This window comes from Streptosporangium sp. NPDC053982 (assembly GCF_055585205.1).
Genome location: NZ_JBVJKQ010000026.1, coordinates 1 through 57,176, shown reverse-complemented (window position 1 = coordinate 57,176; position 57,176 = coordinate 1). Strand labels below are relative to the sequence as shown.

The window sequence follows — 57,176 nt, the reverse complement described above, 5'->3', positions numbered from 1 at the left end:
CCACCACGACGATGCCCGGGACTCCGGAGGCCAGGTCCGCGGCGACGTCGGACACGTCGGTCTCGAACGCCAGCCGGTTCGCGAAGTGGGCCGATGCGGCGGCCCGGCCGGCGGCGGGGACCGCGGTGACGGCGGAGGTGACGGGGGAGGCGGCTGTGGCGGCGGAGGGGGAGACGGACATTCGGCATCCTTTCTGTGGACGTCGGTACCCGCCCGGCGAGGGGCGCGACCGGACGAGAAGGGGACGGGCACGATGATGGCGTCCGCGGCTCGGGGTCCGACAGTGGCACGAATGCCGTTCCCCGCTAAGATCCCGCCATGCCGTTCCCGATTCCGATGGAGCGCCGGGGTGCCCGCCGTACCGTCTCGGTGCTCGCCTTCGACGGCATGGCTCCCTTCGAGCTGGGCTGCGTCGTGGAGATCTTCGGCCTTCCACGGCCCGAGCTGGCGGTCCCCTGGTACGAGCTGACGGTGTGCGCCGAAAGCGGTGCGGACCTGCGCATCGCCGGCGGGTTCACCATGCGGGCGGCACACGGCCTCGACGTCGCGGCCGACGCGGGCACGGTGGTCGTCCCGGCCGTGCCGGACGTTTCCGGCTCGGTGTCGCCGGAGGTGGTCGCGGCGCTGCGGACGGCGCACGCCCGGGGCGCCCGGATCGTGTCGATCTGTTCGGGGGCGTTCGCGCTCGCCCAGGCGGGACTGCTGGACGAGCGGGAGGCCACCACCCACTGGAGGTACGCCGGGCTGCTGCAGCGGCGGTTCCCCCGGGTGCGGGTCGATCCCGGCGTGCTCTACGTGGACGGCGGCGACGTGCTGACCAGCGCGGGCAGCGCGGCCGGGCTGGACCTGCTGCTGCACCTGGTCCGCAGGGACCACGGGCCGGGCGTGGCCAACGCGGTCGCGCGCAGGCTGGTCGTCTCACCTCACCGGGAGGGCGGGCAGGCGCAGTTCATCGAGGCCGCGGTGGTCCCGGCGGAGGAGGACGACGGGGTGGCCGCCGCGATGGGCTGGGCGCTGGACCACCTGACCGGGCCGATCACCGTCGGCGCCCTGGCCCGGGCCGCCCGCATGTCGCAGCGCACCTTCGTCCGGCACTTCGGCCGCCGCACCGGCACCAGCCCGCTGCGCTGGGTGACGTCCCAGCGGATCGCGGCCAGCCTCCCGCTGCTGGAGTCCACGGCCGTGCCGGTCGAGGAGGTCGGGGCCGCGGTCGGGTTCGACAGCCCGGCGACCTTCCGCCATCACTTCACCCGGGCGATGCGGACCTCCCCGTCGGCCTACCGCAGGGCCTTCCGCGCCACCCCGTGAGCGGGAACGGTCGCCGGGGGTCACCCGGGGCTCACCGCGTGGCGAAGCGGTCGAGCGCGGCGCGGATCTCGTCGCGCATGGTGTCGCTGCCGGTGTGGCCGGAGTCCTCGATGACGATCAGCTTCGCGTCCGGCCATGCCTGGGCGAGCTCCCAGGCGGTGCCGACCGGGCTGCCGAGGTCGTGGCGGCCGTGGATCAGCACGCCGGGTATCCCGGCCAGGCGGTGCGCCTCGCGCAGCAGCACACCCTCCTCCAGCCAGGCGCCGTGGGCGAAGTACTGGGAGCAGATCCGGACGAACGCCAGCATCGCGTCGGACGGCCGGTCGCTGTAGGCGCCCCGCCTGCCGTTCGGCTCCGTGGAGATCACCGCGTCCTCCCAGGCCAGCCAGTCGGCCGCCGCTTTGGCCCGCACCTCGGCGTCGGGGTGCTCCATGAGCCGGGCGTAGGCCGCGACCAGGTCGCCGTCGCGGTCGGCCTCGGGGAGGGCGGTGCGGAACCGGTCCCACGCCTCGGGGAAGAACCGGCCGACGCCCCGGTACAGCCAGTCGGTCTCCGAGCGCCGGGTCATGGTGACGGCGGGGATGACGATCTCCGACACCCGTTCGGGGTGGCGCTCGGCGTAGGCGAGGATGAGCGTGGACGCCCAGGAGCCGCCGAACAGCAGCCAGCGGTCGACGCCCAGGTGCTCGCGCAGCCGTTCCATGTCGGCCAGCAGGTGCTCGGTGGTGTTGACGCTCATGTCGGCGGCGGGGTCGCTCGCGTGCGGGGTGCTGCGCCCGCAGCCGCGCTGGTCGAACAGGATGACCCGGTAGCGCTCCAGGTCGAAGGAGCGGGCGTGGCGGGGTGCGGACTCCGCCCCCGGGCCGCCGTGCACGACGAGGGCGGGCTTGCCCCCGGGGTTGCCGTACACCTCCCAGTGGACGAGGTTGCCGTCGCCGACGTCGAGCATGCCGTGGTCATGGGGTTCGATCGGGGCGGGGGGCTGCGTCATGTCGGGTTCCCTTCGACGGTGCGCCGTACGGTGTGACGGCACGGCCGGGCAAGGCTCCCGAAAATACAACAGCGCTGTTACATAAGCGAATCGATTTACCCGCCACCGGGCCGGAACCGCTCGGCGGCCGCCCGCGTCACCTGATCGACCTCATGGACACCGCGGCCGCCGTCCGGCCCGGCGGGACCTGGCCGCGCTCGCCCCCGGCGAGAGCGGACCGGCGCCGCCCGGGTCAGCCGGTCGTCCAGCGGCGGGTGACCTCCTCGGCGGTCGGCGGCGGGCCGGGCGGGGGAGGGGCGGAGGTCAGGCGCAGAGCGTCCAGCATCAGGGTGAGATGGCGGCGCCGTATCTGCGCGGTCCGCTCCTCGTCGCCGAGGTGGAGGGCGGCGAGCTGGTCGAAGATCAGTGACATGTCGGCGGTGTTCAGACCGGGCCGCAGGACGCCCGCCCGGGCGGCGCGGTCGAATACCTGCTCGGCGAGCCCGCCGGCGCGGGCTGCCTCGCGCCCTAGCTCCTCGGTGGGGGTGAAGGTGCCGGCGAGGTTGATCGTCAGGGAGTGGACGTCGGCGTCCACGATGCGCCGCATGAAACCGGCGAGCGCCTCCCACGGGTCGTCCCGGTTCGACAGGGCGGTCTCGGCCTCCGCGATGTAGGTCCGCAGCCCGTCGGAGCAGAGTTTGCGCAGGAGGTCCTCCTTGCCGGCGTAGCGGCGGTAGAGCGCGCTGATGCCCACCCCTGCCCGCTCGGCCACCGCCGAGATCGGGGCGCCGGGGTCGGCGACGAACACCGCCCGCGCCGCTTCGAGGATCACCTGGTCGTTCCGGGCGGCCTGGGCCTTGCGGCCGCTCATGGGGGCCGGGGTCGTCGTCTCCACCCTTCCACTATAGTCACGGAACATAATCTTCCGTTCTATTACTGGTGGCGTGGCCTCGGATGCCGGGGTGATCCGTGGTGATCCGTGGCGGTCCGTGGCGGTCCTGGAAGGACGGCCTCGGAAGGACGCCCCGGTGAGGGCGGCTTGAGGGAACGCTCCGGCGAGGAAGGCGTGAGGAGGGCGCCTCGGCAAGGAAGGTCCGGAAGGGGCGGCCTGAGAGGGACGCCTTCGTGAGGAATGCCCGAGAGGGACGGCTCGGGAAGGACGGTCCAGGGGAAACGGCTCCGGAAAGCCGGAAGACCCGCCCCGGGCGGGTCTTCCGCTGCGTCTCGGCGGGAACCCCGCCACCCCTCGGACGGATCAGGCCGCCGGTGTGGGGCCGCTCGTCCGCGGGAAGAGCACGACGTTGCGTCCGGCGTAGGCGCGGAGGTCGACGACCTTGGCGTCCCTGGAGGGCCCGCGGTCCTTCGCGGAACGGATATCCCTGATCTTGAGCCGTGCGACCTGAGGCGGCACGACCGCAAGTCTCCTCATTGAACAGCCCCCCGGCGTGATGATTCCGTTACGCGAGTTGTTTACAGAGAACCGCGTAAAACCACTGTAAAGGGACGTTCAATAAGGAAGCATGCGGCCCGACGGGGTCCGCAGGTCCGGCTCGGTGCCGACGGTGCGGCGGCGCCGGTCACGCGGCCTGATGGTCTTGCTGCGTCGCATGGTCCGCCCCCCTTTTCTTTACGCCTGGTGTGTCCGATATCACCCGGCATTCCCCGCCGCGAGCCGGTGTAAAAGGCCGGCTCGCACGGAAAGCCCGTGCGAGCCAACCTAGCCCCGGGAGACCCTCCGCATCAACCGCTTTGGTTGCGAAGAGAACCCGCGACCTTACGCGTGGTGACGCAGATCCGGTTCCAGGCGTTGATCGTCGAGATCGCCATCACGAGCGCGGCCAGGAGCGGCGGCTCGAAGTGCCGGGCGGCCTCCTCCCACACGTGGTCCGGCACCGCCTCCGCCCGGTCGCTGAGCCGGGTGGCCTCCTCGGCCAGGGCCAGGGCCGCCCGTTCGGCGTCGGTGTAGTACGGCGTCTCCCGCCAGGCGGCCACCGAGAACAACCGCTCGTCGCTCTCGCCGGCCCGCTTCGCCTCGTGGCTGTGCATGTCCACGCAGAAGCCGCAGCCGTTGATCTGGCTGGCCCGCACCTTCACCAACTCCAGCGTGGGTCTCGGCAGGCCGCTGCCGTTGAGGTACTTCTCCAGGCCCCGCATGGCCTGGTAGCCCTCGGGGGCGACTTCGGCGATGTCCATCCGTTCCTTCATGGAATGCTCCTCAGCTTCTCCGGGTTCATCACGATGTAGATCTCGGTGATCCGGCCACCGGCCGTGTTCAGCGTGTAGACGCCGTGCGGCGCGCCCCGCCGGAACCGCAGCAGCCCCGGCCAGCCGTTGACCGCGACCGGAGCGAACCCGCGGGAGGGGCCGTACCGCCTGGTGATCCCGATCAGGAAGCGGGCCACCCGGTCGGCGCCGCGGACGGGCCGCCTGGCGGCGGTGACCAGGCCGCCCCCGTCGCTGCGCAGCACCACGCCGGGGTCGAGCAGCTCCATCAGCGCGCCGATGTCGTCCCCGGAACCGGCCCGTGCGAACGCCTCGACCACCCTGCGGTGCTCGGCGGCGTCCACCTCGAACCGGGGCGCCCGCGCCGCGACGTGCCGGCGCGCCCGGGCGGCGAGCTGGCGGCAGGCGGCCGGTGAGCGCCCCACGGTCCGGCCCACCTCGTCGAACGGCATCCCGAACACGTCGTGCAGCACGAACGCGGTGCGCTCGGCCGGGCTGAGCGACTCCAGCACGACGAGCATCGCCATGCTCATCGACTCGTCCAGCGTCACCCGGTCGGCCGGGTCGCCCCCGCCCACCACCGGCTCGGGCAGCCACGGTCCGACGTACTCCTCCCGGCGCGCCCGCGCCGAGCGCAGCACGTCCAGCGCGAGCCGGGAGACCGTGACCACCAGCCAGCCCGTGACGTCCCGGATCTCCTCGCGGCCGGCGCGGCCCAACCGGAACCACGCCTCCTGGACCACGTCCTCGGCCTCGTCGAGGCTGCCGAGCAGGCCGTAGGCCACGCCCACCAGGCGGGGCCGGATCGCGGCGAACTCGGCGGCGAGATCTTCATCGGTCTTCACACATGGAGGACGGGACACCCTTCGAGTGTGTGACATCCGCCGGTCGGAGCCGCCGCCGGAGCACCCGGAAAGGCACGGAAACCCGGAGGGGGCCGGGGAAGGTGATGATTGCGCCCCCTCGCGCGGCGCGTGTTGACTTACCATGACGGAGACGCGAAAGGGCGGGGGTGAAGTGAACGTCATCGAGCCCACCCCCGTCCACGCCGCGGCCTGCGAGACCGCCTCCGAGCACTGGTGCGGGCGCGGTGCGTGCCCCGTGGCCTGTAGCGACCCGGGCTGCCCCGTCTGCCATCCCGAGCCTCCCGACTCGGTCGTCGTCTTCCGCACCCGGCCCGCGGCCACCCCCGGGACGCAGGGCGATTTCGGGATGCGGGTCGCCTCCGGGATGCATGCCCCCGCCTGACTCCGGTCCCGCGATGACGGGTCAACGTTCGACCGGCTTCGTCTGAGGCCGTCCCCGGCCGGGTAGACCCATGGCGAGGACGCCGCCGGTTTTCGGGGGGAGACATGGCTCGGTGTGAGGTCTGCGGCAACGACTACGACATGTGCTTCGAGGTGCACGCCCAGGGGGCCGTGCACGTCTTCGACAGCTTCGAGTGCGCGATCAGCGGCATGGCGCCGGTCTGCGAGCACTGCGGTGTGCGGATCGTCGGGCACGGGGTGGAGGCCGACGGGCGCTGGTACTGCTGCGCGAACTGCGCCCGGCAGGAGGGAGCCGAGGCGATCGTGGACCGGGTCGGGGTCCCGGCCCAGCAGCGCGGCCTGTAGACCGCCGTCCGGATCGGCGCGACGGGACCACAGCCGGAGCCGGTCGCGGCGGGATCTCCGTCCGGATCGGCGTGGCCGCTGCGGGGTCCGCGCCCGGGTCAGCGCGTGGCCGCGGCGGGATCGCCGAACGCGTACCGCGCGGGCGGCAGCACCGCCCGGGCGTCCGCGCCGCGGAACCACAGGCCGACCATGAACGCCATCGTCGCCTCCAGCAGCCCGGCGCGGTCCAGGCCGCCGGCCTCGACGGCCTCGCAGCCCAGGTCCTCGGCCAGGGACCGTACCGTCGCGAGCGCGCCGGGGTCGTCCCCGCACAGCGGGACGGCCAGCCGTTCGCCGTCGAAGACGGGCGGCGTCATCCGCCAGACGTCCTCGTGGCAGAGGTTGAACGCCTTGACGACGCGGGCGCCGACCGCGATCTCCGCGACGCGCCGGGCCATCGAGGGGCCGCCCTCGGCGGCGAGGACGAACTTCCCGGGGACCACGGAGTTGGTGCAGTCGATCAGCACGCGCCCGCGCAACGCCCCGTCCGCCGCGCCGGCCGCCGCCAGGACGTCGGGCACCGCCTCCGCGTGTACGGCCAGCAGCACCGCCTCCCCGAACCCGGCCGCCTCGGCCCAGGCGCCCGCTCGGGCCGCCGGTCCCAGACGCTCCGCCAGGGCCGCGGCCTTCGCCGCGTCCCGGCCGCTCACCATGAGCTCGTGGCCCGCGCGGGCCCACTGCGTGCCGAGGGCGTCGGCCATGTTGCCCGCCCCGAGGATGCCGATGCGCATCCGTCCTCCCCATGTCGTCATGCCGTCGTGGCCGGCGCCCGTGGACCAGGTGACGACCCGGCCCGCGCGCCGTCCGGCCCGGCTCCGCGCCGCGGGCCGGTGGGAACGACCATAGGCAAGCCGTAAGGCACCGTTCGGTGCGCGACGGCGGCGGCATAATCGGTGACGTGGACGTGCTCCTCGCCGACTGCCGTGCCCGGCTCGCCTTCGACCTGATCGGCAACACCTGGAACGCCGTCGTGCTGTGGGCGCTGCGCTCCGGCCCGCGCAGGCCGGGGGAACTGCGAGGGGGGATCGGCGGGATCAGCCAGAAGGTGCTCACCGAGACGCTCCGCAGGCTGGAGTACAACGGCCTCGTCGGACGGCGGGCCTACCCGGAGGCGCCCCCGCGGGTCGAGTACGGCCTGACCGACCTGGGCCGCAGCCTGGTGCCGCTGATCGGGGCGTTCGGGGAGTGGGCGTTCGAGCACGGCGACGACGTCCTCGCCGCCCAGGACCGGGCCGAGGCTCTCATCCCGGGGTGTCCCCGCGACCCGCGTCCCCGGCCCGGCGAGGACCTCCGCTAGCCGCGTCCGGCGGCGCGCGGGACGGCGGCCACGGCCTCCACCTCGACGGCGAACTCGGGGGCGGCCAGGGCCGCGACCACCGCCAGCGACTGGGCGGGCCAGTCGCCGTCCGGGAACCACCTGCCGAACGCCTCTCCCATCGCCGCGCGGCAGCCCGGCAGGTGCTCGGTCCCCGCGACCATCGTGAACACCTTCACCAGGTGCGCCGGCGTCGCGCCGATCGATTCGAGCAGCAGCTCGATGTTGACGTAGACCTGCCGCGCCTGTGACTCCGCGTCCGGGCCCGCGAGGGCGCCGTCCGGCAGCACGCCGAGCTGCCCGGAGATCATCACCAGCTCGTGGCCCTCGGGCACCGCCGCGAGGTGGCTGTAGCGGCCGGCCGGGGCGGCCACGACGTCGGGATTCCAGCGGCGGATCATCGAAACTCCTTGTATCCGGACACGACGGACTGTCCGCCGCATCCTTCCACAGAGCACATCGGACGGGGCCGCTCAGTTTCCCCGGGGCTCGTCCCGCCGGGCCACCAGGACGTCGTGACTTCCGGAGGGGCCGCCGGCACCTCCGCCCGGGACGTCACGCGGATCCGCGGCGCCTCCCGGTCCGGGGGTCTTCTCCCGGGTGCCGGGCGGGTCCCCGCCGACGGTGGTCCCTCCCGTCTCTCCGGCGTTCCCGCCGTCCCGGGTGTCCCCGGTGTCCCCGTACGGGTGCGCCCGCTGCCGGGCGGGGAACTCCGCGGTGTCCCCGCCGGGCGCCGGCCCGCGCCCCGTCCCCGCCGGCCCGGCGTCTCCCGCGTCCGCGGAACCCGCGGCTCCGGCGGTGGTTCCGGCGGTCCCGGCGCCCCGGGCGGACTCCGGCTCGCGCAGCGCCGCGATCACGTCGTCGGCCTCGGTCTCGGCGGCGAAGTCCTGGGCGGCCTCGGCCTCCCGCCGCCTCATCACCAGCAGGTGGTCGACCGACAGGCGGCCCGCGCCGACGACCGCGAGGAGGACGGAGGCGGCGCCGAGCGCGATCACCAGGCTGACGTCCCCGCCGGTCAGTGGCAGGCCGTGCTCGCCGGTGGTCACGACGAACACCGCGACGGCCTCGGCGAACAGCACCAGACCGCAGGCGGGAACCGCCAGCCCGGCCACCAGGAGCACCCCGCCGACGAGCTCGATCAGCATCGTCGCGGCGGCCCAGGCTCCGGGCGCGGGCGCCCCGAGGGACGTGAACTGGTCGTTGGTGGCGGTCAGGCCCGCCTCCAGCTTGTGCCAGCCGTTCGCGAAGAAGATCCCGCCCACTCCCAGCCGGGCGGCCAGAGCGGCGAGATCGCGGAGGGTTTGTCGCACGGTTCCTCATTCTGGGGAGATTCCGCGTTCATGCCCATAGCTGACCGCGAACGGGTTTCTCAAACGCCCGGCGTGCCGCCGGAAAAAACGCCTCTCCGGCCCGGTCCGTCCTCCTTGACCGGTCCGGCCGGCTCTCCCCGACCGGCCTCGCGGCCCCGGGGCCGGCTCAGCCGGAGTCGTCCCGCCGGTCGCGCGGCACCAGCAGCGCCACGGCGGCGGCGGTGCCGGCCAGCAGGAGCAGGCTCACCAGGACCGTGGTGTGCAGGCCGGAGACGAAGGCGGCGCGGGCGGCGTTCAGCAGCGCCGTGCCGGTGCCGCCGCCGACCTCCCGCGCCACGTGCGCGGCGGCGGCGAGCGACTGGCGGGCCTGGTCCATCAGCGCGGGCGGGACGCCCGGGACCCGGGCCAGCGAAGGCGCGTAGACGAGGGTGGTGACCGTGCCGAGGATCGCCACGCCCAGGCCGGCGCCCAGCTCGTAGGCCGTCTCCTCGATCGCCGCGGCGCCGCCGGCGCGATCCTCGGGGGCGGACGACATGATCGTGTCGGAGGCGGCGAGCAGGGTGACCTGGATACCGAAGCCGATCCCGACGAAGCAGAGCGCGAGGACCAGGGGATGGGCCTCCGTACCCCAGGTGAGCGGGGGCGTCAGCGACAGGGCGGTCAGCGCGAGCCCGCCGCTCATCGTGGCGCGCAGCCCGAACCAGCGCAGCAGCCGAGCGCCGGCCAGCCCGCCGCAGACGGCGGCGACCATGAGCGGCAGCATGCGGATCGCCGCTCCGAGCGGGCTGTCGCCGAGCACGAGCTGGAGGTACTGGGCGAGCATCAGCTCCAGGCCCACCAGGGCGAAGACGGCCAGCAGCACCGCCGCCACGCCGACGGAGAAGGCCCGCCGCCGGAACAGATCGAGGTCGAGAAGGGGGAACGCCAGCCTTCGCTGCCGTCGCACGAACCAGACCAGCAGCCCGGCCCCGCAGACGAACGCCGCGATCCCGGCCGGATGGCCCGAGCCCGCCTCCTTCAGCCCGAAGGCCAGCGCGAGGATGCCCAGCACCGACAGCAGCGCGCTGGGCGCGTCCCACGGCTTCGGGTCACGCGGACGGCACTCGGGCAGCAGCCTGGCGGCGGTGGGCAGCAGCACCAGCAGGATCGGCACGTTGATCAGGAAGACGGCGCCCCACCAGAAGTGCTCGACGAGCAGACCGCCGATGACCGGCCCCACCGCGGCCCCGGCCGCCGCGACCGCGCTCCACACGCCCAGTGCGAGCGCGCGCTCCCGGCGGTCGGTGAAGACCTGCCGGATGATGGACAGCGTGGCCGGCATGATCATGGCTCCGCCGACGCCCAGGAGCACCCGCGCGGAGATGAGGGTGAGCGGGGTCGGCGCGAAGGCCGCCGCGGCCGAGGCGACGCCGAAGACGAGGTAACCGGCGAGCACCAGGCGCTTGCGTCCGTGGCGGTCGCCGAGCGTGCCGAAGGTCAGCAGCAGCGGCGCGACCACCAGCGAGTAGGCGTCGATGATCCACAGCAGTTCCACCGAGCTCGGCTCCAGCGCGGCGGTCAGCGCCGGGACCGCGATGTGCAGGACGGTGGCGTCCACCGCGATGAGCAGCAGACTGAAACAGAGGAGGGCGAGGACCGACCAGCGGTTCGGCTCGCCCGTCCGCCGACCCCCCTCGCGCCGCGAGGGCGCCACCGCGACCCTCATGGCGCTCATCGGCGGCGGGGGGTCTTGCCGGCCTGGACGAACATGCGACGCAGCTTAGGCGAAGTCGGGCACTGATTGAGTCGGCATCGAGGTTATCGGTTCACGGCGGTACGCCCGCGGCGGCCGCGCGCACCGGCGTGGGGCGGACCGGCGCGCGCCACCTCTCTAGAGAGATACAGGCATGTGGCCGCCGTCTAGGCAAACGCCGCCTCCGCACAGATCATGGCCATCGTGGCCGATGAGCGCGGAACCCGCGGCGAGCCCGGCGAGAGACACGACACCCACCGGACCCCCGGAGGTCGCGGCCGGTGAGAACGAGATCCGCGGAGAACGGAACCCCACCGCCGGCGGACCCCTGTGACCCGCGCGAGTGGTGCGCCCTGGCCGCGTGGCACCTGGCCGAGGACCGGCCCGAGGCCGCGCTGGAGGCCGCCCGCCGGGCGGTGGAGCGCGACCCGGGCGCCGAGTACGCGGCAGGGTGGGGCTACCGCCTGGCCAGCCTCGCGTTCGAGCGCCTCGGCCGCTTCGCCGAGGCCGTCGCCGCCGCGGAGGAGGCCGTACGGCTGGCTCCGGGGTCCTGGACGGCGCGGCTGCGCCTGGGGGCGGCCCTGCGGCACGTGCCCGGCCGCTGGCGGGAGTCGAGGGCGCAGGCGGCGCGGGCCGTGCGCTACGCGCCGCAGGAGCCCGACCCCCACGTCCTCGTCGGCGACCTCGCTCTGCTGCGTGGCGAGCACCGTGCGGCCGGGGACTCCTACCGGGAGGCGCTGCGCCGGCTGGACGGGCACCCCGGGGCGAGGGTCGGCCTGGGCCTGGCGCTGCTTCGCTGGGAGAGCCCCCGGGACCACCACGACCCGGCGTGGCCGGTGGATCCGCGCGAGACCGGGCGGGCGAGGCGGGCCCTGGAGTCGTGGGCCCGGCAGACCCGCCTGCTGCTGGCCGCGGCGCTCGTCACGGCGGCCGTCGCGGCCTTCGGAGCCGGCCTGGTGACCTGGGCGGAGATCGGCTGCGGCGCGGTGCTCGCGGCCGTCGTGGCGATCACCCTCCGCCAGGCCCGCCGGGTCAGGCTCTGGTCCTACGTCCCCGGCATGCTCGCCAGGGACGTGTGGCTCGCGGTGTCCGTGTCGGTGACCCCGGTCGCGCTCGCCGCCTACGTCGCGGCGGTCGCCACCCTGCCGCGGGCGGTCTCCCGGTCCGCGGCGGGGGATTTCGACGGCGCGTGGGCCGTCCTGGCCGGGACGGTCCTGCTCAACGGCGTCGCCGTGTTCGTGCTGCGCGTCCTGGCCGAGGCGTGGCGGGGACGGCCGGTCGCCGCTCTGGCCCAGTTCGCCGCCGCCGGCGGGGACCGTACGGCCCGGCGCGCCGCCGACGTGACCCTGTGGCTGGTGGCGGGCCGCATGTGGTCGGCGCTCGCCGTCGTCGCGGCGGCCGTCCGGATCACCGGGTACGGGCGCGGCGGGGTGGGCGATCTGGCCTGGTGGTGCGCCGTGACGGCCCTGGCGGTGTTCGCGGCGGTGTTCGCCGTCCGGTCGGCGCGGGCGTGGTGGCAGGGGTCGCCGGGCCCCTGGCGGGCGTCCCTGATCATGCACGACGGTCGTGACGGCCGGCTACCGGGTGACGCCGGGCCCCCGGTCGGCCTCAGCGGTGACGTGCGCCGTGCCTTCGTCCACGCCCGGGAGGTGGTGCTCGCCTGCGCCGCCTCCGGCGGGCCCCGCGCGCTCGCGGTCGGCGCGGTCGGCGCGATCGGGCCGGGCGGCGAGTTGCGCCTGGTCGCCGGGGAGGACGCCTGGGAGGCGGCCGAGCGCGATCCCCGGGTGGCGGTTTTCGCCGCCGACCCCGTCGAACGCGGGTTCTGGGTCGAGGTGCGCGGCGTCGCGGTCGGCGACCCCGAGGCCGGCGTGCTGCGCGTCACCCCCGAGCACGTCACGGTCGGCGAGTTCCCCGGACGCCACCGGGGCCGGGCTCGCGCCGGCTGAACATCGAGTCCGTACGGGCTGGACACCGGGCCCGTACCGGTTGGACTCGGGCCCGCGCCGACCGGACATCGAGTCCGCGCCGGCCGGACATCGGATCCGCGCCGGATACCGGGCCCGCACCGGCCGGACACCGGGCCCGCACACGCGGGCTTGCCGGACGGTGAGATTTCCCTGCCGGTTTGCCGTGACGCGTGGCGGGCAGGAGGCCGCCGCCCGGATCGTGGGGTTCATCCGGTCCTACCGCTTCACCCGATCATGACCGAACGGCGGCGTGGCGCGACGCCCAGGCACGCGCGAACGTCTGTCCGGTGCGGTATAACCGGGTGGCAAACCGGGGAGGCGTGATGCGGGAACCCGACATGGCCCGGCCGGCGGGACGCGCGGCGGCACGTGACGCGTTCGAGCAGGTGCGGATGCGATACTTCCGCCTCCCCCCTCCGGTGCGGCGGCTGATCCACGTCGCGGTCCTGGTCGCCGCGGCCGGGCTGGCGCTCGGCATGGGCTGGTCCCTCCTCACCGTGCTGCCCGTCACGATCGCCCTGCTCGGCTTCGTGTCACTGGCCCTGCGCTACCCCCGCGCCGCCGCCACCGTGGCGGTCGTGGCCGCCTGGATGCTGCCGGCACTCCCGATCTTCGGGTTCGTCTTCGGACCCTCCCTGGCCCCGACCGGGATGATGCTGCTGGCGCTGCCCGTGGCCGGTCTGGCGCACGTCATCCGCTGGGTCCCCCCGTGGATGACCACGCTCATGGCCCTGGCCGCGGCCGGGGTGGTGGCCGTCGCCGCCGGACTGACCATGCCGGGCGTCGCCGTGTGGGCCGCCTACGGCGCGGCCGCCGCGGTGCTGGTGTACCGCTTCGTCCAGGCGCGCCGGGCCAAGGCCGCGCTGGACGCCGCCGACGGGCACGCGCGGCCGGAACGGGCCGGCCGGGCCGAGCGGCTCCGCGGCAGGGAGGGAGGCCCGCCGGCCGCCGCGTCCGCCGGCCGTACCGCGCCGCCGCCGATCTCGGTGGAGGAGGCGCTCGGCGAGCTGGACGCCATGATCGGCCTCGCCCCGGTGAAGGAGCAGGTGCGGTCCATCGCCGCCTCGATCGAGGCGGCCCGGCTGCGCAGGGAGGCCGGATACACGACCGAGCCGCCGATGCGCCACTTCGTGTTCGCCGGTCCGCCCGGCACGGGCAAGACCAGTGTCGCCCGGACCGTCGCGAAGATCTTCTACGCCTTCGGCCTGCTGGAGACCCCGTACGTGGTGGAGGCCCAGCGGGCCGACCTGGTGGGGGAGTTCCTCGGCGCCACCGCGATCAAGACGAACGAGCTGGTCGACCGGGCGCTCGGCGGGGTGCTGTTCATCGACGAGGCCTACGGTCTGATCAACTCCGGTGACGGCCAGCCCGACCGGTTCGGCGCGGAGGCCGTGCAGACGCTGCTCAAACGGGCCGAGGACGACCGCGACCGGCTGATCATCATCCTGGCCGGCTACGAGAAGGAGATGGCCTCCTTCCTGTCGTCCAACCCCGGGCTGTCCAGCCGGTTCGCGAGCCGGATCCACTTCCCCGGCTACGCGCCCGAGGAACTGCTGCGGATCACCGAGCTGCTGCAGCGGGGACGCGGCGACCGGACGGCCCCGGACGCCGCGCCCGCGCTGCTCGCCCGGTTCGAGGACGTCCACCGGCGCGGGCTGGTCGACGAGCTGGGCAACGCCCGGTTCGCCCGCAGCCTCGTCGAGGCCGCCGCCCAGGCCCGCGACGTGCGCGTGGTGGGCGCGGGAGGCGCGCCGACCACCGAGGACCTCGTCACCGTCACCTCAGCCGACGTCGCCAAGGCGTTCGACGAGCTGACCGCCCGCTACCGCGGCTACCAGGCGGCCCCCAGCCTGGAGGAGGCGCTCGCCGACCTGGACCGGATGGCCGGCCTGGAGCCGGTCAAGCAGCAGGTGCACGCGATCACCGCGCAGCTCAGGGTGGCGAGGATGCGCCAGGAGCGCGGCCTGCCGACTCCGCCGCAGATGAGGCACTTCGTCTTCACCGGCCCGCCCGGCACGGGCAAGACCACGGTGGCCCGCATCGTCGGCCGCATCTTCGCCGCGCTGGGCCTGCTCGCCCAGCCCGACGTGGTGGAGGCCCAGCGGGCCGACCTGGTGGGACAGCACCTCGGCGCCACCGCGATCAAGACGAACGAGCTGGTCGACCGGGCGCTCGGCGGGGTGCTGTTCATCGACGAGGCGTACAGCCTGGTCAACCCGGGCTACGCCGGGGGTGACGCCTTCGGCGCCGAGGCCGTGCAGACGCTGCTCAAGCGGGCCGAGGACGACCGCGACCGGCTGGTGGTCATCCTGGCCGGCTACGAGGACGAGATGGACCGCTTCCTGGCGACCAACCCCGGCCTGGCGAGCCGGTTCAACCAGCGGGTGCGGTTCCCCTCCTACGCGCCGGGCGAGCTCGCCGAGATCGCCGAGCTGCTCGCCCTCCGGGCCGGCGACCGTTTCGACGAGGCCGCCCGGCGGGACCTGTCTGAGGTCTTCACCTGGGTCTGCGACAACGGCCTGATCGACGGCCTGGGCAACGGCCGGTTCGCCCGCTCGCTGTTCGAGCGCGCCGCGATGTGCCGGGACGTCCGGCTGGCCGCCCTCGACGGCACCGCCAGCGCCGAGGAGCTGACCACCATCACCGGCGCGGACCTGCGGGCCGCCGTGGACGAGCTCGCCGGCCGCTGACCCGCGCGCCGTCTCCCGGCGCTCCCGGTTCGGAAAGGCCCGTTCCGCGGGAGCCGGGAGCCGGGGCGGGGAGCCGGGGCCGGGGGCCGCCTCGGAATCCCGGCTCCATGCTCCGGCCCGGCTCCATGCTCCGGCCCGGGGCTCCGGGAGCCGGGATTCCGCGCTCCGGCCCGGGGCCCGGCCGTACCCGGGAGGCGCTTGACCGAGACCGCACCCCCGATTGGGCACGTAGCGTGTTCGTGCTGCTGCATTATGTAGCAGGATGGCTGCCGACGGCGCGCGGGAACGCGGAGGGGGACGATGGCGGGATTCCTTTTCCGCAGGCTGCTCAACTACCTGGCGTTGATCGCCGTCGCCACGAGCCTGGCCTACGCGCTGGCGGCCACCGCGCTGAACCCGCGGGCCAACTACGAGGGCCGCAACCCGCCGATCCCGCCCGCCGTGGTCGACGCCCGCCTGGCCGAGCTGAACCTCGACGATCGCACGCCGCTGCCCGAGCGTTACCTGAGGTGGGCGGGCGGGGTCGTGCGCGGCGACTTCGGCAGGACGGTCACCGGCGGGTCGGTCAACCAGGACCTCGGGCGGCGGATCGGCGTCACCCTGCGGCTGATCACCGCCGGGCTGCTGCTCGGCAGCGTCACCGGCGTGCTCGTCGGGGCCTGCGCGGCCGTCCGGCAGTACGGCCCGTTCGACCGATTGTCCACCGGCGCGTCGTTCGCCGTGCTGGCCGTCCCCACCGTCGTGCTCGCCAACGTCCTGATCATCGCCGCGGTCTGGTTCAACTACCTGGTGGGCGCCCACGTCTTCCTGGTCAGCGGTGAGGCGACGCCGGGCCTTCCCGGCGGCTTCGCCGCGCAGGCGGCCGACCGCCTGCGGCACCTGGCCCTGCCGACGCTGTCGCTGTCGCTGGGCCTGGCCGCGGTCTACAGCCGCTACCAGCGCAACATGATGCTCGACGTCCTGGGGGCCGACTTCGTGCGCACGGCCATGGCCAAGGGGCTGCGCCGCCGTACCGCGCTGGTCAGGCACGCGCTGCGCACCGCGCTGATCCCGGCGGTCACCTACTTCGCCTTCACCTTCGGCGCGCTGCTGGTCGGCACGACCTTCACCGAGAAGATCTTCGGCTGGCACGGCATGGGGGAACAGCTCGTCGACTCCATCTCCGCCAACGACGTCAACACCGTCGCGGCGATCAGCTGCTTCGCCGCCCTCGCGGTGCTGGCCGCCGCCCTGGCCTCCGACCTGATGCACGCCGTCCTCGACCCGCGGGTCCGGGTGGGGGCGGGCCGATGAGCGTCACCGGCGAGGAGCTCGCCGAGCAGCTGGAGGCGGGAGACCGGCTCGGTGCGCCGTCGCGGCTCCGGGTGGTCGCGGGCCGCTTCTTCGGCTCGTTCCAGGGCCGGGCCGGGTTCGCGCTGCTGGCGCTGATGTTCCTGCTGGCCTTCGCCGGCCCGCTGCTCGGCCGGTGGAGCTACACCGACCGCGACTTCACCGCCTTCCTCGCGCCGCCCTCGTCCGTCCACTGGTGGGGCACGCTGCAGACCGGAGCCGACGTGTACGCCGTCACGCTGCGCGGCATGCGGCGGTCGCTGGTCGTCGGCCTGCTCGCCGCGGTCGTCGGCACCGCGCTGGCGGCCGTGGTGGGAGCGTTCGCCGGATACTTCGCGGGCTGGACCGACCGGGTGCTGACCTGGTTCACCGACCTGCTGCTGGTGCTCCCGGCCTTCCTGATCCTGGCGGTCATGTCGCCGCTCTTCGCGAGCGGTCAGTGGCCGCTGTTCGTGCTGGTGCTGGCGCTGTTCCTGTGGATGGTCACCTCCAAGATCGTGCGGAGCGTGACGATCTCGCTCCGGGAGCGGGAGTTCGTGCACGCCGCCCGGTTCATGGGGGTGCGGCCCACCACGGTCGTCTTCCGGCACATCCTGCCGAACATGTCCTCGCTGCTGGTCGTGGACGCCACGCTCAACGTCAGCGCCGCGATCCTCACCGAGACCTCCCTGTCCTACTTCGGCTTCGGCATCCAGCCGCCCGACGTCTCGCTGGGCAGCCTCATCGCCGACGGCACGAAGACGGCCCTGTACGCCCCGTGGACGTTCTGGTTCTGCGCCGGGCTGCTGGTCGTGACGGTGCTCGCGGTCAACATGGTCGGAGACTCCCTGCGGGACGCCTTCGACCCGGCCTCCGGGAGAGGACGCGGATGAACCTCCGGGAGAGGACGCAGATGAAGGGGTACGGCGGGCTCCGGGCGGAGACGGCGGGCCGTCCCGGCACGGGCCGGACGCACCCGGCCGGCCCGGCGGATCGGGACGATCCGGCTGACCGGGGCGACTCGGCGGACCGCCGTGACCCGGCGGAGCGGCCAGGCCCGGTGCTGGAGGTGACCGGCCTCCACGTGACCTTCGGCGCGGGGGCCGGGGCGGTGCGCGCCGTACGGGGGGTGAGCTACGCCGTCCGGCCGGGGGAGGTGCTGGGCGTCGTCGGCGAGTCGGGGTCTGGGAAGTCGGTCACCTCGCTGGCCGTGATGGGCCTGCTGCCGCCGCACGCCCGCGTCACCGGCTCGGTGCGGCTGCGCGGCCGGGAGATCCTCGGGGCGGACGAGAAGACCCTCTCGGCCGTCCGGGGCAAGGCGATCTCGATGGTCTTCCAGGACCCGCTCTCCGCACTCACCCCGGTCTACCGGGTGGGCGACCAGATCGCCGAGGCGGTCAGGATCCACCAGCGGGTGAGCAGGGGGGACGCCGCCCGCCGGGCCGTCGAGCTGCTCGACCTGGTCGGCATCCCCGACGCCGCGCGGCGCGCCCGCGCCTTCCCGCACGAGTTCTCGGGCGGCATGCGTCAGCGCGTCATGATCGCGATGGCGATCGCCAACGACCCCGACGTGATCCTCTGCGACGAGCCCACCACCGCCCTCGACGTCACCGTCCAGGCCCAGGTGCTGGAGGTGCTGCGGCGGGCGCGGCGTGAGACCGGCGCGGCGATCGTGCTGATCACCCACGACCTGGGGGTGGTGGCCGGGTTCGCCGACCGGGTGATGGTCATGTACGCCGGGCGGCCCGTCGAGACCGGGCCGGTGGACGACGTCTACCTGCGGCCGCGCATGCCGTACACCGCGGGCCTGCTCGCCGCGGTCCCACGGCTGGACGCCGCGGAGCGGCCGGTGCCGATCGAGGGGACGCCGCCGTCGCCGGCGGCGCTGCCCCCGGGCTGCCCGTTCGAGCCGCGTTGCCCCCTGGCGGTCCCCGCCTGCGCCGCCGCCGAGCCCGCCCTGGAACAGGTCGGCTCGCCCGGCCACCTGGCCGCGTGCGTCCGCGCGGGCGAGATCGAGGCAACGGGCGGGGCCGTGCTCGCGGTCCGCCCCCCGGGCGTCCTCCCGGCGGCGGGTCTTCCGGCTGAGGCAGGCGTCCCGGCACGGATCGGTGAGACGACCGGCGGGGAAGTCCCGGAAGAACCCGGCGGGACGGCCGACGAGAGAGTCCCGGAGGGGCCCGGCGGGCGCGCGGCACGGCCGCGGCGGGACCGTGAGGTGGTCCTCGCGGTGGATGGCCTGGTCAGGCACTACCCCCTGACGAAGGGGACGCTCCTGCGGCGGCGGATCGGCACGGTCCTGGCGGTGGACGGCGTCTCCTTCGACGTCCGGGAACGCGAGACGCTGGCGCTCGTCGGGGAGTCCGGCTGCGGCAAGACGACGACGCTGATGGAGATCCTGAGGCTGGAACGGCCGCAGGGCGGCACGGTCACCGTGCTGGGCCGCGACGTCGCGGCGCTGGGGGCCCGCGACCGGATGGCGATCCGGCGCGACCTGCAGGTCGTCTTCCAGGACCCGATGGCCTCGCTCGACCCCCGGATGACGGTCTACGACATCGTCGCCGAGCCGCTGCGCACCCACGGGGTGCGGCGGCCGGGGCCGAGGGTCCGCGAGCTGCTGCGCCTGGTCGGACTGGAATCCGGCCATGCCGCGCGCCACCCGCAGGACTTCTCCGGGGGACAGCGCCAGCGCGTCGGCATCGCCCGCGCGCTCGCGCTGGAGCCCCGCCTGGTCGTGCTGGACGAGCCGGTCTCCGCGCTCGACGTGTCGGTCCGGGCGGGCGTGCTCGACCTCCTCACGGACCTCAAGGCGCGGCTGGGCCTGTCCTACCTGTTCGTCGCGCACGACCTGGCCGTGGTCCGGCACCTCGCCGACCGGGTCGCGGTCATGTACCTCGGGGTGATCGCCGAGATCGGCCGGGTCGATCGGGTCTACGCCGCGCCGCTGCACCCCTACACGCGGGCCCTGCTGTCGGCCGTGCCGGTGCCCGATCCCGTCGCGGAGCGCTCCCGCGGGCACGTCCTGCTGGAGGGCGACCTGCCCAGCCCGGCCGACCCGCCCTCCGGCTGCCGGTTCCGCACCCGTTGCCCGCTGTTCCGGATGCTCGGCGAGGCCGAGCGGGCGCGGTGCTCGGGCGAGCGGCCCCCGCTCCGGACGTTCGGCGACGACCACGCCGTCTCGTGCCACTTCGCGGAGAGATCCGGAGCCGGATGAGACCGCCGGCCGGGGGAGCACGCCGTACGGGGGTCGCGGCGGGTGGGCGGTCGCGTCACGAAGCCGGGGAGCACGCCGTACCGGGGCCGCGGCGGGTGGTCGGGCCGCGTCACGAGGCCAGAGAGGCGACGTCGGACGAACCAGTCGGACGAACCAGTCGGATCAACCAGTCGGACGAACCAGTCGGATGAACCAGGAGGAAGCGTGACATCATTCCGGCGCGCGGCCGCGTTCGCCGCCGTGCTTGCCACGGCCTGGGCGCTCGCCCTGACCGGCTGCGCCGGCGGGCGGGGAACCGGGCCGGGCGGGGACGACAGGGCCGGCCCGATCCGCGCCTACGACATCAACCCCGTCCCGCGCGAGGGGGTCAAGAACGGCGGGCGGCTCCGCTGGGGCCTCAGCGAGTATCCGGCCAACTGGAACCTCAACCACGTCGACGGCAACTCCGCGATGGTCAAGAAGGTCATCGACGGGCTGATGCCCTCCGCCTTCCGCTCCGACGAGCAGGGCCACGTGTCGGCGAACACCGACTACGTGCTCTCCGGCGAGGTCACCGCGCGCACCCCCAGGCAGGTCGTCACGCTGCGGCTCAACCCCCGGGCCCGGTGGTCCGACGGCACCCCGGTCACCTGGGAGGACTACCGCGCCCAGTGGCGGGCGCTGAACGGCTCCGATCCCGCCTACCGCGTTGCCGGAACCACCGGCTACCAGGACATCCAGGACGTCGCCAGGGGCCGGGACGACCACGAGGCCGTCGTCACCTTCGCCCGTCCCTTCGGCGACTGGCAGTCGCTGTTCGGGCCGCTGTACCCGAGGTCCACCAACGCCACCCCCCAGGCGTTCAACACCGCCTGGCTGAACCGCATCCCGGTGACCGCGGGGCCCTTCAGGCTCGGATCGTTCGACCAGACGGCCAAGACCGTCACGCTCCTGCGGGACGACCGCTGGTGGGGCGACCGGGCCAAGCTGGACCAGATCATCTTCCGGGCGATGGAGAGCGACGCGCTGGTCGGCGCGTTCAGCAACGGCGAGCTGGACACCTTCGACGTCGGCCCGTCCGCACCCGACTACATGCGGGCCAGAAGCACTCCGGACGCGGTCGTACGGCAGGCCGCCGGCCCGGACTTCCGGCACATCACGATGAACGGCGAGAGCGCGGCGCTCTCCGACGTCCGGGTGCGCCGGGCCGTCGCGACGGGCATCGACCGGCAGGTCATCGCCCGGTCCGACCTGCAGGGCCTCGACTGGCCCATCACCCTGCTGGGCAACCACTTCCTGATGAACACCCAGGAGGGCTACCGCGACAACGCCGGAAGGACCGGCGTCTACGACCCCGCCGAGGCCGGGCGGCTGCTGGACGCCGCCGGATGGAGGCTCTCCGGCCAGACCCGCCGCAAGGACGGCCGGGACCTGAGCCTGCGTTTCGTCGTGCCGTCCGGTCTCCAGCTCACCAAGTCCGAGGCCGAGCTGGTGCAGAGCATGCTCGCCCGGATCGGCGTCAGGGTCGTCATCCAGTCGGTGCCCAGCGACGACTACTTCACGAGATACATCATCCCCGGCAACTACGACATCACCGCGTTCTCCTACGTGGGCACGCCCTTCCCCGTCTCCAGCGGCTACGGCCAGTACGCCGACGCGTCCAAGGACGCCGCCGGGCACCTCCGGTGGAACGCCAACCTGGGCCGCATCGGCTCCCCGCGGATCGACGCCGCCATGCAGAAGGCGACCGCCGAGCTCGACCCGGAGCGGGCCCTGGCCGCCACCAACGCCGCCGACCGGCTGATCTGGGAGGAGGTCAACGTGGTGACGCTCTACCAGCGCCCGCAGAACGTCGCGGTCGGCCGCGACGTGGCCAACTACGGCGCCCGCGGCTTCTACGACCTGCGCTACCAGGACATCGGTTTCACCCGCTGAATCCGCGTCGGCGTCCCCGGGGACGGGCCCGCTCGGCTCGCTCGGCTCGCCCGGTCCGCCCGGCCTGCCAATCCGCCCGGTCCGCCCGGTCCGCCCGGTCCGCCCGGTCCGCCCGGTCCGCCCGGCCCGCCGGTCCGGCCGGTGCCCCGGGAGCCGGGCCCCCATGCAGAACGGCGGTCGGCACAGCGGCCGGTACGGTGGCCGGCCCGCGCGGTCCGGCCGCCGGTGATCTCTGCACCGGGGCGGTGGTGTAGAACCTGATCCATGTCTGTCTCCGTGACCTGGCCGCAGGTGCTCGCCTGGCGGCTGAGGCGGCAGTTCGTCGACCCGGTGGCCGGCCCGGACGCGGTCTCGGTGGTCCGCCGCCTGACCGGGGTGCAGGCGCAGGTGGCCTCCTCCGCCGAGCTGGCCGTGGCCGTACGGCACGCCGCCCCCCGCCCCGGCGAGCTCGACGAGGCCCTGTGGCGCGACCGCACCCTGGTGAAGACCTGGACGGCGCGCGGCACCCTGCACCTGGTCCCCGCCGACGAGCTGGCCGCCCACACCTCGGTCCTCGGCTCCTTCCGCCACTGGGAGAAGGGGTCCTGGCAGCGAGGCCACGGCGTCTCCGCCGCCGAGGTCGTCGCGATCCTGGAGGCGGTGCCCGCGGCGCTCGCGGGCCGCGCGCTCACCCGCGAGGAACTGGTCGAGGCGGTCGTCGAGACCACCGGCGACGCTCACCTGCGGGAGGCGCTCACCTCCGGCTGGGGCGCCCTGCTCAAGCCGCTCAGCTTCCTCGGCGAGCTCTGCTACGGCCCGCCGCGCGCGGGCCGGGTGACCTTCGTCAGCCCCCGCGACTGGCTGGCCGGGCACCGGCCCGGATCGCTCCCTCCCGAGGAGGGCGGCGTGCGGCTGGTCCGCTCCTTCCTCGGCGCGCACGGCCCCGCCACCCCCGAGACCTTCGACACCTGGCTCTACCGCGGGGGAGCCCGGAAGGCGGCGCTGCGTGGCTGGTTCGGCGACCTCGCCCCCGAGTTGGCCGAGGTCGAGGTCGAGGGACGGCCGATGACGATCCTCGCCGGGCACCTCGACGACCTGGCCGCGACCGTCCCCGCCGCCGGAGTCCACCTGCTGCCCGGCTTCGACCAGTACATCCTGGGCGCTCCCCGCGACCTCACGCCGCTCCTGCCCGCGGCGGCCCGGCCGAAGGTCAGCCGGGCCGCCGGCTGGATCTCCCCGGTCGTGGTCCACCGGGGCCGGGTCGCCGGGGTCTGGGAGGCGAAGGACGGCGAGATCGTCCTCGATCTCTTCGAGGACGTGCCCGCCGCCGCCCTGGCCGCCGAGACCGAACGCGTCGGGGCCCTGCTGCGGCGGGGGCGGACCGGCGCCTGAGCGGCGGGGCCCCGCCGAGCCCGGGGCCCCGCCGAGCCCGGGGCCCCGCCGAGCCCGGGGCCCCGCCGCGCCCGCCGCCCCGCCGCGTCCGCCCGTCCGGTGCGCCCGGCGCCCCGGCCGTGTCAGCGCCCCGGCTGTCCCGGTGGCCCGGGTGCCCCGGCCACACGGGCTCCCCGGCGGTGCCGGGGAGCGGTCACAGCGGTGGGGCGAACGTCCAGCCGCGTGCCAGCAGGGCGTCGACCGCCTCGACGGCCCGCTCCAGCCGCGCGGCCGGAGGCCCGGACACCACGACGTGCGGCAGCCCCCGCGCCCGGAGCTCCTCGCGGAAGCGGGCGTCCATCCGGTGCCGGATCGCCTCGCCGTCCCGCCAGCCGTCCTGTTCGAACGGCACGTCCTCCACGGAGGTGTGGATCCACAGGTCGTGCCGGGCCCGCGGGGGAACGGCGCAGGCCGTCCCGAGGTAGCGCTCGTGCCACAGCGAGGTGGCGAACGCGTCGGTGTCGCACACCAGCAGCGGGGAGCCCACGCGGGCGGCGGCGTCCTCCCAGGTGAGCTGGCGCTCGGCGATCTCCGTGAACTCCGCGGAGTCCCACTCCAGGCCGTCCAGCCACGGCTCGGGAAGCCCGGCCGCCTTCGCCCGGCGGCGGGCCAGGGCGAGCTTCTCCTCGCAGTACGTCCTGCCGTACTCGGGCACCCAGCGGGTCGCCGCCCAGGGCCCGCCCCGGGCGGCGTAGTGGGCGGCCAGGTCCCTGGCCAGGGTGGTGGTGCCGCTGGACTCGGCGCCGACGACCGCCACGCGGCGGGCCAGGTGGCCGCGGACCGCCGGGGACAGCCACGGCCAGCACGCCACCGGGTCGCGCCGGACCATCGTCCCGCTCACCGGGAACCGCGCCCGGGTCGCGTCGACGCTCACGTGGGCGGCGCCGAACCGGCGGGCCAGCTCCGGGCCGTACTCCTCCGAGGAGAAGACCGCGTCGATCCGCGGGACGACGCCGTGCGCCAGGGCGAGCGCGTGCCGGAACACCGCCACGTGCGCGGCCCAGATCCCCGGATCGCCGTAGTCGATCTCGACGTCGTCGACCACCGGGGCGATCGTCACGCCGGGCTGCGGGTGGGCTTCGCGCAGCCAGGCGGCGCGCAGCGCCAGCGGGACGCTCTCCGCCGACGAGGCGGTCACCACCACGCTCACCCGGGCGCACCGGGCCGCCGCGGTGTCGACGAGGTGGTGGTGACCCGCGTGCGGAGGGTAGAACTTGCCGATCACCAGCCCGTGGGCGAAGGACCCGGCCGCGCCGTCCGCCCCGGTCGCGTCATCCGGAAGGCCCGCCCCGCTCACGTCGCCCGGACGACCCTCGCTCACATCGCCGGGACGGCCCGGCCCGCTCACGTCGCCGAAGCCGCTCATCCCGGTCACGCCGTCACCGGGACCGGCCGGGCCGCGAGCTCTCCGCGCCAGGCCCGCAGGCCCGCGACGCAGAGCGCGAGGAAGACCACGTACAGGACGGCGGTGAGGTACAGCCCCTTGTAGGCGTAGAGCGGGATGTAGACCAGGTCGGCCGCGATCCACAGCCACCACGACTCCACGAGCTTGCGCGTCTGCCCGTAGGTGGCCGTCAGCGACAGCGCGGTGGTCAGCGCGTCCCAGAAGGGCACGGTGGAGTCGGTCCAGGTCGCGAGGGCGACGGTGAGCACGGCGGTGGCGGCGGCGCCGCAGAGGGCCAGCGCGGTCCACTCGGCGCGGCGGGTCCGGCGCACCGCCGGCCGGGTGCGGCCCGCCCCGCCGTACGTCCACTGCCACCAGCCGTACGCGCCGAGCGCCACGTAGAGGACCTGCAGGGCCGCGTCGGCGTAGAGCCCGACGGCCAGGAACACCAGTCCCAGCAGGACCACGTTGGCGATCCCGATCGGCCAGTTGGCGATGTGCTGTCGGGCCACCAGCCAGACCGTGAGGATGCCGCTGGCGAAGCCCAGCAGCTCGGCCCAGCTGGTCGGCGTCCCGGCGAGGGTGAAGGCGGGCTGGAGGAGGGGGTCCAGCAGTTCGGCGAGGGACATGCGCTCTCCTTTATCGTCGATATGACGATAAAGGGTCAGCGGAGACGGAACCAGACCGGGTCCCCCGGACGCAGTTGCGCGGCCGTCGCCAGGTCGGCCGGGACGACGACGGCGATGACCGGATAGCCGCCGGTCGGGGGATGGTCGGCGAGGAAGACGATCGGCCGGCCGTCCGGCGGAACCTGAACCGCCCCGGCCACCATGCCCTCGCTGGGCAGCTCACCGTCGCGGACGCGCCGCAGGACCGTCCCCGTCAGCCGTACGCCGACCCGGTTGCTGTGCTCGCTCACCCGGTACGGCGCGGCGCACAGCGCCTCCAGCGCGTCCGGGGCGAACCAGTCGTCGCGGGGGCCGGGAAGCACCCGCAGCACGCCCCGCGGGGCCGGAGGCGGCGGCGCGGCGTCGACGACGATCGGCCGCAGGCCGGCGGCCGGGCCCAGAGGCAGGCGCAGCCCCGGGACCAGCGGTGCCGGGCCCAGGCCGGAGAGCGCGTCGGTCGAGCGGCTGCCCAGGACGGCCGGCACGTCGAGGCCGCCGCGGACCGCGACGTAGGTGCGCAGCCCCTCGGCGGGCGTCCCCACCCGCAGCTCGCCGCCGGGCGGCACCCACACCGGCGCGTACGGCCCCGCGGTTCCGGGTCGTGCCGGACCCCGTGCCGCGTCCCGCGAGGGCCCGGCGGCGGGGGAGCCGGCCGGGTCCCCCGCTCCACCGGGGACGTGGAGCGTGAGGGGGCAGGGTGCCCCGGTGACGGCGACCCAGGCGCCGGCGGGGAACCGCAGGCGGGCGCCACCGAAGGTCAGCTCGATCCCGGCGGCGTCCTCGGGGTTGCCGACCAGCCGGTTGGCCAGCCGCAGGCTCGGCGCGTCCGCGGCGCCGGAACGCGGCACCCCGAGGTGGCCGTGGCCGGGACGGCCCAGGTCCTGCACGGTGGCGTACGGGCCGGGCGCGACCACCTCGACCACGCGGGGGCCGGGAGCCGGCTCCGGGCTCATCCCGCACCGCCGGGACGGCCACCCGATCGGACCGAGAGGACGGCGGCGCTCATCCCTGTGACATCCGGAAACGGACCCGATCGAACGGAGAGGACGGCGGCGCTCATCCCGGCACCGCCCGGAAGCGGACCCTGGTGCCGGGGGTGAGCAGCGCGGGCGGGTCGGCGGCCGTGTCCCACACGGTCAGGGAGGACCGCCCGAGCAGTCGCCAGCCGCCCGGCGAGGCCGCGGGGTAGACCGCCGAGTACTCGCCGGCGATCGCCACCGCCCCGGCGGGCACCGAGGTCCGGGGCGTGGACAGGCGTGGCACGTGCAGCGCCGGGTCCAGGCCGATGAGGTAGGCGAAGCCCGGGGCGAACCCCAGCCAGCCCACCGTCAGCTCCACGCCGGTGTGCCGCTCGACGACCTCCCGCACCGGCAGCCCGCTCAGCTCGGCCACCTCGGCGAGGTCGGGGCCGTCGTAGACCACCGGGACCGTCACCGTCCCGCGCGCCCCGGAGGGGGCCGGGGCGGCGTCGCGCGCCGCGCCGAGCAGCTGGGACAACCGGGCCCGCAGGGCTCCCGGGTCGGCGCCCGGGGCGACGACGAGGACGGTGGCGGGGCCGGGCACGATCTCGGTCACCCCCGCCGGGGGGTGTTCCCGCAGCAGGGCGTCCAGCCGGTGGGACACCTCCAGCGAGCCGGTCTCCACCAGCAGCGCGGATTCCCCGGCCCGGCGGATCACCATCCGGCCTCCCGCAGGACCGGGCGGGCCGGCCGTACCCGCGCCGCGCCCGGGCCGGTGGAGCGTGTCGCCGGGGTCCTCACCGGAAGGACCGCAGCCTCACCCCGGCGGCCTCCAGCGCCTCGCGGACGGCCCGCGCCAGCGTCACCGCGCCGGGGGTGTCGCCGTGCACGCAGATGGAGCGGGCGTCCACCGCGACCTCCGAGCCGTCCGCCGCGGTGACCGTCCCGGACGTCGCCATCCGTACGGCGCGGGCCGCGACCGCGGCGGGATCGTGCAGCACCGCGCCGGGGGAGCGGCGGGGGACCAGCGCGCCGGCCGGGGTGTAGGCGCGGTCGGCGAACGCCTCGGTGACGGTGGACACGCCCGCGCGGGCCGCGACGGCGTGGACGGCCGAGCCGGGCAGCGTGAGCACCGGCAGGCCCGGGTCGTAGCCGGCCACCGCCGCCACGACGGCCTCGGCCTGCCCGGTGTCGCGGCAGATCCGGTTGTACAGCGCGCCGTGCGGCTTGACGTAGGAGACCCGGCCGCCCATCGCCCTGGCGATCCCGTCCACCGCCGCGAGCTGGTAGAGCACCTCGGCGCACAGCTCCTCGGGATCGACCTCCATCTCGCGTCGCCCGAAGCCGGCCAGGTCGTGGTAGGAGACCTGGGCGCCGATGGCCACCCCCCGGTCGGCCGCGGCCGCGCAGGTGCGGCGGATCGTACGGGGATCGCCGGCGTGGAAGCCGCAGGCGATGTTCGCGCTGGTCACGATGTCCAGCAGGGCGATGTCGTCGCCCAGCGGCCAGACGCCGAACCCCTCGCCGAGATCGGCGTTCAGGTCGATCGCCACACCGGTCGCCACGCCGGTCACCACGGTCCCTTCGTCCCCGGCGGCTCGTCGGGGATGTCGGCGATGTCGTCGAGGGCGACGGCGAGCTCCTCGGGGTCGTCGCCGATCCGCTCGACGATCTCCATCAGCACGTGCAGGACGTCGTGCCGGTCGTGGCCCAGGTCCAGCAGCCGCTGCGCGGCCTCCCACAGCTGCGGGGGGTCGCCCTCCCACAGCCGGCCGGCGATCTCCTCGTGCCAGGCGAGGTGCTCGTCGCGGTCGGGCCGGAGCAGTTCGTCCGCGTGGTCGATCTCCAGCAGGACCCGCCGGTCGGCGTCGTCGGCCGGGTTGAGCACGTCGAGCTTGACCTCGCCGTGCGTGCCCTGAAGGAAGGGGAACGCGAAGACCCGCCGGGCCAGCGCCGACAGGTCGCCGTCGGGCAGCAGCCTCTCCAGCAGGTCGCGGTCGATGCCGAAGGTGGTCGGGTCGCGGTAGGCCTCGGCGAACTTCCCCGTCGCCTCCCAGATCCCGTCCAGCGTGGCGCGCAGGCCCTCCTCCGGCAGCCCGGTCCGGCGGGCCGCGAAGCGCGCCCAGGCACCGAGCACGTGCGGCACCGCCTCCTGCTCGGCCGGGCTGAGCATCACCTTGCGCGGCAGCCAGTCGAGCAGGAACGCCTCGCACTTGGCCGGGCTGACCCGCAGGGGACGTCCGAAGTCCTGGTCGCAGCCGTAGTCGATGATGTGGTCGGCGCACCGTGAGGCCGCCGACGGGTCCGACAGGTGCTCGGCCGCGTCCGAGGAGAGGAACTCCGCGGCGAGCATCGCCCGGCGGTCGCGGCTGTAGGGGGCCTCGCTGTGCAGCGGGGCCGGGCGTTTGCGGCCGGGCGGCAACGCCTTGATCCGGGAGCGGGCGAAGGCGTGGTAGGCGCTGTAGCTGTCGCTGACCGGCGCGGTCGTCCTGCGGTCGCCGTACTCGGCGGTGGCCTTCATCGCCGACTCCAGCAGCGCCCGCGCCTGCTGCGGCTCGATCTCCTCGAACCGGAGCATCGGGTTGGCCTCCGCCTCTGCCCTGGCCTGTTCCAGCAGCTTGTCGACGTGCGAGGAGACCCAGGCGTCGCGGGCGATGCCGCGCATGTTGTAGTCGACGACCATGACCAGCGCGTGCGGCTCCTCGGCGGCCTCGGCCCCGCGGTAGCCGAAGGCGCACACGACGGTGTCCTGGTCGCCGTAGGCGTCTCGGGAGACGTAGCAGCCGGTGGGCTTGACCGCGCCCAGCCGGTCGGCCCAGCGGGGCCTGGCGACGTCGCGCTCGATGAGCGCCAGCGCCGCGCCCTCCGCCTTGGCCGCCTGGCGGGCCGTGCCGAGGTACGCCAGCGCGATCAGCAGGGTCAGCGCGGCGGGGGAGCCGGCCTTGGCGGCGTAGTCGACCAGGCCCTCGCCGAGCACCTGCTCGGCGTCGCCGCCCTTCAGACGGCGCCCCCACCAGGCCCCCACCATGTCGGAGACCATGAGCTCGGCGTCCAGCGGGCTGCGTACGGCCAGCAGTTCGCGCGCGGCCACCAGCATCTCGGAGAACACCTCGTCGGGAGACTGGTTCTCCCGAGGGTCTCGGCGGTGTCGCCGGCTCAAGCGGCCTCCCCCGTCGGCCGGATCCCGGTGCCGCCGCGCTGATCGGTTCGCTCGCTCACGCCCCAACCTTCTCGCATTCCCGGGCCAAACGGTGCGTAGGACGCGCTCCGGTGATCTCGATGTTACCGGGGACTTCGGGGCGGCGGCGCGGAGTTGACGAGCGCGAGCAGATGCTCGCGGGCGACGCGTTCCACCACCTCGGGCGTCGCGTCGATCCCCAGATGCTCCGCGCAGGCGCGGACGTCGGCCACGCACCTGCTGACGGCCGCGGAGGGGACGGTGAGGAACTCATGGGCCAGGCGGGCGCTCACCGGATCATGGAGCTTCGTTGCACCGCCGGCGAGACGGGCGACCAGAGCGGACATGTATGTCGCATTCCTCCGGGATCCCGGGGCAAACCCCCGGACGGACGGCGGGGACGTGCGTTCTCATTTCACAGCCTATCGTGCGCCTGTCAACCCCTGGGCCCGTCCGAGATGCCGGGTTGACATGATTTCTGACAGATTTGTGAGGTCGGGGAGTAAACGAATGTCCCCGAAGAGGGAGCCAAATCGGGATTGAGTCAGTAGCCTGATCTTGTTCGGGGCGCGCGCGGGGCCGAGGTGGACGGTTGTCGGGACGGTCCGGCTTGATCCTGCTAGGGTCCTGGCGGCATACGGAGGTGGACGCGGAGGGGAACGGCGCCACCATTCGGCTTCGGCGGAATGCTGGTCGGGCGATGCCCGTGCCGGGAACCCGGCGCGTCAGCGTGCGGGTTCCGGTCCCGGACCGGGGAGGGTCCGCGGGATGCGCGCTTCGCCGCATCCTGAGCGGGGCTTCCGTCCGCACGCACCCATCGCCGATGATGTACTGCAGATCCGGTCCCCCGGAGCTGCGCTACGCCGATTCGCAAGTTTGGAGATGTGCCTCGTGGGAGACCCTGGCACGCGACGGAGGTGCCGACCATGAGCGCCGAAACCTCCGTGCCCCGTCCCCGGGAGTCTGGTGTGGACATCTCGGACTCCGGTCTGCTCCATGGCCTGTTGTCGCAGTCGCCCTTCGCCTTCGCGTTCTTCGGCCCCGACGGCCGTTTCCACCGGGTGGACGAGGTCTTCGCCGACGTGGTCGGCCTTCCCGCCGAGCGGCTGGTCGGCCGGACGCCGGGCGAGCTGCTCCCGGCCGACCTCACCTCGCTTCTGGAGAGCGCGGTCCGCGGCGTCGCCGCGGGCGCCGACGTCGAGGCCGACCAGCGGATCCGGGTGCGCGCGGCCGACGGCGGCACCCGCCACTGGTCGCTGACCTTCTCCCCGGTCCACGACGACAAGGACGCGCTCCGCGCGGTCTGCCTCGTCGGGGTGGACGTCACCGGCAGCCGGCAGGTCGAGGAGGACCTGCGGCGCAGCGAGGAGCGTTACCGCTCGCTGGTCGAGGCCCAGTCGCAGCTCGTGTGGATCACCTCGCCGAGCGGGGCCGTCGTGGAGGACGCGCCGCAGTGGCGGGCCATCACCGGCCAGGGCCTGGAGGAGTATCTCGCCCACGGCTGGCTGGAGGCCGTCCATCCCGACGACCGGCCGCACACCGAGGAGGCGTGGCGCGAGGCGCTGCGCGGCCGGACCATGTTCGAGTGGAGCTACCGCGTCCGCACCCGTGCCAGCGGCTACCGCCACTTCGAGGTGCGCGCGGTCCCCATCATCCGGCACGGCCGGGTGGTCGAGTGGGTCGGCGCCAACACCGACGTCACCCCGCAGCGCGAGGCCGAGGAGATGCGCGGCCGCCTCACCGACCAGCTCGGCGCCGCCGCGCTGCGCACCGCCCGCCTCCAGGGCGCCACGGCGATGCTCGCCGAGGCGCTCACCGTCGAGCAGGTGGTCCAGGTCATCATCGACGTGGGCCGTACGGCGGTGGCGGCCGACCGGTCGGCGGTGGCCCTGCTCGACGTCGACCGGGCCGCCCTGAAGCTGGTCAACAACGGCGGCATCCCCGACGTCCCCGGCGCGCCGGGCGACGAGATCCCGCTGGCGCACTCCAGCGTGATGACCATGGCCGTCAACAGCCGCCGCCCCGTCTTCGCCGAGTCCCCGGAGAGCCTGCGCGCCCAGCTCGCCGAGGCCGGAGGCGACGAGGAGATCATCTCCGGGTTCATCGCGCACAGCGACGAGCGGGCCTGGGTGGGACTGCCGCTGCTGGCCGCAGGCCGCGCGCTCGGCGCCCTGCGGTTCTCCTTCACCCGTCCCCAGAAGATCTCCCAGGAGGACGGCGTCTTCCTGGAGGCCCTGGCCGGTCAGTGCGCCCTCGCCGTCGAGCGCGCCACGCTGTTCGAGCGGGAGCACCGCACCGCCGAGACGCTCCAGCGCAGCCTGCTGCCCGACCGCCTGCCGGTGGTGCGGGGCCTGGTGCTGGCCCAGCGGTTCCGCTCGGGCAGCCGCCACGTGCAGGTGGGCGGCGACTGGTACGACGCGTTCGTGCTGCAGGACGGCAGGGTCGCGGCGGTGGTCGGCGACGTCATGGGCAAGGGCGTCAAGGCCGCGGCCGGCATGGGCCGGATCCGCAACGCCATGCGGGCCCTGGCGCTGACCAACCCGCCGCCCGCGGCCGTCCTCACCGGCCTGGACCGGGTGTTCGAGGCGACCGAGGAGGAGGAGCAGGTCACCACCCTCGCCTACATGGTCGTGGAGCCCGGCACGGGAGAGGGGACGCTGGCCCTGGCCGGCCATCCGCCGCCCCTGCTGGTCTCGCCCCAGGGTGTGCCGATCCTGTGCGACGGCGAGCCGAGCACCCCGCTCGGCTGGCCGACGAGCCGCAGGCAGTTCCGGTTCTGCGTGCCGCCGGGACACACCGCGGTCCTGTACTCGGACGGCCTGGTGGAGAACCGCAAGCGCGGGCTGGACGCGGGACTCGCCGATCTGTGCTCCGTCGTGACCGAGGCTCCTCCGGAAGTCGTGGGAAGTCCTCACATGTTGCTCGACTTCCTCGTTGATCGCATGCTGGCGGGATATGAGCAGGATGACGACGTCACGGTACTGGCGATCCACGTCCCACCCGCCACGAAGAGTGACTGAATGAAACAGTCATAACGGTTGCTTTCGGGTATCGGTGGCGCGCTTACGTACGCACTACTCTCTTGGTCGGCCTAGGGTGGAGGACAACCGCCAGGAGGCGGCCGTATGGATCACGGTGTCATGTCACAATGCTTGACAGGTGCGTCGCGGTTCGCGCGGCCTCGTCCAGTACAACTAGAGGTATTCGCCCCTAGCGGGCATCTGGGTCCATTCTCGTCACGCTTTCCTTCGAGAGGTGTTCGTGTCGCCTGCAAGTTCGACTCGCTCGAAGCCATCCGAGCTGAACGAGCCCGTCATTCAGCAGCTGATGGAGCGGGGACGCTCGCAGGGGTTCCTCGAGTCCGAGGATGTCCGCAAGGCCGTCGAGGAAGCGGACATCCCGATGGCGCAGGTCGCTGGGATCCTGCGCAACCTCAGCAAAGAGGGCATCACCGTACGGTTGACCGCTGAGGATTCCAAGGCTCCCAAGAAGTCCCGGACTCCGGCCAAGCGCCGCACCCCCGCCGCCCCCGCCCCCGCCCCCGTCAAGAAGACCAAGACCGCCGCCGCGGCCAAGGAGCAGCCGGAGACCGTCACCGCGGTCGTCAGCGGCTCCGAGCCCGCTCCCGCGGCCAAGAAGCCCGAGCCGCCGGCCAAGAAGGCCGCCCCGGCGGCGAAGAAGCCCGTGCCCGCGCAGCCCAAGCGGCCCGCCGCCGAGGCGGTGACGCCGAAGCCCGAGCCGAAGCCCAAGTCCGCCGGCGCCGAGGACGACGAGGTCATCGACCTCGAGGACGTCGAGATCGAGGACTTCGACCTGGAGGTCGAGGAGGTCGAGGCCGAGACGGAGGGCGACGCCGAGACCGAGGTGGAGGTCGAGGCCGAGACCGAGGCCGAGGAGCCCAAGGGCGAGGTCCTCAAGCAGACCGAGGACGAGGTCCTCATCATCTCCGATGACGACGACGACGCCCCCGTGCCGCAGGTCGCCGCCGCCGGCGCCACGGCCGACCCGGTCAAGGACTACCTCAAGCAGATCGGCAAGGTCCCCCTGCTCAACGCCGAGCAGGAGGTGGAGCTGGCCAAGCGCATCGAGGCCGGCCTGTTCGCCGAGGAGCAGCTCGCCACCGACGGTGAGACCCTCCCGGTGGACGTCCGCGCGGAGCTTGAGTGGATCGCCGAGGACGGCCGCCGGGCCAAGAACCACCTGCTGGAGGCCAACCTCCGCCTGGTGGTCTCGCTGGCCAAGCGTTACACCGGCCGCGGAATGCTGTTCCTGGACCTCATCCAGGAGGGCAACCTCGGCCTGATCCGCGCGGTGGAGAAGTTCGACTACACCAAGGGCTACAAGTTCTCCACCTACGCCACCTGGTGGATCCGGCAGGCGATCACCCGGGCCATGGCCGACCAGGCGCGGACCATCCGCATCCCGGTCCACATGGTCGAGGTGATCAACAAGCTGGCCCGTGTGCAGCGGCAGATGCTCCAGGACCTCGGTCGTGAGCCCACTCCCGAAGAACTGGCCCGCGAGCTCGACATGACCCCCGAGAAGGTCGTCGAGGTCCAGAAGTACGGCCGCGAGCCGATCTCCCTGCACACCCCCCTGGGTGAGGAGGGCGACAGCGAGTTCGGTGACCTCATCGAGGACTCCGAGGCGATCGTCCCGGCCGACGCGGTCAGCTTCACGCTCCTGCAGGAGCAGCTGCACTCGGTGCTCGACACGCTGTCGGAGCGCGAGGCGGGCGTGGTGTCCATGCGGTTCGGCCTGACCGACGGTCAGCCCAAGACGCTCGACGAGATCGGCAAGGTCTACGGCGTGACGCGCGAGCGCATCCGGCAGATCGAGTCCAAGACCATGTCGAAGCTGCGCCACCCGTCCCGGTCGCAGGTCCTTCGCGACTACCTCGACTGACCCTCGGCCGGAAGGCCGACGCGAGGGGGCTCACGCCGTACGGCGTGAGCCCCCTCGTCGTGTCGGGCACGTCGTCCCGCCGCTCCGCGAGATGACGGGACGGCATGGGGGGCCGGCACAGGCGCGCCGGGCTCCGTCGTGCCGCGAGATGACGGGACGGCATGGGCGCGCCGGGCTCCGTCATGCCGCGAGTCCCCTCGTCGTGTCACGAAACCTCGTCAGGTCCCGTCACGCGCGGCGACGTCGAGGATCCACGGCCGTCCGGCGGCCGGTTCGGGACCGAGCACGACGTCGTGGCCCATGCCGTCCAGCACCTTCGCCAGCTCCTCCGGCGTCCCGGGGTCGTCACCCGACTCCAGCAGCGAGCGGGCGACCGCGCCCCGGGTGGCCTTCGCCATGTGGCTGACGACCCTGCCGTCCCTGAGCACCCGCACCGCGACGGCCCGGTCGCCCGGACGCCAGGCCGGCGCGTAGGCGCCCGAGCGCAGGTCGACGACCAGGCCGGGTTCGGCGTCGAGGACAGGGGTCACCGGGCGGCGCCACCAGGCCGCGAGACCGCCGAGCGGGGGCAGCCGCACGGCCATGGACAGCCGGTAGGACGGGATCCGGTCGGCGGGCCGCAGCAGACCCCACAGACCGGAGAAGATCACCAGGCTTCGGGTCGCCCGGCCCGCGGCCCCCGGGGACAGCGTGGCGAGGCCGAGGTTGTCGTAGAGCACGCCGGTGTAGAGCTCGGCGGCGGGCAGCGTGGGCGCGGTCCGCAGGGCCCGGTTCCTGCCGATCTCGCCGAGCAGCCCGGGAGAAAGCCCCAGCACGGCCTGCGCCCGGGGCCCCTCGCACAGCGCGACGAGCGCGGACAGGACGGTTTCCCGCGACGGGTTGAGCGACGGGAAGCTCAGCCGGGACGGGTCGAGGGCGGGGCCTTCGGCGGGTTCGGCCTTCCCCTCCGACGGCGGCAGCAGAATCAGCACAGTCGCCGAGCGTAGTGGGCCCGGTGCGCGCGGGCGGGAGAAGGGGCGGGTCACCGTACGGCCGGGACGCGGTACGAGGGCCCGGCGATGACGGGGGCGGTCGCCGCGTGGCCGGGAAGGCTCACACGGTGAGGTGGCCACGGCGGATCACCGTACGGCCGGGGCGGCGCGTGACGGTGTGGCAGGGAACACCGTGCGCCCGGGTGAGGCGGAGGTATGAGGGGTGAAGCTACCGCATGGCCGTGGCGCCACGTGTGTGGTGCCACGGCCATGGACGGGTGAGAGCGCGTTCCCCACCCCGGTGGGGCCGGGGCAGGGCGGCGCGGCGGATATATCGGATCAAGCCAGAGCCGGACGCCCGGCCCGGCCGCCGGACGGGCGGCGGGAGGGCGCCGTGGTGGGGCGATATCACTACCGGCTCCCGTCGGCTTCTAGCGTTCGTCTTCTTTCGCACTCGAAGGGGTGTCGCTGAGGCGCGCCGACTCGTCCTGGATGTCGGCGCCCTTGTCGCGCAGCACGGCCACGTGCTGCCGGCCGTGGTGGGCGCAGAACAACAGCTCTCCGCCCGCGGGCAGGGTCGCGCGGATGTAGGCCTGTGCGCCGCACCGGTCGCAACGATCCGCGGCCGTCAGCTGCTTGGTGGGGGCGAGAATTCCAGTCACGTATCGCCTTTCAGGTCATCCCCGATTGGAGGGATCTGGCGTCAGTCACTTGAGAGAACATCTAACCCGATGCGAACGTTCCCAACCGGGCCCCCGCTACGCCCAGAGCGGAAAGTGCCCAGGGGTAAGAGAGATCACACCGGAGGTAACGCCGGAGGCCCCCGGGTGGCAAGCTTGTACACGGCGCGGCGGGAAGGACGGTAGGCTGCGCACACGTGTTCGAGCGAAGTGGAGTGGGCGTGACCGCGGTCAGTACGGAGACGGCTTATACCGCTCGGCATCTGTCGGTGCTGGAGGGGCTGGAGGCCGTCCGCAAGCGCCCGGGCATGTACATCGGGTCCACCGACAGCCGCGGCCTCATGCACTGCCTCTGGGAGATCGTCGACAACGGCGTGGACGAGGCCCTGGCGGGACACTGCGCCCGCATCGAGGTCGAGCTCCACCCCGACGGGTCGATCGAGGTCCGCGACGACGGCCGCGGCATCCCGGTGGACATCGAGCCCAAGACCGGCCTCGCCGGAGTCGAGCTGGTCTACACCAAGCTGCACGCCGGCGGCAAGTTCGGCGGCGGTTCCTACGCCGCGTCGGGCGGCCTGCACGGCGTCGGCGCCTCCGTGGTCAACGCCCTGTCCTCCCGGCTCGACGTCGAGGTCGACCGTGACGGCACGACCCACGCGATCAGCTTCCGGCGCGGCGTCCCGGGTGTCTTCGACGGCGACGGCCCCACCGGTAAGTTCAAGAAGAAGTCCGGCCTGCGCGAGACCGGCACGGTCCCCCGCAAGGCCACCGGCACCCGCGTCCGCTTCTGGGCCGACCGCCAGATCTTCCTCCCCGAGGCCGAGGTCTCCCTCGACGAGATCCACGTCCGCCTCCGCCAGACCGCCTTCCTGGTCCCCGGCCTGACCCTGTCCGTGCGCGACAGCCGCGGCGAGGAGCCGGTCGAGGAGGAGTTCCGCTTCGACGGCGGCATCTCGGAGTTCACCGAGTTCCTCGCCCGCGACGAGGCGCTCTGCGAGGTTCTGCGGATGCAGGGCGTCGGCCACTTCCACGAGACCGTGCCGGTCCTCGACGACCTCGGCCACATGACCCCCACCGAGATCCAGCGCGAGCTGACCGTGGACGTGGCGCTGCGCTGGGGCAAGGGCTACGACAACACCGTCCGGTCGTTCGTCAACGTGATCGCCACCCCCAAGGGCGGCACCCACGTCAACGGCTTCGAGCGGGCGCTGGTCCGCACGCTCAACGAACTGCTCCGCGAGAGCCGCCTGCTGAAGAACGGCGACGCCCCGGTCACCCGCGAGGACATCATGGAGGGCCTCACCGCGGTGGTGACCGTCCGGGTGCCCGAGCCGCAGTTCGAGGGGCAGACCAAGGAGGTCCTCGGCACCGCCGCGGCCTCCCGGATCGTCGCACACGTCGTCTCCCGCGAGCTCAAAGAGCTGTTCACCGACCCGCCGCGCCGCGCCAAGCAGCAGATGCGGGCGGTCCTGGAGAAGATCGTCGCGGCGGCCAAGGCCCGCATCGCCGCCCGCGAGCACCGCGACAACCAGCGGCGCAAGACCGCCCTGGAGAACTCGGCGCTCCCCGCCAAGCTGGTCGACTGCCGCAGCGACGACGTCGACCGCACCGAGCTGTTCATCGTCGAGGGCGACTCGGCGCTGGGCACCGCCCGCGCCGCCCGCGACTCGGAGTTCCAGGCGCTGCTGCCGATCCGCGGCAAGATCCTGAACGTGCAGAAGGCGTCCGTCGCCGACATGCTGAAGAACGCCGAGTGCGCCGCGATCATCCAGGTCATCGGCGCGGGCTCGGGCCGCTCGTTCGACATCGAGGCCGCCCGGTACGGCAAGGTCATCCTCATGGCCGACGCCGACGTCGACGGCGCCCACATCCGCTGCCTGCTGCTGACCCTGTTCCACCGCTACATGAAGCCGATGGTCGAGGCGGGCCGGGTCTTCGCGGCGGTCCCGCCGCTGCACCGGATCGAGATCACCAACCCTGGCCGGGGGCAGGACAAGTACGTCTACTGCTACTCCGACGCCGAGCTGCAGAGGGTCCTGCGTGACCTGGAGCGCCGCGGCAAGCGCTGGAAGGACCCGGTGCAGCGCTACAAGGGCCTCGGGGAGATGGACGCCGACCAGCTCGCCGAGACCACCATGGAGCCCCGCCACCGCACCCTGCGCCGGGTGCGGATCGAGGACGTCGAGGCGGCCGAGAACATCTTCGCCCTCCTGATGGGCAGTGACGTGGCCCCGCGCCGGGAGTTCATCGTGGGCAGCGCCGCCGAGGTCGACCGCGACCACATCGACGCCTGAGGCTCGACCGCGGCCCATACCGGGCAGGGCGGGTCCTGAGGCGTCGGAGACGCCTCAGGACCCGCCCTGAGGGCGTCTCAGGAGCCGGAGTCCGCCTCGACGGGCGCGAGCTTCCCGGTGCGCACGTCGTAGATGGCGCCTCCGACGGCCAGGTCCGCCGGAAGGAACGGGCTGGTCCTGATGCGGGTCAGGTCGTGACGCAGCGCGGCGTCCTGGTCGGGGACGGTGTGGAACTCCAGGCTCCTGGTGTCGACGCCCTGCCGGGCGGCGAGCTGGTGCACGTCCTCGTCGGTCGCCTTGGCCATGCCGCAGTCGGTGTGCGGCATGACGAGCACCCGGTTCACGCCCAGCAGGTAGACCGCGAGCACCAGCGTGCGCAGGACGTCGTCGGTGACCCGCGCCCCGGCGTTGCGCAGGATCTTGGCGTCACCGGGCCTGAGCCCGAAGACCCCCAGCGGGTCGATCCGGGAGTCCATGCAGGTGACCACCGCCAGCCCGCGGGCGGCCCGGCCGGTCAGCGCGGAGTCCGTGAACGTGGCCGAGAACCTCTCATTGGCCGCCAGCAGATCGTCGAAGACGCCTCCGGAAAACCCGTGCGGCATTGAACCCCCTACGGTCGTGGTCGATGAGCTAATGATCCTGCATGTCCTTTTCACAGGAGTTTCCGGGGTCCCGTCCGTGCCGACTTCATGGAGATCCCGCAGGCGTGGTTGACTGTGCGTGATCGCTCTGTGACATCGCGTACGGAAAGCTGGAGCTTGCCATGAGCAGGATCGAGTCCCTGGCCGACTATCTGCGTGCCGAGGGCAGGCGGAAACTGGACCGGGTGGAGGTCCGCGACGGAGGGCGCAACGCGCGCTCGGCGCTCGCGCTGCTCGACGCCGCGGTCCACACCCGGTCGCTCGGCGACGACGACCCCCTGGTCGCCGTCCTCGCCGGCGCGGGCTGCTTCGGACCGTCGGGGCACGAGGAGTTCCGGCCCGGCGAGCAGGTCGTCCGGATCGTGCGCTCCTGGGAGTCGGGCGACCCGCAGGAGCTGCTGGCGAGGATCGGCCTCGCCGTGCAGGAGGCACCGGTCTGAGCGGCCCAGCGGCCCATCGTGGCGCGCATGCCCCGGACCGGCGCCCGCCGCCCGGCGGGGGCGCACAAGCCCGGCAGGGGGACGCACGCGGCGTGGGGGACCGGGACGCCCAAGCCCGCCAGGGGGACGCACGCGCGGCGTGGGGAACCGGGGGCGCATGAGCCCGGCGGGAGGGGCGCCACACGCGGCCGGGGGCGCACCCGCGGCGTGAGGGCGTACGCCCCGGGTGAGGGCGCACGTGTCCGGCCGGGGTTTGCTTCGCCGCCGCCGGGAAGCAAGGTGAGACGCGGCGGCCGCGTCACGGGCACCGTCGCCCCGGGCCGACACCACTTTCAGGAGAGAACATGGCGATAGCAAGGATGCGGTCGGTGGTCCTCGACTGCCCCGACCCGAAGGGCCTCGCCGGCTTCTACGGTGCGCTTCTGGACTGGAAGATCACCAATGTTGAGGACGACTGGGTGACGCTCACCGACGGGGAGTCGGGCCGGCGCCTCTGCTTCCAGCTGGCCCCCGGCCACCGGCCGCCCACCTGGCCCGACTCCGGGATCCCCCAGCAGTTCCACCTGGACTTCGCCGTGGACGACCTGGACGAGGCCGAGGCGAGGACGCTCGCGCTGGGCGCGGTCAAGCACTCCCACCAGCCCGACGAGGAGGACGACGACTTCCGGGTCTTCCTCGACCCCGCCGGGCACCCCTTCTGCCTCTGCATCATCTGACGACCGCCGTCCCGCCCGGGGCCACGCTCCGGGCGGGACGCGGGTCAGTCCTGCGCGGGCGTCGGCGCGGGGACCTGTCCGGCACCCGGGGCCCCGCCTGACGCGCCGTCCGGCACGTCGCCGGCAGGGCCGATCGGCCCGCCCACGGCCGCCACCGTGTGGGTGAGACGCACCCCCGAGCCGTCGCGGCGGCCCAGCTCCTCGGGCAGCGGGACGGGCTTGCCGACGGCCGAGGCCGCGCGGACCGGCGCCGGGCCGGCCCAGGCGAGCAGCAGGACGTCCTCGCCCTTCAGGAAGCGCTGTGCCCGGACGCCTCCGGTGGCGCGGCCCTTGGCCGGGTATTCGGCGTAGTCGGATATCTTGGCGCCGCCGATCTGGGTGCCGGGCAGGGCGGTGGAGGACCCCGCGATCGTCACCACCCTGGACTCGCGCGCGGGGTCGATCACGCCGAACCAGATCACCGAGGCGTCGCCGTCCAGCCGGATGCCCGCCATGCCGCCGGCGGGGCGGCCCTGCGGGCGGACGCTGGTCGCCGGGTAACGGAGCAGCTGGGCGTCGGAGGTGATGAACACCAGGTCGTGGTCCTCGGAGGTGAGCTCCGCGGCGCCCACCACCCGGTCGCCGTCCTTGAGCCCGATCACCTCGAACTCGTCGCGGTTCGCCGGGTAGTCGGGGACGACCCGCTTGACCACTCCCTGCACGGTGCCCAGCGCCAGGCCGGGACCGTCGGGATCGAGCGAGCCGATGCCGACGACCGTCTCCCCCGGGGAGAGGCTGACGTACTCCGACACCGGGTGGCCGCCGGAGAGCGAGGGCGGGTCGGCCGTCGGGGGCAGCGTCGGCAGGTCGACGACCTGGACGCGGATCATCCGGCCCTCGCTGGTGACCACTCCGACCTCGCCCCTGACCGTGCTGCGCACCACCGACACCAGCACGTCGTGCGCGGACCGCTCACCCTCGCCCGGCAGCGGGGAGGCGTCGGTCGTGCGGGCCAGCAGGCCGGTGGAGGAGAACAGGACCAGGCACGGGTCGTCGGCGACCTCCAGGGTCACCGCGGCGCTCCTGGTGACGCCGGAGGACTCCAGGAGGACCGTACGGCGCGGCGTGCCGAAGGTCTTGGCGACCTGGGCCAGCTCGTCGGAGACGACCTTGCGCAGCCGGGTGTCGGAGGACAGGATCTCGGTCAGCTCGGCGATCTCCGCCTGCAGCGTCTCCTTCTCCCGGTCGAGCTCCAGCTTGTCGAAGCGGGTCAGCCGGCGCAGCGGGGTGTCGAGGATGTAGGCGGCCTGGATCTCCGACAGGTCGAAGATCTCCATCAGCCGGGCGCGGGCCTGGGCCGAGTCGTCGGAGGAACGGATGACCTGGATGACCTCGTCGATGCTGAGCAGGGCGATGATGAGGCCGTCGACGAGGTGCAGCCGCTCCTCGCGCTTGCGGCGGCGGTGGGCCGAGCGGCGGCGGACCACGTCGAGGCGGTGGTCGACGTACACCTGGAGCAGCTCACGCAGGCCCAGCGTGCGCGGCTGGCCGTCGACCAGCGCCACGTTGTTGATGCCGAAGCTCTCCTCCATCGGCGTGAGGCGGTAGAGCTCCTCCAGCACGGCCTCGGGGATGAAGCCGTTCTTGATCTCGATGATCAGCCTGAGGCCCCTGTGACGGTCGCTGAGGTCCTTCAGGTCGGAGATGCCCTGGAGCTTCTTGGCCGTCACCAACTCCCTGATCTTGGTGACCACCCGCTCGGGGCCGACGTTGAACGGCAGCTCGGTGACGACGATGCCCTTGCGGCGGGGGCTGACCTGCTCGACGGCGCACTTGGCGCGCATCCGGAAGGTGCCGCGCCCGCGGGCGTAGGCGTCGCGGATGCCGTCCAGGCCGATGATGATGCCGCCGGTCGGCAGGTCGGGGCCCGGGACGAACCGCATCAGGTCGTCGAGCGTGGCGTCCGGCTTCTTGATCAGGTGCCGGGCGGCGGCGACGACCTCGACGAGGTTGTGCGGCGCCATGTTGGTCGCCATCCCGACCGCGATGCCGGTGGCGCCGTTGACCAGGAGGTTCGGGAACGCCGACGGCATGACCGTGGGCTCGGTCTCCTGGCCGTCGTAGTTGGGCTTGAAGTCGACGGTGTCCTCGTCGATCGACTGCACCATGGCCATGGCCGCGGAGGCCAGGCGGGCCTCGGTGTAACGCATCGCGGCGGGCAGGTCGTCGGGGGAGCCGAAGTTGCCGTGCCCGTCGACCAGCGGCAGCCGCATCGAGAACGGCTGGGCCATGCGGACCAGCGCGTCGTAGATGGCGGTGTCGCCGTGCGGGTGCAGCTTGCCCATCACGTCGCCGACGACCCGCGACGACTTGACGTGTCCCCGGTCGGGCCGCAGGCCCATCTCGCTCATCGAGTAGAGGATGCGCCGCTGGACGGGCTTGAGGCCGTCCCTGGCGTCCGGCAGCGCGCGCTGGTAGATGACCGAGTACGCGTATTCGAGGAAGCTGGTGCGCATCTCGGCGGACACGTCGATGTCGACGATCCGCTCCTCGAAATCCTCAGTCGGGGGTTTGGTCGTCCGTCGGGCCATCAGATTCTCCTCGCGCGGGCCCCGGCCCGGAGGCCGAGAGGGAAGCGCGTCCTCCTTGTCGTCTTCCTCGTCTTCGTGGTGTCACAACCGCCGGGCCCCGGCGCGCCCGGGAGGTGCCCGGGTGGTGCGCGGGGCTCACGCGGACGGCGTCGGCGGCCGTTCCGCGTGTCGTTACCATACTCACGCCCGGTGACACTTCCGGACGTCCGCGCGCGCCGCCGGGCGCGCCGGACTCGGCTGGGAACACCCGGGAGCGGCGCCGGGAGCGTCCCCGACGCCCCACCGGCGGCCCGGAGGCCCCCCGGGCTCACCCGCGCCCGGGAGCGCCCTCCTCGTCCCGCCCGCGCTCCGGGGCGGCACCCGGGCCCCCGTACGGCCGCTGCCCCGCTCCCGGCCACGCGCCGGCCGGCGGGCCGTCATAGGCGTCGCCCGGGGCGTTGACCTTCGTGTCGTAGATCCGGAACCCCCGCGCCTGATAGTTGGGCAGCGCGGCCGCGCCGTCGAGGGAGCAGGTGTGCAGCCACACCCGCCGGGTCGGCGCGAGGCTCGGCCGGCGGTCGGCGATGTCCCAGGCGCGGGCCGTACCGGCCTCCAGCAGGCGCCCGCCGGCGCCCCTGCCGATCGCCCACGGCAGCAGGCCGAAGGAGGTGATCTCCACCGCCCCGTCGTCGCAGGGCAGCAGTTCCACGTATCCCGCCGGGGTGCCGCGGTGGTAGGCCACCCAGGTCTCCACCCCGCCCGCCAGCAGATCGGCCCACTGCTGCCAGGTCCACGGGAGCCGTTCGCTCCAGTGCCAGTCGCCGCCCACCGCCGTGTACAGGAACCGGCTGAACTCGGGGGAGGGCACCTCGGCGAGCGCGATGTCGAGCGCGATCGCCGGGGGCCTGGCCGGGATCAGATCGGAGGGGGAGGTCTGTTCGAGGTACCAGGTGGTCACGTCCATGATGCCTGCATCCAACCACGCCGCGGGGGATCGCCGGTCCGCCGCCCGGGAACCCGGGAGATCCGGGTGATGCGGAAAACAGTCCGCCGGAACTGGTAGCAATGAGCCGTGAGCGAAGAGCAGATGCTGCGTGAAGAGGCCGAGGAGCGGCTGCGGGCGCTGGCCGGTGAGCACGCCCGGCTGCGCGAGGACCAGTGGTCGGCGATAAAGGCGCTGGTGATGGACCGCCGCCGGGTGCTCGTGGTGCAGCGCACCGGCTGGGGCAAGTCGGCGGTCTACTTCGTCGCCACCGCCCTGCTGCGCGAGCTGGGCGAGGGGCCGACCGTCATCGTCTCGCCGCTGCTGGCCCTGATGCGCAACCAGATCGCCGCCGCCGAGCGCGCCGGGATCCACGCCGTCACCGTCAACTCCGCCAACCCCGAGGAGTGGGAACAGGTCTACGGCCAGGTCGCCGAGGGCATGGTCGACGTACTGCTGGTCAGCCCCGAGCGGCTCAACAACCCCGAGTTCCGCGACCAGGTCCTGCCCGAGCTGGCCGAGAGCGCGGGCCTGGTCGTGGTGGACGAGGCGCACTGCATCTCCGACTGGGGCCACGACTTCCGCCCCGACTACCGCAGGCTGCGCACGATGTTCGAGGGGCTGCCCGAGGGCGTGCCGGTCCTGGCCACCACCGCCACCGCCAACGCCCGCGTCACCCGTGACGTCGCAGAACAGCTCGGCGAGGAGACCCTCGTCCTGCGCGGCGCGCTGGAGCGCGAGAGCCTCCACCTGAACGTCGTACGGCTGCGCGGCGCCGAGGAGCGCATGGCCTGGCTCGCGCAGACGCTGCACGAGCTGCCGGGCTCGGGCATCGTCTACACCCTCACCGTGGCCGCGGCCCAGGAGATCGCCGCCTACCTCCGCGGGCAGGGCCACGAGGTGATCGCCTACTCCGGGCAGACCGAGCAGGCCGAACGGCTGGCCGCCGAGCAGGCCCTGCTGGACAACAAGGTCAAGGCGCTGGTCGCCACCTCCGCGCTCGGCATGGGATATGACAAGCCCGATCTCGGCTTCGTCGTCCACGTCGGCGCGCCCCAGTCGCCCGTCGCCTACTACCAGCAGGTCGGCCGGGCCGGCCGCGGGGTCGAGCGGGCCGAGGTGATCCTGCTGCCCGGCCCCGAGGACCGCGAGATCTGGGCCTACTTCGCCTCCCTGACCTTCCCCCCGGAGCCGGTCGTGCGGGCCGTGCTGGCGGCCCTGGAAGAGGGCGGCGTGCTGTCCACGGCCGCGTTGGAGAACCGCGTCGACCTCAGCCGCAGCCGCCTGGAGACCATGCTCAAGGTCCTCGACGTGGACGGCGCGGTGCGCCGGGTCAGGGGCGGCTGGGAGGCCACCGGCGAGCCGTGGCACTACGACACCGACCGCTACGCCCGGGTGACCGAGGCCCGCGAGGCCGAGCAGAAGGCCATGCTCGAATACCTCGGCACCACCGAGTGCCGCGAGGTGTTCCTGCGCCGCTGCCTGGACGACGACGCCGCCGTGCCCTGCGGACGCTGTGACAACTGCACCGGCGCGCACCGCTCGCCCGAGGTGGCCGCGGAGGCTGTGGAGCGGGCGGCGGCGACCCTGCACCGTCCCGGCGTGGAGATCGAGCCCCGCAGGCAGTGGCCGACCGGGCTGACCGACCTCAAGGGCCGGATCAAGCCGGAGCTGGGCGCGGGGACCGGCCGGGCGCTGGGCCGGCTGACCGACATCGGCTGGGGCAACCGCCTGCGCGGCCTGCTGGCCGAGAACGCCCCCGACGGCCCGGTGCCCGACGACGTCTTCGCCGCGGTGGTGAAGGTGCTGTCGTCGTGGGAATGGGAGCAGCGGCCGACGGCGGTGGTCGCGATGCCCTCGGCGAGCAGGCCGCTGCTCGTCCGCAGCCTGGCCGAGCGGCTGGCCCAGGTCGGCAGGCTGTCCTTCCTGGGCGAGCTGGGATACCGTTCCGGTCCGCCGGGCCGGCAGTTCAACAGCGCCCAGCGGGTCCAGGCGGTCCGCGCCACCCTGGCCATGCCCTCGGCGCTCGCCGCGGCCGTGGCCGAGGCGGGCGGGCCGGTCCTGCTGGTCGACGATCGCGTCGACACGGGCTGGAGCGTGACCCTGGCCGCCGCGATGATCCGCCACGCCGGAGCCCCGGCGGTGCTGCCGCTGGTCCTCGCCGTGACGAGCTGACCTGAGCCCGCGGCCGGCCCGCGCGTACGGCGAGCGCGGCCGGGCGCGGCCGGTCACGGGTGAACCGTACCGGGCGGGCCGGGACGAGCCGGGCCGTACGGAGGGTCAGAGGCGGGGGCGGGCGCCGAGGTGCGAGATCGCCTTGGCGGCCAGCCGGCAGCCGGCGGAGAGCGCCTCCGCCGGAGGCTTCTTCTCCAGCCAGGAGGGCAGGAACCCGGCGACGAAGGCGTCGCCGGCGCCGGTGCCGTCGACCACGCGGTTCACCGTCTCGGCCGGGCACCTCACCGGCTCGCCGCGGCCGTTGGCGTACCACAGGGCGCCCTCGGCGGCGAGCTTGACGACGACCTGGGGGAACCACGCGGTGAGCACCTTGGCCGCCGCGGCGGGGTCGTCGCGGCCGGTCAGCACCTTGGCCTGGTCGGCGTTGGCGAACAGCAGCGTGGCTTCCTCGGTCCACTCCAGGAACGGCTCGGCGCCGGTCCGCTCAAGAGGCGCCGACGAGGAGCAGTCGACCGAGACGGTCATCCCGGCGCGGCCGGCCAGCTTCAGGGCGGCGAGCCCCGCCTCGCGGGACCCCTCGTTGATCAGGGTGTAACCTGACAGGTGCAGGTGACCGCCCTGGAGGAACAGGTCGCGCGGCAGGTCCTCGGGCGACAGCGCGGCGTTGGCACCGGGGTCGGACAGCATGGTGCGCTCGCCCTTGTGGGTGATGAGCACCACGCACGTTCCGGTCGGCCGTTCGGGGTCCATCACCAGGCGGGCGTCGACGCCGTAGCCCATCAGCTCCATGTCGCGGTTGCGGCCGGTGATGTCGGCGCCGCGGCGCCCGATGAAGGCGACCTCGGCGCCCTCGACGGCGAGCCAGGAGGAGATGTTGGCCCCCGAGCCGCCTCCGTGCATGGTGACGATCGCCGGTGTGTCGCTGGCCCGGGCCAGCGGGTAGCGAGCCCGCGCGACGGCGTCGGTCATGAGATCGCCCACCACGACCACCCGCGCCATGATGTCACCACCTTGCTGCCTTCGATGCTGAAGTGCCTCTAGCCGCGAAAAACTTAACAGCTTCCGGACCGCGTATGGGGTCGGGAGCGGAGAGCGGGGCGCAGTCGATGCACAAGCGTTGCGGGAATCCGCCCAGCAGGTCCGGCTTGTGTGATTCGCGTTTACTCTCGGGACTGTGGAGGCTGCTCAGTACCCCGCCCACTGGGAGGCGGACGTCGTCCTGTCGGACGGCGGGACCGCCCATGTCCGACCGATCCATCCGGCCGACGCCGATCTGCTGCGCGCGTTCTACTCGCGGCTGTCGGAGGAGTCGATCTACTTCCGCTTCTTCGGCCCCAGACCCCGCCTCTCGGACCGGGAGATCACCTGGTTCACCAACGTCGACTACACCGACCGGGTCGCGCTGATCGCCACGATCGGCACGGAGATGGTGGCGGTCATCCGCTACGACCGGATCGACCCGGCGGAGGCCGAGGTGGCCTTCCTCGTCGAGGACGCCCACCAGGGCCGCGGGGTCGCCTCGGTGCTGCTGGAGCACCTGGCCGCCACGGCCCGGGAGCGGGGGATCTCCCGGTTCGTCGCCGACGTCCTGCCGGCCAACCAGAAGATGATGGGTGTCCTGAAGCAGGCCGGCTACACCGCGCAGAGCCGCTTCGCCGACGGCGTGGTCCGGATGATCCTCGACCTCACCCCCACCGAGACCTCCCAGGAGGTGACCGCCGCCCGCGAGCACCGGGCCGAGGCGCGCTCGATCGAGCGGCTGCTGTCCCCGAGGTCGGTGGCGGTCGTCGGCGCCGGCCGGGAGCCCGGCGGCGTCGGGCAGACCGTGCTGCGCAACCTGCTCGCCGCCGACTTCACCGGACCGGTGTACCCGGTGCACCGCGAGGCCCGCGCGGTCGCCGGGGTGCGGGCCTATCCCGGCGTGACGGCCATCGACGGCGAGGTGGACCTCGCGGTGCTGGCCGTACCCGCCGAGGGGGTGATCGAGGTGGTCAAGGAGTGCGCGGAGAAGGGCGTGCGCGGGCTGATCGTGGTCTCCTCGGGATTCGGCGAGACCGGCCCCGAGGGGCGCGCCAGGCAGGACGAGCTGGTCCGCATCGCCCGCGCGTACGGCCTGCGCGTCGTCGGCCCCAACTGCCTCGGCGTCGCCAACACCGACCCGGCGGTCCGGCTGAACGCCACGCTCGCCGCGACCGTCCCCGGCCGCGGCCGGGTCGGCTTCTTCAGCCAGTCCGGCGCGCTGGGCACCGCGCTGCTGCAGCGGGTGGCCCAGCGAGGCATGGGCATCTCCTCGTTCGTGTCGGCGGGCAACCGGGCCGACGTCTCGGGCAACGACCTGCTGCAGTACTGGGAGGAGGACCCCGCCACCGACGTGATCCTCCTCTACCTGGAGTCGCTGGGGAACCCCCGCAAGTTCGCCCGCCTCACCCGGCGGATCTCCCGCCGCAAGCCGATCGTGGTGGTCAAGAGCGGCGGAACCACTCAGAACGTGCCGACGGGTCACGCCGCGCCGGTGCTCGGCCTGCCCGACACCGCGCTCAGCTCGCTGTTCGAGCAGGCCGGGGTGATCCGGGTGGACGACCTGGTCCAGCAGTTCGACGTGGCGCAGCTGCTGGCCCACCAGCCGCTGCCGGCCGGGCCCCGGGTGGGCCTGGTCAGCAACTCCGACGCGATGGCGCTGCTCGCGGCGGACGCCTGCGTGCGGGCCGGGCTGGAACCCAGGCCGCCGGTCAACCTCGGCGCGGCCGCGGGGGCGGCGGAGTTCGGCGCGGGCCTCGCGTCGGTGCTGCCGGACGTGGACGCGGTCGTCGTGATCTACATGCCGCCGATCCCCGGCCCGGCCGCCGAGGTGGCCGCCGAGCTGCTGCGGGTCTCGCGCGACCACGGCAAGCCGGTGCTGGCCACGTTCGAGGGCCGGACGGGCATGCCGCCGGAACTGCGGACGGACTCGGTGCCCGGGTGGGGGTCGATCCCGTCGTACCCGGCGCCGGAGGAGGCGGTCCGCGCGCTGTCCCACGCCGTGCGGTACGCCCGCTGGCGGGAGCGGCCCGCGGGGATCCCGGAGGAGCCGGAGGGCGTGGACACCGCGGCCGCGCGGCGGCTGGTGCGGGCCGCGCTGCGGAAAGACCCTGCCGGGACCGGCGCCGTACCGCCGGAGGAGACGGTCGTGACCGGCGCCGCGCCGCCGGGGGAGACGACCGGGATCGACGCCGCCGGGCCGTGGGGGGAGAAGGCTGAGATCGACGCCGCCGGGCTGCTCGCCTGCTACGGGGTGCGGGTGTGGCCGGCCGAGCGGGTGGACTCCGCGGAACGCGCCGTGGCGGCGGCCGAACGGCTGGGCTGGCCGGTGGCGCTCAAGGCCGCCGACCCCGAGGCGGCCAAGCGCGCCGGGACCGTACGGCTCGGCCTGACCGGCCCCGACGGGGTGCGTGAGGCGTTCGAGGGACTGTCCCGGCAGCTCGGCCGGGACGCCGCGCTCGCGGTGCAGCGGATGGTCCCGCAGCCCGCGGTGCCGACGGTGATCGGCGTCGTCGAGGACGCCGCGTTCGGCGCGGTCGTGTCGTTCGGGCTGGGCGAGGTCACCGCCCGGCTGCTGCGCGACGAGGTGTACGGGCTCGCCCCGCTCACCCGGGAGGACGCCGGGGCCCTGGTGCGGGCGCCGCGCACGGCGCCCCTGCTGCTCGGCGGGTACGGCTATCCGCCCGTCGCGGTGGAGGCCCTCACGGACCTGCTGGTCCGGGTCGGGCGGCTGGCCGACGACCTGCCCGAGGTGGCCAGGCTCGACCTCGACCCGGTGCTCGTGGGGGAGTCGGAGGCGATCGTCCTGGGGGCGCGCGCCGTGCTGCGCGAACCGCCCGGACCGCGGATCGACGGCGGCCCGCGCCGCCTGGGCGGGTTCCCGGCCTGAGGTGATCCGCGGCGGCGGACCGCCGTGCCGTACGGCCTGGTTCCTGAGGCGGCCCGCGGCGGATCGCCGTGCCGTACGGCCGGGTCACGGCCCGTGCCGTGCCGGACGGCGGCTGACCGCCGTGCCGTACGGCCGGGTGCGGCCTGAACCGTGCCGGACCGGACGGCGCGGGCCACGGGCCGCGGGCGTCCACGGGCCGACGCGTCCGGCGGGAGAGGGCGTGCTGGAGGTGAAAGCGCTGCCCCGGACAGGGCAGGATGGACCCATGAGGGATACCCGACTCTCGGCAACCGGGCTGCGCGACGCCATCGACCGCAGCGGCTACTACCCCGACCTGGTCACCGACGCGGTCGAATCCGCCCTGGGCAAGGAGCAGGTGACGGCGTACGTCGTGCACCACGAGGCCACCTTCGACCCGGCGATGGAGGTGCGCAGGCACGTCACCGTCCTGGTTCTCACACCCACCCGGCTGCTCGTCTGCCACACCGACGAGCACCCCGCGGTGGAGGGGGTCTCGGCGTCGCACGCCTCCACGACCACCGAGGCGGTACGGCTCAGCCGGATCCAGTCGGTCTCCGTCACCCGGGTGGTCCCCGACCCCGCCTCCTATGTGCCGGGCGTGCCGCCCACGGAGGTGACGCTCACCATCGGCTGGGGGGCCATCTCCCACGTCGACCTGGAGCCCGCCACCTGCGGCGACGAGAACTGCGAGGCAGACCACGGCTACACCGGGGCCGTCACGGCCGACGACCTGTCGCTGCGCGTGAGCGAGGCGGCCGACGGTCCCGAGGCGGTCTCCCACGTGCTGACCTTCGCCAAGGCCCTGTCGGAGGCCACCGCCCGCGCCGCCTCGTAACCGGCTTCCCGGCTTCCTGGCTTCCCGGCCGATGCCCGGCGGCCGGGAGGCCGCCGTACCGCCGCCGTAACGCCGTGGCGTCGCCGTGGCGCGATCGCCGGCCCGCCGTTCCACCACCTCGCCGCTTCCCCCGCCGCGGTGTCCGGCGCCCTCCCGGGGCCGGCTCCGCGCCGTCCCGGATCCCGAACCTCTGCGAAGGGGAGACCCTGATGAGCCCGCTGATCACTCCGGCCGAGCTGGAGGCCCTGGACGGCCCGGCCGTCCTGGACGTGCGCTGGAAGCTCGGCGGCCCGCCCGGGGCCGACGCCTACCGCGAGGGCCACATCCCCGGCGCGGTCTTCTGCGACCTCAACGCCGACCTCGCCGCGCCGCCCGGACCGCAGGGCCGCCACCCGCTGCCGGAGGCCGGGGCGTTCCAGGAGGCGATGCGCCGCCTGGGCGTGTCCGGTTCCCGTACGGTCGTCGTCTACGACGAGGCCGACGCCACCGCCGCCGCGCGGGCGTGGTGGACGCTGCGCTACTTCGGGCACCCCGACGTCCGCGTCCTCGACGGCGGCCTGCGCGCCTGGGCGGCCGAGGGGCGGCCCGTCGCGGCGGGCGAGGAGTCCGTACGGCCCGGCGACTTCACCGCGCGGCCCGGCGGGATGCCCGTCCTCGACGCCGGTCAGGCGCTGGAGCTGGCAGGCGAGGGGGTGCTGCTGGACGCCCGCGCCGCCGAACGCTACCGGGGCGAGGTCGAGCCGATCGACCCCGTCGCCGGGCACATCCCCGGTGCGGTGAGCGCCCCCACCTTCGAGAACGTCGATCCCGCCGGGCGCTTCCACCGGCCGGAGTTCCTGCGCGAGCGGTTCAACACCCTGGGCGCCGTGCCGGGCGTCGCGGTCGGCGCCTACTGCGGCTCAGGCGTGACGGCGGCGCACCAGGTGCTCGCGCTGGACGTGGCGGGCGTCCCCGCCGCCCTCTACGTCGGTTCCTGGTCCAACTGGGTGGCCGACCCCTCCCGGCCGGTCGCCACCGGCTGACCTCTCCCGGCCGGCATCGGCAGGTCGCCGTACCCGAAGCAGGCGAACCCCGCCACCCCGGTCTTCGCGCTCGCCGCGGCCAGCGCGCGGGCCGGCGGACGCCCGGTGGCCAGCAGCTCGTGGAAGACCTCCATCAGCGCCAGCGCCGGCTCGTCGCGCACCGGCACCAGGCTGGCCACCACGCACCGCGAGCCCACCGACAGGAAGGCGCCGGCCAGCCCCAGCGGCGCCCCGTCCGCGGGCACCCGCGCCATGCCCGCATCGCACGCCGACAGCACCGCCAGCGCGGGCGGCCGGCGCAGCCGCAGCAGGTCGTAGGCCATCAGCGGCCCGTCGTCGAGGTGGATGCTGGACAGCAGCGGGCTGCCCGGGGAGAACACCCCGTGCGCGGCCAGGTGTGCCACCTCGGCGCCCTCCAGCGCCGCCAGCACCTCGGCCCGCCGCGCCGCCACCGCCTCCGTGCCGGGACGGCGGGCGGCGACCATGGCGGCCTCGGCCCCGGCGCAGCGCAGCGCCGGACCCGCGACCGCCACGGTCCTCCCGCCCGGTACGGAGGGCGCCCGCTGCCCGGCCAGCCAGGCCGCCGCGGCGGACGCCACGGTGACGGGACGGCCGGCGTTCATCGGCAGCACCGGCCAGGGCAGGGTGTGCAGCGAACCGGTCGGCACGATCACCAGCGGCCGGTCGCCGAGCGGCCGGCGCAGCGCGCCGAACAGCAGCCGCTCCAGGAGCGCCGCGTCGCCGTCCAGCGCCGGGGCCCGGCCGTCGCGCAGGTGCGCCCGGCGCAGGCCGTACCGGAGCCGCACGGTGGCCTCGGCGACCGCGGCGAAGGGGCCGAGCCGGCGCAACGCGACGCGCTCGGGGGTGACGGCGACGGCCACCAGCCCGTCGCCGTCGCGGACGAACTCCACCAGCGCCGCCTCCTCCAGGGCGGCCCGCAACTCCTCGACGCCGGGCGCCACGGGCCGCCCGGGGCCCCCGGCGACCGCCCGCCACCGCTCGGCCCAGGCGAGGACCGCGCGGCCCCGCCCCGTCTCCAGCGCGAGCTCCAGCCCGAAGCGGGCCAGCGGCTCACCGGCGCCGACGGCGTACGCCCGGATCGCGGGGTCGTCGAGGGCGGCCGCGGTGGAACCCGCCTCGGCCAGTCCGGCGCGGACGGCCGCGAACGCGCCGCGCCGGTCGCCGGACAGCGCCCGGTGCAGCGCGGCGGCCCGGTGGCGGAGCAGCCCCGGGGCTCCGCGGGCGAGGACGGCGAGCCGCTCGCGGGCGGACGCCCGGTCGCCCAGCCGCAGGACGGTCTCGGCCGCGGTGAACCGCAACTCGCGGGAGAGGTCGGGGCGGCCCGCGCCGTCGAGGTCGGCCGCGCACGAGAGCAACTCGGCGGCCAGTTCCGGGGACGGCGGGCCGGACGCCAGACGGGCCCGCAGCAGCACCTCGGCGGCGAGCGGCACCAGCGCCGTCCTGCCCTGCGCCGCCAGGGCGGACGCGGCCGGCTCGGCGTGCTCCGCGGCGCGGCGCGGGTCGCCGGTGCGCAGCTCCACCCGGGCGAGCAGCAGCCGGGCGTCGGCCAGCGCCACCTCCGCCCCCGCCGCCGCGAGCTCCGGAACCGCCAGGTCGAGCAGCGCCCGCGCCTCACCCGGCAGGTGCGCGTCGACCAATGCCTCCGCCAGGTCGCAGCGCATCGCCGCGAGCCGTTCGGGAAAGCCGAACAGGCTGCTCTCGGCGCGCCGGTAGGCGGCGAACGCGGCGGGCAGGTCACCGCGCCGGGCCGCCAGGAACGGCAGATTGCCCTCGGCGAGCGTGAGCACGTGGTCCAGGCCCGCGTCCCGCGCCAGCTCGGCGCAGCGGCGCAGGTCGGCCTCGGCCTCCCCGAAGTGCCCCAGGAACACCCTGCTCAGCCCCCGGTTCAGCAGGGCCCCGGCGAGATAGTAGGCGTCGCCGTCCAGGGCGCCCACGGCCCGGTCGCACTGGGCGAGGGCCTCGGCGTAGCGGCCCAGGCGGGTCAGCGCCCCGGCCCGGTGCACGGCGAGCCTGGCCGTCTCGGCCGGCGGCAGACATGGTTCGGCCGCCGCCGCGACGGCCAGCGCCCGCCGGGGGTGGCCGAGCTCGGTGAGGACGTGCACCAGCGACAGCCGCGCCTGCGCCGCCCGGTACGGCAGGCCCGCCCGCAGCGCCACGCGCACCGCGCTCCGCAGGTGCTCCTCGGCCAGCGGCAGATCTCCCAGCTCCCGCGCGGCCACCGCCAGCGCCCGGTGGGCGACCGCCGCGGCCTCCGCGGGGAGGGCGGCACGGAGCATGTCGCGCGCCAGCTCCCGCGCGGCGGCCGGGTCGCTGCCGGACAGCTCCAGTGCTCGCTCGGCGGCGGCGAGCGCTTCGTCGGGGGCCACCTACGGGCGGATTCTGGTCCAGCTGGTGACGACGGGGACCTGCCCCGGCCGGTGGCACACCACGCTGAACCAGCCCGGCGGCAGGCCCGTCACGGCGAACTGGCCGGTCGCCGACAGCTCCCGCGCCTCGGTGAGGTGCGGGGTGCGGACCTCGACCCGCGTGCCCTCCTCGGGGCAGGGGGAGACCTGCCCGGCCAGGTCGACCAGGCCGTCCATCGCGGTGACCTCCAGGTCGACGGTGAGCCCGGCCGCGGTGAAGCGGAGCAGCCGGTCCTGCCCGCCGTCGCGGACGTCCCGCGGCGCCGGCGCGGCCACGGGCAGGGCCGTGGCCGCGCCGGGCAGCCGCAGGCCGAAGGCCGCGCGCGCGGCCGCCGGGATGTGACCGGGCACGGGGTCGCGGCCGGCCGCCAGGCGGAGCGCGGCGATCAGGGACTCGTCGTCGATCGCGGCGGAACGTCGGGTCAAGATGCGGCCTCCTGAGCGGTGAGCATGGTGCGTAGTCGGTTCAGGCACCGGCCCCGGGTGGGGCCGTAGCTGCCGCTGGGCATGCCCAGGCGTCCGGCGAGCTGGTGGACGCCCGCGTCGGGAGCCGTGGCCATCAGCCGGAACAGCGAGCGGCACGGCTCCTGCATCGCCTCGACGGCCAGCCAGAGACGGCGGCCCTCGTCGGCGCTGAGCACGATCAGGGCCGGGTCGGGGGCGGCCTCGGCGGGTGACGGACCGGGGCGGACCTCGCCGGCGTCGGCCGGGTCGGCGACCGGCCGCTCGCCGCGGCTCCGCCTGCGGAGCAGGGACGCCTCCCGCCGGACCGTGGTGAACAGCCACGAGCCGAGCCGGCCGGGGTCGCGGATGGTGTGCAGGCTCTCCAGCAGCCGCAGCCAGGTGCCCTGCACCGCGTCCGCGGCGTCCGCCGCGCTCAGGCCGTGGGCGCGGGCCACCGACCACAGGGGACCGGAGAACCGGTTCACCAGCGTGTCCCACGCCTCCTGGTCGCCCGCCAGCGCGGCGTCGATCGTGTGCTGGTCGCTCACCGGAGCCTCCGAAGCCGTCCTGGACACTCTTCGTGTCTCAGTGGTGACTTTGGGTGAGACTTTACCTTGGCCTGGCCACGACGACGCCCAGATCTGAGATTTTTCGGTTCCGTTCCGGATCGAGGACGTGCGCCGCGGCCTCGGCGGGTGTCCGCCCCCGGGTCGCCGCGGCGATCGCGCCGCTGACCACGGCGGCGGCGAAGGAGGTGCCGCTCCAGCGCGCGTAGCCGTGGAACGCCCCGTGCTCCAGGAAGGAGCTGGTCAGCCATTCCCCGGGGGCGCAGGCGTCGACCCAGGGGCCGTGGGCCGAGAACGGCGCCCGGTCCCGTCCGGCCGCGTCCAGCGCGCCGACGGCGATCACCCCGGGCAGCGCGGCCGGCCAGAACGGCCGGTCGGAGGCCGTGTTGCCCGCGCAGGCCACCGCGACGGTGCCCGGCAGGCCGGCCAGGGCGGCCTCAAGAAGGGGTGAGGGCCGGTCGTCGTAGGTGTGCCCGCCCAGGGAGAGGTTGAGCACCTGGGGTGGCTCGTCCCGCAGCCGCGTCAGCGCCCGCAGCAGCCCGGCCTCGTCTCCGACGCCGCGGCCGTCCAGCACCCGCAGCGGGCGCACCCGCGCCTCGGGTGCCGACCGCAGGATCAGTCCGGTGACGAACGTGCCGTGCCCGGCCTGGGGGTCCAGCCGCCCGTCGCCGTCGGCGTCGGGCACCTCGGCGGCCTCGCGCCGCCGTTCGAGGAACCACGGGAGGTCCCGCCACCACGGGTGCGCGGCCAGACCGGTGTCGGCGACCGCGACGGTCACCGGCGCGCCGGGGCCGCCGGGGCCGCCGGGTCCACTGGGTCTGTCCGACCCGCCCGGGATGTCGCGGGGGGCCCCGCCGCCCTCGCGGTCCCCGTCGCCCCCGTCGCCCCTGACGTTCCCGGGGCCCCCGGGTCCGTCCGGTCCGCCTCCCGGCGCCGCGCCGGGAGGCGGAGGCGGAGGCGCCGGGAAGGGCCGGGAGGCCGGGCCTCCGAAGAAGAGGGGCTGGCCCACCAGGATGTGGTTGGGGGAGGCCGCGTGCCCGCGGTCCCGGACCGTGGCGGCGAGGTCGCAGACGTCGACGCCGGGCACCAGCCGTATCCGGAAGACGCCGTCGGCCTCGGTCACCGCCGCGGTCCACCGGGCGACGGCCGCCATGCCGGGGGCGTCCGTCAGCAGCTGGTCACGCCTGATCAGAGCCGGTTCTCCCGGGACGGGCTCCACCCGTTCGATGTCGGCGTCCATGTGGCTCTCCGGGGGGTCGGGCGGCGGATCGTCGGATCGTCTCACTCCGAGCATGCCCCAGCCGGAGGCCGGTCGCACGGCATCTCGGTATGACCCCCCTCTGGTGCGGCGTCACAACCGACGGTAGTCTCTCCTACAGTCACTTGTGATCATCCTGGTCGAGGCCGTTGGGGAAGGCGCACCTCGTACGAAACGGGAGGTCCGGTGTCTGCTCGTGGCGTGCTTTACGTCCACTCGGCTCAGCCTGCGCTGTGCCCGCATATCGAATGGGCGGTCGCGGGTGTCCTCGGCGTGCCCGTCGACCTGAACTGGACCCCGCAGCCGGCCGCGCCCGGCCACGTGCGCGCGCAGGCCGAATGGGTCGGCCGCCCGGGGACGGCGGCGGCCATCACCTCGTCCCTGATGGGCTGGCAGCGCATCAGGTTCGAGATCACCGAGGACCCCTCGCCGGGTGCCGACGGGTCCCGGCACGCCTACACGCCGTCCCTCGGCGCCTTCACCGCGGTGATCGGCGCCTCGGGTGACATCCTGGTGCCCGAGGACCGCCTGCGCTCGGTCATGCTCATGGCGCGGCAGGGCAGGGTGGTCCTGGAGGAGGAGCTCGACAAGCTGCTCGGCAAGCAGTGGGACGCCGAGCTGGAGTCGTTCAGGTACGCGGGCGAGGGCGCGCCGGTCCGCTGGCTGCACGCCGCCGTCTGACGGCGCGCGAACCCTCTCCGCGCGGTCGCCCTACGGCGCGCCGCGCGGTCGTCCGGCGGCGCCGCCCTGCCCCGTGGCCGCCCGGCGGCGCGCGGTCCCTCCCGGCGCGGTCCTCCGGCGGCCCCGGTCTCCCCGGACGTGCCACGGCACGCCGTTCCCTCCCCGTACGAACAGAACGCCCCCACCGGCCTCGGCCGGTGGGGGCGTCGCGCGTCACGCGGGTCTCCCGGGGCTCGCGGTTCCCGGATTCCCGGAAGGGGACGGGCCTGTACGGACTTCGGGTCTTCAGGCGGGCTGAAGGGTTCGGATCCGCAAGGGGGCTCCGCGGAGGCGCAGGCCGGCCGGATGGCTTTCCGCCCCGAGAGCGGCGGTTGCGTCCACGGAGGTGGTGTATGAGTTTCCCCAGCTAGCAGGCGTGGCGCCGTGAAATGAGAACGGCCATCGCGTGATCCTTCGAGTGCGAA

The 57,176-nt window shown here is 74.3% G+C and carries 48 protein-coding genes (1 of these 48 running past the window's edge); 21 read left to right on the top strand and 27 right to left on the bottom strand.

Translation table 11 applies throughout. The features are described 5' to 3' along the window. Positions 1-181, bottom strand: the 5' end (the start) of a protein-coding gene (locus tag ACZ6W9_RS35185) for a rhodanese-like domain-containing protein (RefSeq protein WP_470121634.1). 320 nt of this gene lie to the left of the window's left edge; only the first 181 of its 501 coding nucleotides appear in the window; the start codon lies at positions 179-181; its stop codon lies beyond the left edge, outside the window. 137 nt (positions 182-318) lie between these two features. On the opposite strand from ACZ6W9_RS35185, the gene ACZ6W9_RS35180 reads away from it, so the two are divergent. Beyond that, entirely contained in the window at positions 319-1,308 is a 990-nt protein-coding gene (locus ACZ6W9_RS35180; protein ID WP_389965255.1) for a helix-turn-helix domain-containing protein, read from the top strand. A gap of 31 nt (positions 1,309-1,339) precedes the next feature. On the opposite strand, the gene pip is transcribed toward ACZ6W9_RS35180, so the two are convergent. From pip to sigJ, 5 genes are all read right to left on the bottom strand, one after another. Further along, positions 1,340-2,299 (bottom strand): prolyl aminopeptidase, encoded by a 960-nt coding sequence (gene pip / locus ACZ6W9_RS35175; protein WP_470121632.1) that lies wholly within the window; start codon positions 2,297-2,299, stop codon positions 1,340-1,342. Positions 2,300-2,531: 232 nt separating this feature from the next. After that, positions 2,532-3,173, bottom strand: a complete 642-nt coding sequence (locus ACZ6W9_RS35170; protein WP_389965261.1) for a TetR/AcrR family transcriptional regulator — start codon at positions 3,171-3,173, stop codon at positions 2,532-2,534. Positions 3,174-3,533: 360 nt separating this feature from the next. Beyond that, the gene (locus ACZ6W9_RS35165; RefSeq protein ID WP_389965264.1) at positions 3,534-3,689 is read right to left on the bottom strand and encodes a hypothetical protein; all 156 of its coding nucleotides are present in this window, start codon (positions 3,687-3,689) and stop codon (positions 3,534-3,536) included. Positions 3,690-4,018: 329 nt separating this feature from the next. Further along, the gene (locus ACZ6W9_RS35160; protein ID WP_389965267.1) at positions 4,019-4,483 is read right to left on the bottom strand and encodes a carboxymuconolactone decarboxylase family protein; all 465 of its coding nucleotides are present in this window, start codon (positions 4,481-4,483) and stop codon (positions 4,019-4,021) included. Continuing rightward, positions 4,480-5,346 (bottom strand): RNA polymerase sigma factor SigJ, encoded by an 867-nt coding sequence (sigJ, locus tag ACZ6W9_RS35155; RefSeq protein ID WP_362942704.1) that lies wholly within the window; start codon positions 5,344-5,346, stop codon positions 4,480-4,482. Before sigJ ends, ACZ6W9_RS35160 begins: the two co-directional genes overlap by 4 nt. Before the next feature lie 142 nt (positions 5,347-5,488). Between sigJ and ACZ6W9_RS35150 the strand changes: the two genes are divergently transcribed. Together ACZ6W9_RS35150 and ACZ6W9_RS35145 are read left to right on the top strand one after the other, a co-directional pair. Continuing rightward, the gene (locus ACZ6W9_RS35150; protein WP_389965272.1) at positions 5,489-5,749 is read left to right on the top strand and encodes a hypothetical protein; all 261 of its coding nucleotides are present in this window, start codon (positions 5,489-5,491) and stop codon (positions 5,747-5,749) included. Positions 5,750-5,853: 104 nt separating this feature from the next. Next, positions 5,854-6,114, top strand: a complete 261-nt coding sequence (locus ACZ6W9_RS35145; protein ID WP_362942698.1) for a hypothetical protein — start codon at positions 5,854-5,856, stop codon at positions 6,112-6,114. 98 nt (positions 6,115-6,212) lie between these two features. Here the strand turns inward: ACZ6W9_RS35145 and ACZ6W9_RS35140 are convergent, their stop codons facing one another. After that, positions 6,213-6,884 carry an NADPH-dependent F420 reductase gene (locus ACZ6W9_RS35140; protein ID WP_389965276.1) on the bottom strand — a complete coding sequence of 224 codons (672 nt, stop codon included), beginning with the start codon at positions 6,882-6,884 and terminating at the stop codon, positions 6,213-6,215. Positions 6,885-7,051: 167 nt separating this feature from the next. On the opposite strand from ACZ6W9_RS35140, the gene ACZ6W9_RS35135 reads away from it, so the two are divergent. Then, positions 7,052-7,450, top strand: coding sequence for a winged helix-turn-helix transcriptional regulator (locus ACZ6W9_RS35135; RefSeq protein ID WP_389965279.1), 399 nt, complete (start codon positions 7,052-7,054; stop codon positions 7,448-7,450). Here ACZ6W9_RS35135 and ACZ6W9_RS35130 read toward each other — a convergent pair. From ACZ6W9_RS35130 to ACZ6W9_RS35120, 3 genes are all read right to left on the bottom strand, one after another. After that, positions 7,447-7,869: a RidA family protein gene (locus tag ACZ6W9_RS35130; RefSeq protein WP_389965282.1), complete on the bottom strand. Its 423-nt coding sequence runs from the start codon at positions 7,867-7,869 to the stop codon at positions 7,447-7,449. The two genes, ACZ6W9_RS35135 and ACZ6W9_RS35130, sit on opposite strands and share 4 nt — an antisense overlap. A gap of 72 nt (positions 7,870-7,941) precedes the next feature. Then, on the bottom strand, positions 7,942-8,778 hold the full coding sequence (locus ACZ6W9_RS35125; RefSeq protein WP_470121627.1) for a DoxX family protein: 837 nt from the start codon (positions 8,776-8,778) through the stop codon (positions 7,942-7,944). Positions 8,779-8,944: 166 nt separating this feature from the next. Further along, complete coding sequence (locus tag ACZ6W9_RS35120) at positions 8,945-10,483, bottom strand: MFS transporter (RefSeq protein ID WP_389965288.1); 1,539 nt, start codon at positions 10,481-10,483, stop codon at positions 8,945-8,947. Positions 10,484-10,791: 308 nt separating this feature from the next. Between ACZ6W9_RS35120 and ACZ6W9_RS35115 the strand changes: the two genes are divergently transcribed. The 7 genes from ACZ6W9_RS35115 (at position 10,792) to ACZ6W9_RS35085 (ending at position 22,971) form a co-directional block, all read left to right on the top strand. Then, the gene (locus ACZ6W9_RS35115) at positions 10,792-12,456 is read left to right on the top strand and encodes a hypothetical protein (protein ID WP_470121625.1); all 1,665 of its coding nucleotides are present in this window, start codon (positions 10,792-10,794) and stop codon (positions 12,454-12,456) included. 344 nt (positions 12,457-12,800) lie between these two features. Further along, positions 12,801-15,167 carry an AAA family ATPase gene (locus ACZ6W9_RS35110; RefSeq protein ID WP_470121623.1) on the top strand — a complete coding sequence of 789 codons (2,367 nt, stop codon included), beginning with the start codon at positions 12,801-12,803 and terminating at the stop codon, positions 15,165-15,167. A 300-nt stretch (positions 15,168-15,467) separates the two neighbouring features. Further along, complete coding sequence (locus ACZ6W9_RS35105; protein WP_389965296.1) at positions 15,468-16,460, top strand: ABC transporter permease; 993 nt, start codon at positions 15,468-15,470, stop codon at positions 16,458-16,460. Beyond that, complete coding sequence (locus ACZ6W9_RS35100) at positions 16,457-17,368, top strand: ABC transporter permease (protein WP_389965299.1); 912 nt, start codon at positions 16,457-16,459, stop codon at positions 17,366-17,368. Before ACZ6W9_RS35105 ends, ACZ6W9_RS35100 begins: the two co-directional genes overlap by 4 nt. Further along, complete coding sequence (locus tag ACZ6W9_RS35095) at positions 17,365-19,686, top strand: dipeptide ABC transporter ATP-binding protein (protein WP_389965302.1); 2,322 nt, start codon at positions 17,365-17,367, stop codon at positions 19,684-19,686. Before ACZ6W9_RS35100 ends, ACZ6W9_RS35095 begins: the two co-directional genes overlap by 4 nt. 204 nt (positions 19,687-19,890) lie before the next feature. Further along, positions 19,891-21,600, top strand: coding sequence for an ABC transporter family substrate-binding protein (locus tag ACZ6W9_RS35090; RefSeq protein WP_389965304.1), 1,710 nt, complete (start codon positions 19,891-19,893; stop codon positions 21,598-21,600). Positions 21,601-21,864: 264 nt separating this feature from the next. After that, a complete protein-coding gene (locus ACZ6W9_RS35085) occupies positions 21,865-22,971 on the top strand; it encodes a winged helix DNA-binding domain-containing protein (protein WP_389965307.1) in 1,107 nt (368 codons plus the stop codon). Between the two features lie 193 nt (positions 22,972-23,164). On the opposite strand, the gene ACZ6W9_RS35080 is transcribed toward ACZ6W9_RS35085, so the two are convergent. The 7 genes from ACZ6W9_RS35080 to ACZ6W9_RS35050 all read right to left on the bottom strand — a co-directional run bounded on the left by ACZ6W9_RS35080 (position 23,165) and on the right by ACZ6W9_RS35050 (position 29,546). Further along, positions 23,165-24,376, bottom strand: coding sequence for an AAA family ATPase (locus ACZ6W9_RS35080; protein WP_389965885.1), 1,212 nt, complete (start codon positions 24,374-24,376; stop codon positions 23,165-23,167). 5 nt (positions 24,377-24,381) lie between these two features. Then, positions 24,382-25,023, bottom strand: a complete 642-nt coding sequence (gene pnuC / locus ACZ6W9_RS35075; protein ID WP_362942659.1) for a nicotinamide riboside transporter PnuC — start codon at positions 25,021-25,023, stop codon at positions 24,382-24,384. A 35-nt stretch (positions 25,024-25,058) separates the two neighbouring features. Beyond that, positions 25,059-26,015 carry a 5-oxoprolinase subunit C family protein gene (locus tag ACZ6W9_RS35070; RefSeq protein WP_470121619.1) on the bottom strand — a complete coding sequence of 319 codons (957 nt, stop codon included), beginning with the start codon at positions 26,013-26,015 and terminating at the stop codon, positions 25,059-25,061. A gap of 103 nt (positions 26,016-26,118) precedes the next feature. Continuing rightward, complete coding sequence (locus ACZ6W9_RS35065) at positions 26,119-26,742, bottom strand: 5-oxoprolinase subunit B family protein (protein ID WP_389965313.1); 624 nt, start codon at positions 26,740-26,742, stop codon at positions 26,119-26,121. Positions 26,743-26,818: 76 nt separating this feature from the next. Further along, positions 26,819-27,574 carry a LamB/YcsF family protein gene (locus ACZ6W9_RS35060; RefSeq protein WP_389965888.1) on the bottom strand — a complete coding sequence of 252 codons (756 nt, stop codon included), beginning with the start codon at positions 27,572-27,574 and terminating at the stop codon, positions 26,819-26,821. 17 nt (positions 27,575-27,591) lie between these two features. Beyond that, positions 27,592-29,118, bottom strand: a complete 1,527-nt coding sequence (locus ACZ6W9_RS35055; protein ID WP_389965891.1) for a hypothetical protein — start codon at positions 29,116-29,118, stop codon at positions 27,592-27,594. Positions 29,119-29,303: 185 nt separating this feature from the next. Beyond that, positions 29,304-29,546, bottom strand: a complete 243-nt coding sequence (locus ACZ6W9_RS35050; RefSeq protein WP_362942647.1) for a hypothetical protein — start codon at positions 29,544-29,546, stop codon at positions 29,304-29,306. Positions 29,547-30,125: 579 nt separating this feature from the next. Between ACZ6W9_RS35050 and ACZ6W9_RS35045 the strand changes: the two genes are divergently transcribed. Together ACZ6W9_RS35045 and ACZ6W9_RS35040 are read left to right on the top strand one after the other, a co-directional pair. Beyond that, positions 30,126-32,219, top strand: coding sequence for a SpoIIE family protein phosphatase (locus ACZ6W9_RS35045; protein ID WP_362942644.1), 2,094 nt, complete (start codon positions 30,126-30,128; stop codon positions 32,217-32,219). 241 nt (positions 32,220-32,460) lie between these two features. Further along, on the top strand, positions 32,461-34,104 hold the full coding sequence (locus tag ACZ6W9_RS35040; protein ID WP_470121616.1) for an RNA polymerase sigma factor: 1,644 nt from the start codon (positions 32,461-32,463) through the stop codon (positions 34,102-34,104). A gap of 218 nt (positions 34,105-34,322) precedes the next feature. Here ACZ6W9_RS35040 and ACZ6W9_RS35035 read toward each other — a convergent pair whose 3' ends face one another. Both ACZ6W9_RS35035 and ACZ6W9_RS35030 read right to left on the bottom strand, forming a co-directional pair. After that, on the bottom strand, positions 34,323-35,075 hold the full coding sequence (locus tag ACZ6W9_RS35035) for a YaaA family protein (protein ID WP_389965320.1): 753 nt from the start codon (positions 35,073-35,075) through the stop codon (positions 34,323-34,325). 431 nt (positions 35,076-35,506) lie between these two features. Further along, a complete protein-coding gene (locus tag ACZ6W9_RS35030) occupies positions 35,507-35,737 on the bottom strand; it encodes a DUF7455 domain-containing protein (RefSeq protein ID WP_362942635.1) in 231 nt (76 codons plus the stop codon). A gap of 239 nt (positions 35,738-35,976) precedes the next feature. Between ACZ6W9_RS35030 and ACZ6W9_RS35025 the strand changes: the two genes are divergently transcribed. Beyond that, entirely contained in the window at positions 35,977-38,049 is a 2,073-nt protein-coding gene (locus ACZ6W9_RS35025; RefSeq protein ID WP_389965894.1) for a DNA gyrase/topoisomerase IV subunit B, read from the top strand. Positions 38,050-38,126: 77 nt separating this feature from the next. Here the strand turns inward: ACZ6W9_RS35025 and ACZ6W9_RS35020 are convergent, their stop codons facing one another. Then, positions 38,127-38,651: a beta-class carbonic anhydrase gene (locus ACZ6W9_RS35020; RefSeq protein WP_389965324.1), complete on the bottom strand. Its 525-nt coding sequence runs from the start codon at positions 38,649-38,651 to the stop codon at positions 38,127-38,129. 161 nt (positions 38,652-38,812) lie between these two features. On the opposite strand from ACZ6W9_RS35020, the gene ACZ6W9_RS35015 reads away from it, so the two are divergent. Together ACZ6W9_RS35015 and ACZ6W9_RS35010 are read left to right on the top strand one after the other, a co-directional pair. Further along, on the top strand, positions 38,813-39,130 hold the full coding sequence (locus ACZ6W9_RS35015) for a hypothetical protein (RefSeq protein ID WP_389965327.1): 318 nt from the start codon (positions 38,813-38,815) through the stop codon (positions 39,128-39,130). Between the two features lie 344 nt (positions 39,131-39,474). After that, positions 39,475-39,846, top strand: a complete 372-nt coding sequence (locus ACZ6W9_RS35010; protein ID WP_362942626.1) for a VOC family protein — start codon at positions 39,475-39,477, stop codon at positions 39,844-39,846. 44 nt (positions 39,847-39,890) lie between these two features. Here the strand turns inward: ACZ6W9_RS35010 and ACZ6W9_RS35005 are convergent, their stop codons facing one another. Continuing rightward, positions 39,891-42,416, bottom strand: coding sequence for a DNA gyrase/topoisomerase IV subunit A (locus tag ACZ6W9_RS35005; RefSeq protein ID WP_389965330.1), 2,526 nt, complete (start codon positions 42,414-42,416; stop codon positions 39,891-39,893). Between the two features lie 307 nt (positions 42,417-42,723). Continuing rightward, positions 42,724-43,359, bottom strand: a complete 636-nt coding sequence (locus tag ACZ6W9_RS35000) for a GNAT family N-acetyltransferase (protein ID WP_389965333.1) — start codon at positions 43,357-43,359, stop codon at positions 42,724-42,726. A 123-nt stretch (positions 43,360-43,482) separates the two neighbouring features. On the opposite strand from ACZ6W9_RS35000, the gene ACZ6W9_RS34995 reads away from it, so the two are divergent. Next, positions 43,483-45,552: a RecQ family ATP-dependent DNA helicase gene (locus tag ACZ6W9_RS34995; RefSeq protein WP_470121643.1), complete on the top strand. Its 2,070-nt coding sequence runs from the start codon at positions 43,483-43,485 to the stop codon at positions 45,550-45,552. Between the two features lie 105 nt (positions 45,553-45,657). Here ACZ6W9_RS34995 and ACZ6W9_RS34990 read toward each other — a convergent pair whose 3' ends face one another. After that, entirely contained in the window at positions 45,658-46,551 is an 894-nt protein-coding gene (locus ACZ6W9_RS34990) for a carbohydrate kinase family protein (protein WP_389965336.1), read from the bottom strand. Positions 46,552-46,726: 175 nt separating this feature from the next. Between ACZ6W9_RS34990 and ACZ6W9_RS34985 the strand changes: the two genes are divergently transcribed. From ACZ6W9_RS34985 to ACZ6W9_RS34975, 3 genes are all read left to right on the top strand, one after another. After that, complete coding sequence (locus ACZ6W9_RS34985; RefSeq protein WP_389965339.1) at positions 46,727-49,459, top strand: bifunctional acetate--CoA ligase family protein/GNAT family N-acetyltransferase; 2,733 nt, start codon at positions 46,727-46,729, stop codon at positions 49,457-49,459. Between the two features lie 265 nt (positions 49,460-49,724). Beyond that, positions 49,725-50,315, top strand: coding sequence for a DUF5998 family protein (locus ACZ6W9_RS34980; protein ID WP_189245531.1), 591 nt, complete (start codon positions 49,725-49,727; stop codon positions 50,313-50,315). A 209-nt stretch (positions 50,316-50,524) separates the two neighbouring features. Continuing rightward, on the top strand, positions 50,525-51,337 hold the full coding sequence (locus ACZ6W9_RS34975) for a sulfurtransferase (RefSeq protein ID WP_389965343.1): 813 nt from the start codon (positions 50,525-50,527) through the stop codon (positions 51,335-51,337). Here ACZ6W9_RS34975 and ACZ6W9_RS34970 read toward each other — a convergent pair. From ACZ6W9_RS34970 to ACZ6W9_RS34955, 4 genes are all read right to left on the bottom strand, one after another. Then, entirely contained in the window at positions 51,277-53,724 is a 2,448-nt protein-coding gene (locus ACZ6W9_RS34970) for a CHAT domain-containing protein (RefSeq protein WP_470121610.1), read from the bottom strand. The two genes, ACZ6W9_RS34975 and ACZ6W9_RS34970, sit on opposite strands and share 61 nt — an antisense overlap. Next, positions 53,725-54,189 (bottom strand): hypothetical protein, encoded by a 465-nt coding sequence (locus ACZ6W9_RS34965; protein ID WP_389965349.1) that lies wholly within the window; start codon positions 54,187-54,189, stop codon positions 53,725-53,727. Beyond that, positions 54,186-54,755 (bottom strand): RNA polymerase sigma factor, encoded by a 570-nt coding sequence (locus tag ACZ6W9_RS34960; RefSeq protein ID WP_362942579.1) that lies wholly within the window; start codon positions 54,753-54,755, stop codon positions 54,186-54,188. The genes ACZ6W9_RS34965 and ACZ6W9_RS34960 overlap by 4 nt, the downstream gene beginning before the upstream one ends. Before the next feature lie 61 nt (positions 54,756-54,816). Further along, positions 54,817-56,091 carry a S8 family peptidase gene (locus ACZ6W9_RS34955; RefSeq protein WP_470121607.1) on the bottom strand — a complete coding sequence of 425 codons (1,275 nt, stop codon included), beginning with the start codon at positions 56,089-56,091 and terminating at the stop codon, positions 54,817-54,819. A gap of 126 nt (positions 56,092-56,217) precedes the next feature. On the opposite strand from ACZ6W9_RS34955, the gene ACZ6W9_RS34950 reads away from it, so the two are divergent. Continuing rightward, positions 56,218-56,712, top strand: coding sequence for a DUF3145 domain-containing protein (locus tag ACZ6W9_RS34950; RefSeq protein ID WP_189245526.1), 495 nt, complete (start codon positions 56,218-56,220; stop codon positions 56,710-56,712). Positions 56,713-57,176 lie beyond the last annotated feature (464 nt).

Excerpts from the sequence above, each read along its gene's own strand:
- ACZ6W9_RS35180 (WP_389965255.1), top strand. The coding sequence starts at position 319 with ATGCCGTTCCCGATTCCGATGGAGCGCCGGGGTGCCCGCCGTACCGTC.
- pip (WP_470121632.1), bottom strand. The coding sequence starts at position 2,299 with ATGACGCAGCCCCCCGCCCCGATCGAACCCCATGACCACGGCATGCTC.
- ACZ6W9_RS35160 (WP_389965267.1), bottom strand. The coding sequence starts at position 4,483 with ATGAAGGAACGGATGGACATCGCCGAAGTCGCCCCCGAGGGCTACCAG.
- ACZ6W9_RS35150 (WP_389965272.1), top strand. The coding sequence starts at position 5,489 with ATGACGGAGACGCGAAAGGGCGGGGGTGAAGTGAACGTCATCGAGCCC.
- ACZ6W9_RS35145 (WP_362942698.1), top strand. The coding sequence starts at position 5,854 with ATGGCTCGGTGTGAGGTCTGCGGCAACGACTACGACATGTGCTTCGAG.
- ACZ6W9_RS35140 (WP_389965276.1), bottom strand. The coding sequence starts at position 6,884 with ATGCGCATCGGCATCCTCGGGGCGGGCAACATGGCCGACGCCCTCGGC.
- ACZ6W9_RS35130 (WP_389965282.1), bottom strand. The coding sequence starts at position 7,869 with ATGATCCGCCGCTGGAATCCCGACGTCGTGGCCGCCCCGGCCGGCCGC.
- ACZ6W9_RS35120 (WP_389965288.1), bottom strand. The coding sequence starts at position 10,483 with ATGAGGGTCGCGGTGGCGCCCTCGCGGCGCGAGGGGGGTCGGCGGACG.
- ACZ6W9_RS35110 (WP_470121623.1), top strand. The coding sequence starts at position 12,801 with ATGCGGGAACCCGACATGGCCCGGCCGGCGGGACGCGCGGCGGCACGT.
- ACZ6W9_RS35105 (WP_389965296.1), top strand. The coding sequence starts at position 15,468 with ATGGCGGGATTCCTTTTCCGCAGGCTGCTCAACTACCTGGCGTTGATC.
- ACZ6W9_RS35100 (WP_389965299.1), top strand. The coding sequence starts at position 16,457 with ATGAGCGTCACCGGCGAGGAGCTCGCCGAGCAGCTGGAGGCGGGAGAC.
- ACZ6W9_RS35095 (WP_389965302.1), top strand. The coding sequence starts at position 17,365 with ATGAACCTCCGGGAGAGGACGCAGATGAAGGGGTACGGCGGGCTCCGG.
- ACZ6W9_RS35085 (WP_389965307.1), top strand. The coding sequence starts at position 21,865 with ATGTCTGTCTCCGTGACCTGGCCGCAGGTGCTCGCCTGGCGGCTGAGG.
- ACZ6W9_RS35080 (WP_389965885.1), bottom strand. The coding sequence starts at position 24,376 with ATGAGCGGCTTCGGCGACGTGAGCGGGCCGGGCCGTCCCGGCGATGTG.
- pnuC (WP_362942659.1), bottom strand. The coding sequence starts at position 25,023 with ATGTCCCTCGCCGAACTGCTGGACCCCCTCCTCCAGCCCGCCTTCACC.
- ACZ6W9_RS35070 (WP_470121619.1), bottom strand. The coding sequence starts at position 26,015 with ATGAGCCCGGAGCCGGCTCCCGGCCCCCGCGTGGTCGAGGTGGTCGCG.
- ACZ6W9_RS35065 (WP_389965313.1), bottom strand. The coding sequence starts at position 26,742 with ATGGTGATCCGCCGGGCCGGGGAATCCGCGCTGCTGGTGGAGACCGGC.
- ACZ6W9_RS35055 (WP_389965891.1), bottom strand. The coding sequence starts at position 29,118 with ATGCTGGTGGCCGCGCGCGAACTGCTGGCCGTACGCAGCCCGCTGGAC.
- ACZ6W9_RS35050 (WP_362942647.1), bottom strand. The coding sequence starts at position 29,546 with ATGTCCGCTCTGGTCGCCCGTCTCGCCGGCGGTGCAACGAAGCTCCAT.
- ACZ6W9_RS35045 (WP_362942644.1), top strand. The coding sequence starts at position 30,126 with ATGAGCGCCGAAACCTCCGTGCCCCGTCCCCGGGAGTCTGGTGTGGAC.
- ACZ6W9_RS35020 (WP_389965324.1), bottom strand. The coding sequence starts at position 38,651 with ATGCCGCACGGGTTTTCCGGAGGCGTCTTCGACGATCTGCTGGCGGCC.
- ACZ6W9_RS35015 (WP_389965327.1), top strand. The coding sequence starts at position 38,813 with ATGAGCAGGATCGAGTCCCTGGCCGACTATCTGCGTGCCGAGGGCAGG.
- ACZ6W9_RS35010 (WP_362942626.1), top strand. The coding sequence starts at position 39,475 with ATGGCGATAGCAAGGATGCGGTCGGTGGTCCTCGACTGCCCCGACCCG.
- ACZ6W9_RS35005 (WP_389965330.1), bottom strand. The coding sequence starts at position 42,416 with ATGGCCCGACGGACGACCAAACCCCCGACTGAGGATTTCGAGGAGCGG.
- ACZ6W9_RS35000 (WP_389965333.1), bottom strand. The coding sequence starts at position 43,359 with ATGGACGTGACCACCTGGTACCTCGAACAGACCTCCCCCTCCGATCTG.
- ACZ6W9_RS34995 (WP_470121643.1), top strand. The coding sequence starts at position 43,483 with ATGCTGCGTGAAGAGGCCGAGGAGCGGCTGCGGGCGCTGGCCGGTGAG.
- ACZ6W9_RS34990 (WP_389965336.1), bottom strand. The coding sequence starts at position 46,551 with ATGGCGCGGGTGGTCGTGGTGGGCGATCTCATGACCGACGCCGTCGCG.
- ACZ6W9_RS34980 (WP_189245531.1), top strand. The coding sequence starts at position 49,725 with ATGAGGGATACCCGACTCTCGGCAACCGGGCTGCGCGACGCCATCGAC.
- ACZ6W9_RS34975 (WP_389965343.1), top strand. The coding sequence starts at position 50,525 with ATGAGCCCGCTGATCACTCCGGCCGAGCTGGAGGCCCTGGACGGCCCG.